Here is a 57,341-nt window from a genome sequence, read left to right as displayed (position 1 = left end):
GCGGGCCTTCCGTGATCGCCTCGAACAGCAGGAGCAGCGCCCTGCGGTGCGGCTCCGTCAGGGTGGGTGAGGCGGCGCGGTAGGCGAGCGGGCGCAGCGCGTCCAGTACGGACGGCCACACCGCACCGATACCGGGGACGGTGAACTCGTCGCTGCGCCATCCGTCGGCGGCCCCGGTGGACCGGGACGACACGGGCAGGGGCCTGCCGTCGGCGGGCTTGCCGGACAGGACGTGGTTCACGGCGCGGATCTGCCGCAGCGTGCTCCAGCTCTGTCCGCCGCCCCACCAGCCGCGCAGATCGGCGAGGCCGGAGGTCGCCTCGCGCAGCGTCTGCTCGTCGCCGTCCTCGGGGCTGTAGTCGGCGAACATGCCCTCGGTGCGCCTGCGTTCCGCCTTGGGCCGCTCGGCCGGGGGCGTGACGAAGGTGGCGACGGACGCCGCCAGGCGCAGCACCGCGTGCACGAGGGCGGCGACACCGGTGAGCAGGTGCGGCTCGGTGAGGGCGGGCAGGGTGCGGGACACGGCCTCCCGTACCACCTGGTCGGCGGTCGGGACGACGGGCTTGCCGGTGGTGGTCCCCGCGGGGTTCCGCCCCCTGGTGGCCTGCGGTGAGCCGGTCTGTGCCCCCGCCGCCACGATCTTCGCCTGCCGCTCGGCCAGCGCCTGTGCCCCGGCGCGCAGCAGTTCCTCCGCCTGTTCGTCGCTCAGCGCCCGCAGAAGCGCCGAGGCGTTCTCGTCGCGCGGCCGCAGCGCGTGCCAGAAGTCGACCGGCGGTACGAGCCGCGTGCCGGCGGCGAACTCGCCGCCGCGCTCCAGCGGTGTCAGCCGGCCCAGTTCCCGCACACCGGTGGTGTCGTCGGTCGTGTACAGGGCGACCTGACGGTAGTGGGCGACGACCAGGGGCTCGACGCCGCCGGGCAGCCGCAGCGCGCCGACCGGTGTCCCTCCGTGTGCCGTCGGCAGGGTGGCGGTCCGGCCGTCCGGGGTGCCGACGGTGGTGCGGGCCTCGTCGCCGTCGCCCTCGGTGCGCACCCAGCGGCCGAGGACCGTGCCGTCCGTGCCGAACGGGCTGTCCTCCAGGCCGGGTTGCAGGGGCAGTACGGCGCAGTGCTGCTGGAGCAGGGTGGCACCGTCGTGGATGCCGGACCGCAGGAACGCGGGCAGCGAGGCACGTCCGTGCGTGCCGGTGGCCGGGTCGTACTCGAGCCACACCTGCCGCGTCCCCTGCCGTCCCTGGCGCCAGTACGAGGTGCCGTCCCCGAGGATGCGGCGCGCGGGCGGCAGGACCGTGTCTCCGGCGTGCAGGGCGCGCCCGCCGGTGGCGCGGCCGCCGTCCGGCAGCGGGATCGAGGTCTCGCCTGCGTCGCCGCCGCCGTACCAGTGCGGGAGCTTCTCGCCGCCCAGCGGGAACACCTCGGTCGGGCGGGCCGACCAGTAGCCGTACTGCTTGTTGTCCTGCCGCCACATCACCAGCAGTTCGCCGTCGGCGTAGCGGAACGACGGGCGCTGCCAGCGGTCCAGTTCGGCGGGCAGCCGCAGGTCGTGCTCCAGCAGGACGTCCTGCGGTCCCACGACGATCGCCTTGTGCCTGCGGGAGAGGATCAGGGCCGGCCAGGCCTCGTGGACGGCGAGGGTGTCCTCGTTGTCGCGCCGGGTCTCGGCGTCGAGCCGGCGCAGCGCCTCGTCGAGGGCGGGCCAGCCCAGTTCGTCCGGGAGGCCGGCGCGCAGGGTGTTGCCGAGCAGCGGTGCGATGTCGAACGCGGCGACCCGGGCGACGGCCTCCGGGCTGATCCGTGCGGCGATCCCGCGGAACGGGTTCAGCCGCTCGAGCGCCGTGCGGGCGGCCGCCAGGCCGGCCGCGCCGTCCAGCGCGCCGGCGGCGTCGTCGAGCCACTCGCGGAGCACGCCGGCGAGCACGGGGTGGCCGGCGATCCCCTCCAGCGTCCCCCGGCCGGTGTGCCGGCGGTGGTGGTTGCCGACGGCGTCGTAGAGCATGCGGCGGCCGTGCCGGTCCGCCGCGACGGCCGTCAGGTCGCGCCGCCCGGGCCGGGTGTCCTCCAGCCACCGGCCGAGGTCGAGGTGGACGTCCGTGCCGGCCCCGGGCGGGGCCAGTGGCACGTCCCGCGCCACGCACAGGTCCAGCAGGTCGAGGTCGGCGCCGGCGTGCCAGCGGCCGGTGAAGAGGTCGACGGGGCGACCCTGGTCGCGCAGGCGCGCGGTCATGCGCTCCACGAGCGCGAGGGTGGCCGACGAGCGGTCGCTGACCGTGCCGCCGTGCTTGCGGTGCAGGGCCCAGCGGGTGAGCCAGTCCGCCGGGTCGGCCGCGTCCGCCGCCCCGTCCTCGCCCGTGAGCAGCCGGTCGGCGCCGGTCTCGGCGAGCAGGGCCAGCCAGAACTCGTCGTCCTCGGTGGAACGGCCGAGACCGGCCGGCATGATCTCCAGCAGCCGGCCCCGTACGGCGGGCTGCTGTTCGGCGAGGACGACGAGGGTGGCCCGGTAGGTGTTCCAGAAGGAGGCGGGGGCCCGGACCGCCGCGGGCGACGCGAGCAGGTCCGCGACCAGGGCGCACTCCTCGGTGACCCGGTCCAGACCGGCGGCCTTGATCAGGGCTCGGGCGTCCTGGGGCAGCGACGCGTAGGGCGGCATGCCTGCCGCGCAGCGTTCCACGGTCAGCTGCCGGAACTGGGCCCAGGCCTCGGCCGGGGTGAGCCGCGCCGCGAGGGCCTTCACGTGCTCCTTGAGCGCCTTGACCGTCAGTGCCCCGGCGAAGGCGAACTCCAGGAACACGGCCCGCTGCCGCTCCTCGTCCACGGTCAGCGCGTGCACCCGCTCCGCGTCGCGGGCCTTGCCGAAGAACGCCGCCGCGTAGGTGGTGTTCTCGTGCTGGAGGAAGACGCGGGCGGCCTGCTCGTAGAAGGTGGGCAGGAAGTGCGGCACGGCCCGGCCGAGCCGCTCGCCGAGCGCCTCGAAGCCCTCCTTCGCGGTGCCGGGGCGGGACTTGGCCTGCCGGGCGAGCCGCTCGACGTCCTTGACCAGCGCCAGCGCGTGGTGTCCGTTCGCCGGGTCGTTGACCAGCGCCCACGCGGGGAAGCCGAGGGTCTCCCGGCGCACCTGCCCGACCTCACGGGTCTCGGGCTCGCGGACCAGTCCGAGGAAGTCCAGGGCGAGGTCCTCCGCCTCGCCCAGCGTGCCCGGCACCAGCCGGACGACCTTCCGCTCGTCCAGCGCGGTGTGCGTGTACGTGCGGACGGTGAGGACGTCGGCGTCCTCCCGGTCGGTGGTGCCCGGGGGCAGTACGGCGCCGGCGTCGAGCAGCGCGGCGGAGGTGGTCCCGTCGTAGGTGAATCCGTCGTACGTCGTCACGCCGCACGCTCCTCGTCCTCGATGTCGCGTCCGGCGTACAGCGCGGCCGCCATGCGCATGCCCTCAGACCAGGCCACCGGCCCGACCCGGCCGAGCTTCAGCACCCGGCCGGCCGGGTCGGTGAAGACCAGGGGGCCGGTCTCCGTCTCCTCGTAGCCGTCGTAGTCGCCGACCCACACCCGGGCCTCGACGGCGTGGCCGTCCTCCACCACGGAGCACACGGCGTGGCCGCCGCGCACGCGGTAGCCGAGCTGGGTCGCGCGGCCGTGCAGGAACCGCAGCTCCTTGAAGACGCCGCCCGCGTGGTCCTCGACCGAGGCGGCCTCGGCGTCGAGTGCCGCGGGCCGGTGCCACACCTCGCGGAAGAGCTGCTGGGCGCGCTGTTCGACGCCGAGCTCGACGGCGAACTCCCGCAGCTCCTCCAGGTCGTCGAGGAGCACCGGGTGCGGCAGGCGGACCAGGCCGGGGGTGAGGCGGACGGTGTCGCCGTCGAGGTCGACCAGGCCGAGGCCGCGCTCGGGGTCGGCGTCCCGCAGGAACCCGGCCACCGCGCCGTCCGTGCCCGTGACCACCAGGTCGCGGAGGGCGGCCTGCCAGGCGGGGTCCGGCCACACCCGCGCCAGCACCTCGAACGGCACCGGCAGCGAGCGCACCATCCACCGCTCCACATCTGCCAGGCACTGCCGTTCGTGCCGTTCCAGCCACTCGGTGAGCTGGCGCAGCCCCACCACCGCCGGATCGTCGGCGATCTTGGACGGTACGGACTTCAGCCGCCGTCCGGCCGCGTTGCGGCACACCACCTTGCCGCCGTCGAGGGCGACCTCGTAGCCGCCTGCCGACACCCACCCCATGCGTGCCTCCCGCACCCGCGATGATCAAGTGACGGGAACTGTAGAGCAGGGCTCTGACAACGGGTCCCCGGGTCCTCGTCCCCGGACGGGCACCGCCGCGGCGCGGGGCCATCAGGGTGGTCGCAGGCCGTGTCGGGCGGCCGTCCCGGGGCCGGCTGGCCATCCTGGGTCGGTAGCGCGGCCCCTTCCGAGCGACAAGGAGCACGGCATGCCCACGGACCCGGTCGGACGATTCCTCGCGGCCCTGGACCCTCACCACCGGGAGGCCGTCAGCGGCAGACCGCGCGAGGAACAGGAACGGCTGGCGGCGGACTGGGAACGGGAGCTGGAGGCCGACGTCGAGCTCGACTCCCTCGACGAACTGTCCCCGCCGGCGGCGGAGGCCGAGGCGGCCCGCCGCGTCCTGGACCGCGAGCGCTAGGGAGGGCCGTTCGGATCGGGTCGGCTCCGGTGAGCGGTGCCTCGTAGCCTGAGCGAGCGGGGTCCGGGGTGGGGGTACCTCCCGCGCATGGGCGTCCTTCCCGCTCGAGCGAGGCCGGGCGAGGGAGCGGTGCCGGCCCCCGCACCCCCGCACCCCCGCACCCCCGCACCCCCGCACCCCCGGCAGGATCCGAACGCCTTCCGGGGCGTTCCGCGGTCAGTGGTGGGCGTGGACGACGGCGTGGCCCTTGCCGCGGCCGATCATCCACTTGTTGACCGGTGTGGTGACCACGAACGCCACGGCGAAGCCGCCGAGCAGCGCCGACCAGAACAGCCCGTCCGACAGGTGTGCGTCCATCGCGCCCGGTGTCAGGGCGATGATCGCGTTGTCGACCAGTTCCATCACCGCGATGGAGACCGTGTCGGCGGCCAGCGCCACCTTGATCGCGGCCCGCGGGGACAGGCCCGCGCGCACCACCGCGAAGAGGGTGAAGGAGTAGCCGAAGACGAAGGCGAGGGCGATCGCGAGGATCATGGTCGGTACGTTGCCCCACAGCAGGGCCGTGCCGATGACCATGCCGAGGATCTCGCCGATGGCGCACCCGGTCAGGCAGTGGAGCGTCGCCTTCAGCGCCATCGCCCAGGAGGCGTGGCCGTGCCCGGTGGCGGTGTGACGCGTGCTGTGGTCCATGACCTTCATCCCCGTTCGGCGTCCTGGGTGACCGGTGTCGGCCCACCGGAGGCAACATATACCCCCTAGGGGTATATTCCCCGGGGTGCCCAGCGGCATGAACGGTCTCATTCCCCTGACAGGCCGGACGCGTCGCGCCGGACCGCGAGGATCGCCCGGTCGTCCGCCTGGGGCCCGTCCGTCCACCGCTTCACGTCGGCCAGCACCGCACCGGCCGCGGCGTGCGCGGCCGGGAAGGGAGCCAGGCGCGGCAGGTGCCGCTGGGGGTCGTAGAAATCGCCGGTGCGGTTGCGGGCCTCGGTGACACCGTCCGTGACCATGATCAGAACCGAGTCCCGCTCGAAGGCCACCTCGGCGACGGCGGGGAAACCGCGGCACAGGTGCCCCAGGCCGAGGGGCAGCCCCGGCTCCGTGTCGCCCACCGTGCCCGTGTCGGTGCCGCGGACCAGGTAGGGAGGGGGGTGCCCGAGGTTGAGCAGGCGCATCGCGTGGGTGCCCGCGGGGAACTCGAGCAGGAGCGCCGTGGCGAAGACGGTCTCGAGCGCGTCGGCGTCGTGGCCATGCGTCTCGCACTCCAGGGCGATGTCCAGCCGTCGGGCGAGGGCGGCGAGGTCCGGAGCCCGTTCCGCCGCCTCCCGGAACGCGCCCAGGAGGAGGGACACGGTGGAGACGGCGTCCAAACCCTTGCCGCGGACGTCGCCGAGCAGTACGCGCGTTCCGAAGCGGGTGGCCCGGACCGCGTACAGGTCCCCGCCCAGCCGCGCCTCGCCGTGGGCGGCCTCGTAGCGGGCCGCCAGTTCGAGATCGCCGATGCGTCGCGGCGGGGACGGGAGCAGTGCCCGCTGGACCCTCTCGACCACCGCGCGGGCCGCCTCCAGCCGGTCCGCCTGCCGCGCGAGACGCCGTCTGACGCAGAGCGCCACCGCTCCCGCCAGCACCATGTCGAAGATCCGCTCCGCGTCGTTCATGCGTGAGGTCCTACTCCGTGGGGTGGCGGGCGGTGCGGGGCACGGTCCGCCGGACGGTGAGGTGGGTCGCCACCACACGCTTCAGCCACGACCGGTGCTTCAGGAAGGGGTTGTCCGTTTCCCGGTGCCACAGGAAACGGGAAACCCCCTTCGACGTGCGCCATTGCGGGTACGGCGACGACACGCGGCACATGCTTCGGGTAGGCATCCGATCACACAGTGATGCGTCCGGGACGGTCCCCCGCCGTGCGGACACCGGCGGAAGGACGGGCGTGACGATGGACGGCGACGATCCCGGGGCGCGGCGGGCGGAGGGCACCGGTTCCCCGCCGGGTGGTGCCCCGCCGGGTGGACAGGAGCTGCGCGGCTGGCGCGGACGACGCGGGATGTCGCTGTCGGCGCTGGCGCAGGCGGTGCACTACAGCAAGGGGTATCTGAGCAAGATCGAGAACGGTGACAAGCCGATGACGCCCGACGTCGCGCGCCGCTGCGACGCCGTACTGGAGACCGGCGGCGCGCTCGCCGCCCTGGTGGACCGGGGCGGCGGGCACGTCTGCCCCTACCCCGGGCTGAGCCCTTTCGGTCCCGAGGAGCACCGGTGGTTCTTCGGCCGGGAGCAGGCGACGGCCCGGCTGGTCGCGCGCCTGGGCGAGCGCACCGCCGGCGGCGGCCCGCTCGTGGTCGTCGCGCCTTCGGGAGCGGGCAAGTCCTCGCTGCTGCACGCCGGGCTCCTGCCCGCCCTCGCGGACGGAGCGCTCCCCGGCTCCGCCGGCTGGCGGACCGTCCGCATGACACCGTCCGGCCGGCCCTTGCGGTCCCTGGCCGGCCACGTCGCGGCGGCCACCGGCGTCGGGGTGTCCGGCCTCCGGGCCGGCGTCGACGACCCGCACACGTGGCGGGCGCTGCTCGGTGACGCGGCCGGGCCGGCGGGCCGGCTCCTGGTGCTGGTCGACCAGTTCGAGGAGCTGTTCACGGAGTGCCGGGACGAGGAGGCGCGGCACAGCTTCGTCCGGGCGCTCCAGGCGGCCTCGGCCCCCTCCGGCCCGGGGGCGGCGGCCGACCCGCCGGCGTTGGTCGTACTGAGCCTGCGCGCGGACCTGTACGGACGGTGCCTGGCGTACCCGGAACTGGTCGCGGCCCTGGAGGAGGGGCATTTCCCGCTCGGGCCCATGACCCGCGGCGAGCTCCTGCAGGCGGTCACCGGTCCGGCCCGCGCGGAGGGGCTCGAGCTGGAGTCCGGCCTCACCGAACTGCTGCTGCAGGAGCTGGGCGCCCTGGAGGTCCCGCCGGGGCAGGACGCGTATCCCCCGGGGGCGCTCCCCCTGCTCGCCCACGCGCTGCGGGAGACGTGGCGGCAGCGGGAGGGCGACCGCCTCACCGTGGCGGGCTACCGGCGTTCGGGCGGCATCGGTCACGCGGTCGCCACCACGGCCGAGGGCGCGTACCAGCGGCTCACCCCCCAGGAGCAGACGGCGGCGCGGCACCTGCTGACCCGGCTCGTGCACGTCGACACGGCGACCGGCGCCACCCGCAGGCGGCAGTCGCGTGCGGAGCTGCTCGAACAGGTCCCCGCGCCCGGCAAGGTCACGCGGCGCGTGCTGGCGTCGTTCATCCGGGCCCGGCTGATCACCGCGGGCACGGACGGCGACGACAGCGTGGACATCACCCATGAGGCGCTGCTGCGAGCCTGGCCACGGCTTCGCCGGTGGATCGGCGCCGACCTCGCCGGTCTGCAGCTGCACCACCGGCTGGCCGACGCCGCCCTGCAGTGGCACACGACGGGGCGCGACCCCTCGGAGCTGATCCGGGGCGCCCGGCTGGTCCTGGCACAGGAGTGGGCCGCCCGGCCGTCGGGGCGGCAACTGCTCGGCCCGCTGGAGGCCGCCTTCCTGGACGCCTCCGCCGCGGCCGAGCGGCACGGCCGGCTCGCCCGGCGCCGCAGGGACCGCCGGCTGCGGCAGCTCAGTGGTGCCCTGGCCGTGTGTCTCGTCCTGGCGGTACTGGCGGGCCTGACCGCGTGGCAGCAGAGCGAAGTGGCCGGCGAGCAGGCGCGGCTGGCCGTCTCCCGGGAGCTGGCAGCCCTGTCCGAGGCCACGGCGGCCCACCAGGTGGAGGCGCCCATGACGCTGGCGGTGGCCGCCTTCGACGAGTCGCCCACGCCCGCGGCCCTCGGCGCGCTGCTCAGCACACAGGCCCACCCGTACGCCGGGCAGCTCGCGGGACACGGCGGGAAACCGGTGAACGCGCTGGCCTTCACTCCGGACGGCCGGACCGTCGTGACCGCCGGCGACGACGGCGCCGTCCGCCTCTGGGAGGTGACCGGGCGGAAGCGTACGGCCCGGCTGACCGTGCCGGGCACGGGGCTGACCGCGGTGGCGGTCGACCCCTCCGGCTCCGTGCTGGCGGTGGCCGGGCGCACCGGTGCCCCGCGTCTGTACGACATGAGGTCACGGCGCGGGACCGGCACCCTGGCGGTGACGGCACCGGTGCACGCGGTGGCGTTCAGCCCGGACGGCTCGCTGCTCGCCTCGGGGGAGGACGACGGCACCGTACGGCTGTGGCAGGTGCGCGACCGCCGGCGTCCCGGCCCGGTGTTCCGGGTGGGAGGGGCCGTGCGGGCGCTGGCCTTCCGTCCCGGGGACGGCACTCTGGCGGTGGCCGGGGCGGACGGGACCGTCACGTTCTGGGACGCCGCGACCGGCCGCGGGAAGGGCTCGGCCCTGGAGGACGCGGGGGAGGTCGAGGACATCGCGTACAGCCCGGACGGCTCGCTGCTGGCCGTCGCCGGGGCGGACGGCGTCCGCGTCCGGGACTTGCGCACGCATGCCGACCGGGGCCGGCTCACCGGTCACACGGACACCGTGCTGGCCGTCGCCTTCAGCCGCGACGGCAGCACCATCGCCACCGGCGGCCGGGACAACACCGTACGGCTGTGGCAGACCGCCGGACCGTCCGCGCTGTCCGTGCTGCCCGGCCACAGCGGCCCCGTCGGGGCGGTGGCCTTCGGCGCCGGCGGTCTGCTCGCCACCGCCGGGGACGACGCCGTCGTACGGCTCTGGGATCCCGCCCGCGGTCCGTCGCACCACCGTCCCGTGGCGCCGCTGCTGGCCGTGGACCGGCACGGCGGGCGGGTGGTCACCGGCGCCGCCGACGGCCGGGTCACGGTGTGGGACGCCGCCCGGCGTCGCGCGGTGCACAGCTTCCGCGCCCACGACAGCGAGGTACGCAGTGTGCTGTACGGCCGGGCGGGGTCCTTGCTGGTGACGTCGGGTGACGACGGCAGGATCAGGCTGTGGGGTCCCGACGGCCGCCGGCCGGCCGGTGAGTTCCCCGTCCAGTCGGCGCCCGTGAAGACGCTCGCGCTCAGCCGGGACGGCACGCGGCTGGTGAGCGGCTCGGACGACGGAACCGCGCGGCTGTGGGACGTGGCCGGCCGGCGGCAGATCGGCGAGCCCATGCGGCACCACGCCGACCATCCCGTCTTCGGTGTGGCCCTCAGCCCGGACGGTTCGCTGCTGGCCACCGCGGGCCAGGACGAGACGGTGCAGCTGTGGCGCACGAGCGACCGCCGGCGGCTGCGCACCCTGGACGAGCACGACGACACCGTCTTCACGGCCGCGTTCAGTCCGGACGGCACGCTGCTGGCGACCGCCGGGCGGGACTGCACCGTGCGCCTGTACCGGCTGGACGTGCTGCGGCGCCCCGGCAGCAGGCCCGCACCCGTCGTCCTGTCCGGACACACCGGTCCGATCGTGTCCATGCGCTTCGACCGCACCGGCGACACCCTCGTCACCAGCAGCCGGGACGGTACCGCGCGACTGTGGGACATCCCCGGCCGGGCCCCCGGAGCGACGCTCCGGGGGCACACCGGCCGGGTCGCGGACGCCGTGTTCGACGGTGACGACACCCTGCACACGGTCAGCCGTGACGGCACCTGGCGCACCTGGGACCTGGACCCGCGCCGGGTGGCGGCACACGTCTGTGAGCGGGTGCCGCCGCCGACCCGGGCGTACTGGGAACGCATCGCTCCCGGCACGCCGTATCGCGACGGCTGCTGACGCCGGCCGGCCCCGCCGGCGAGCCCGGCTCAGTTGCCCACGCCGAGGGAGGACATGAACGCCGCCGGGTAGCGGTCGCCGCGGGCCGCGCCCAGCGGTACCGCCTTCTCGATCTCCGCGAGGTCGTCCGCGGTGAGGGCCAGGTCCAGCGCGGGCAGCGCCTCGGTCAGCCGCTCGCGGGTGCGGGGGCCGACCAGCGGCACGATGTCCTCGCCCCGGGCGGCGACCCAGGCGATGACCAGCTGGGCGACGGTGCACCCCTTCGCGTCGGCGACCCGGCGCAGGGCCTCCACGAGGGCGAGGTTGTGTTCCACGTTGCCGCCGGAGAACCGGGGGCTGAACGCCCGGTGGTCACCGGTGCCGGCGCCGCGGCCGACGGTCCAGTGCCCGGAGATGAGGCCGCGCCCGAGGACTCCGTACGCGGTCAGGCCGATGCCGAGCTCCCGCAGCGTGGGCAGGACCTCCGCCTCGACCGCGCGGGAGATCAGTGAGTACTCGATCTGCAGGTCGGTGACCGGGTGCACGGCGTGCGCCCGGCGGATCGTCGCCGCGTCGACCTCCGAGAGGCCGAGATGACGTACGTACCCGGCGTCGATCAGCTCCTTGATCGCGCCCACCGTCTCCTCGATCGGCACCGCCGGGTCCAGCCGCGCGGGACGGTAGATGTCGATGTGGTCGGTGCCCAGCCGGGTCAGCGAGTAGGCGACGAAGTTCTTCACCGCCTCGGGACGGCCGTCGAACCCGCCCGGGGCGGGGGTCGGCCCGCTCAGCACGCCGAACTTGACGCTCAGCCGGTAGCTGTCCCGGTCGCGGCCGCGCAGCGCCTCGGCGAGCAGCAGTTCGTTGTGGCCCATGGCGTAGAAGTCGCCCGTGTCGATCAGAGTGACGCCGGCGTCCAGCGCGGCGTGCACGGTGGCGATGCTCTCGGTGCGGTCGGCCGCGCCGTAGGCACCCGACATGCTCATCGCGCCGAGGCCCAGCGCGGAGACGATCGGACCGTCGCTGCCCAGCGTGCGTGTCTGCATGGTGTTCTCCTTCGTGGTCGCTTTCGTCGTCCACCTTGCGCCGGTGCCGGGCCCGCCGGGAGCGGAGCGTTCATCGTGGGAGAGCCGCTCCCTGGATCGGGGGGCGTGCCGGGAGGGACCATGAGGTCATGCAACGTGAGGAACTCGCCGACTTCCTGCGCCGCCGCCGTGAGGCGATCCGTCCGGCCGACGTGGGGATCACCGACGGCCCGCGCCGTCGCACCGCCGGGCTGCGCCGGGAGGAGGTCGCGATGCTGGCGGGCATGTCGGTGGACTACGTCGTACGGCTCGAACAGGGCCGGAGCAGTCAGCCGTCGACGCAGCTGCTCGTGGCGCTGGCCAGGGCGCTGCGTCTGTCCGACGACGAGCGCGCCCACCTGTTCCATCTGGCCGGTCACCGGCCCCCGCCCGCCGACGGGGTGGCCCGGCTGGCCCGGGCGGGTCTGATGCGCCTGCTGGACCTGCTCGGCGACACTCCGGCGCTGGTGCTGTCCGACCTGGGGGAGGTGCTGGCGCAGAACCGGGCGTCGGTGCTGCTGATGAGCGACCTCACCGGCTTCCCGGGCGACCGCCGCTACCTCGTGTACCGCTGGTTCACCGAACCGGCCGCCCGCGCCGTCGGCCCCGCCGAGGAGGAGGAGTACTACGGCCGTCAGCTCGTGGCCGATCTGCGCGCGGCCGCCGGGCGCCGGGCCGGCGACCCCACGGTCACCGGGCTCGTCGAGCGGTTGTCGGCCGCCAGCGCGCGCTTCTGCCGGCTCTGGGCGGAGCACGAGGTGGCGGTGCGGCGCGCCGACCGCAAGACGTTCCTGCACCCGCGGGTGGGCCGGGTGCTGATGGACTGCGAGACCCTGGTCACTCCCGACCAGGGGCAGCAACTGCTGGTGCTCACCCCGGCGGACGCGGAGGCCCGCGAGCGGCTGGAGCTGCTGCGCGTGCTCGGCAGCGAGGAGTTCCCCACGGGCGCACCCGGCCGCTGAGACCGGCCGTGCGCGGAACACATGCGGTTGAGGGCGGCCGCGCCCGCCGTGCCGGCCTGCCGCGTATGTTCTCGCGCAGAAACCGCCGGCCCTCCTCCCTCCCTGAACTGTCCAAGGCCTGGGAGTGCCTCGACGGCGGTGACGTTCCCGGCGCGCTGCGCCGGCTGCGGCAGGCCGGCACGGCTCCCCTCGACCGGGTCGCCCTCGTCGTCGGGCGGGCCGCGGGGGCGGCCGCGGCGCCGACCGCCCGGCCCGCACCTCACCGGCCCCGTCAGTCCGCCCGGCCCGCGGGCGGCTCGCCGCCGGCGTGACGGAGGCAGGAGGTGACGACCACGAAGGGCCAGACGGACTGAAGGGCCGTCACCACCCGTTCCGCGACGCCCGCCGCTCCGTGGCGGTGCGTCTCCATGAGGAACCAGGCCGCGCCGACGACCATCAGGGCGGTCGCCGCGGCCGAGACCGCCGGCCGCAGCGCCCAGGGAGCGGCACGGCCTCCGACGGCGGCCAGCAGCGGCCACAGGGCCAGCAGCGCGAATCCGACGGCGGCCACCGAACCGTGGCGCAGCGATCCCCCGCTGCTCGGCACCGGTAACACCGCCACCACCAGCGCCGCCACTCCCCCGCCGGCCAGCGCCACGCGCCCGGCGGTCGCCGCCGCCCGCAGTCCCCACGCGGTGAACAGATGACAGGCGCCCAGGGCGAGCAGCGCCCCGGTCATCACCCAGGATCCCGCGGCCCCGTAGGCCGCCAGCACACTGATCGTCTGTCTGACGGGGTCGTAGGCGGGTCCCTCCAACGACGCCGCGATCACCCAGCCCGCGATCAGCAGGACGGGCGCACACCCCGACGAGAACAGGACCCATCTGGGAACAGACACCATCGAACCACCATAGAACGCACGCAACCGCCTCTCATCAGGCATTCCGGAGATGAGGTGCGTCGGGCCGGCGCGTAAGGTGAATGCCGTCGATCCGGTTCCTTCGGAGGGATCATCCATGAGCACGGTCACCACCGCCGACGGCACGACCATCTTCTACAAGGACTGGGGTCCGCGCGACGGACAGCCGATCGTCTTCCACCACGGCTGGCCGCTCAGCGCCGACGACTGGGACAACCAGATGCTGTTCTTCCTCTCCCACGGCTTCCGCGTGATCGCCCACGACCGGCGCGGTCACGGGCGCTCGAGTCAGACCTCGTCCGGCCACGAGATGGACACCTACGCCGCGGATGTGGCGGCGCTGGCCGGCGCCCTCGATCTGCGCGGCGCCGTCCACATCGGGCACTCGACGGGCGGCGGTGAGGTCGCGCGGTACGTCGCGCGGGCGGAGCCGGGCCGGGTCGGGAAGGCGGTCCTGGTCGGCGCGGTTCCCCCGGTCATGGTCAAGTCCGAGGGCAATCCCGGCGGAACGCCCGTCGAGGTCTTCGACGGGTTCCGCGCGGCGCTGGCCGCCAACCGCGCGCAGTTCTACATCGACGTGCCGTCGGGTCCGTTCTACGGCTTCAACCGCCCCGGCGCGGAGGTCTCCCAGGGGCTGATCGACAACTGGTGGCGACAGGGCATGATGGGGGCGGCCAACGCGCACTACGAGTGCATCAAGGCGTTCTCCGAGACCGACTTCACCGAGGATCTCAAGAAGATCGACGTCCCGGTCCTCGTCGCGCACGGCACCGACGACCAGGTCGTGCCGTACGAGGACTCCGCACCGCTGACGGTCGAGCTGCTGAGGTACGGCACCCTGAAGACCTACGAGGGGTACCCCCACGGCATGCTGGCGACGCACCCGGACGTCGTCAACCGCGACATCCTGGAATTCGTGAAGTCGTAGGCGGAGGACGGCGCGACGGCTCGCGCCCGCATCGGGGACGAACGCAAGGTGGGGACGGATGGCGCCGGGAGCACACCGTGTGGGTGTACTCGTCTTCGACGACATGAAGATGCTGGACCTGTCCGGGCCGGCGGAGGTCTTCGCCGAGGCCAACCGCTATGGCGCCGACTACCGGTTGAGCGTCGTCTCGGTCGGCGGCGGCTCCGTGCGCTCCTCGATCGGCGTCCGCGTGCCGGCCGACGCGGACGCCCTCGGCGCCCCCTCCTTCGACACCCTGCTCGTCGTGGGCGGCGACAAGGTGCCCACGTCCCCCGTCGACGAGGAACTCGGCGCGGTCGCGCGGAAACTGGCCTCCGAGGCCGGCCGGGTCGCCTCCATCTGCACCGGTGCGTTCATCCTGGGCACGGCGGGTCTGCTCGACGGCAAACGGGCGACGACGCACTGGCAGCACACGGCGTTGCTGGCCCGGCGCTGTCCGACCACGCGGGTGGAACCCGACGCGATCTTCGTCAAGGACGGCACGACGTACACGTCGGCCGGTGTCACCGCGGGCATCGACCTCGCGCTCGCCCTCGTGGAGGAGGACCACGGACCCGGTCCGGCCCGCAGCGTCGCCCGCTCACTCGTGGTGTACATGCAGCGGTCCGGCGGGCAGTCGCAGTTCTCCGCCTCGCTCCGGGGCCCCGCCCCGCGGACACCGGTCCTGCGGATGGTGCTGGACGCGGTCCAGGCGGATCCGACGGCCGATCACAGTCTGGAGTCGCTGGCCGCCCGGGTCCGGGTCAGCCCGCGGCACCTGACCCGCATGTTCCGCACCGAGCTGGACACCACACCGATGAAATACGTGGAACTGATCCGCTTCGACAAGGCGAAGGCCCTCCTGGACGCCGGGCACAACGCCACCCAGGCCGCCGCGCTGTCGGGCTTCCCCGGTTACGAGAGTCTGCGGCGCGCCTTCGCGCGCCGTCTGGGCGTGTCACCGACCACGTACCGGCAACGGTTCGGCACCACGGGCCCGGGCTCCCCCACTCCCCGCCCCGGCGGGTGACGGGTGGCCGTTTCCGAGGGGTTGTCGGCCATTTCGTAGCGGACGCGGAGACCTCCGCGGGCGGATCGTGGGGATGTCCGGTCAGCACAGCCCGAGGAGACAGTCATGACCGAGAAGATCGCCGGCGTAGCAATTCCCGACAGCCCTCTGGCCAAGGCCGCGACCGATCTGATCCGCGACACCACACCGCCCCTGATCTTCCACCACTCCCGCCGGGTCTATCTGTTCGGCAGCCTGCAGGCCGCCGCGCGCGGACTCCGGCCCGACCCCGAACTCCTCTACGTGGCGGCGCTGTTCCACGACACCGGTCTGGTCGCGCCGTACCGCGGTGACGGCCAGCGGTTCGAGATGGACGGTGCCGACCACGCCCGCTCCTTCCTGCTGGCGCACGGCCTGACCGAAGGCGACGCGGGCACGGTGTGGACGGCCATCGCCCTGCACACCACCCCGGAGGTGCCCTACGGACTGGCCCCCGAGATCGCCGCCACCACGGCGGGTGTGGAGACCGATGTGCTCGGCCTGCACCTCACCCGCCTCACCCGCGAACAGATCGACGAGGTCACCGCGGCCCACCCCCGTCCGGACTTCAAGCGACAGATCCTCGAGGCGTTCACCGACGGCTTCAGGCACCGCCCCGACACCACCTTCGGCACGGTCAACGCCGATGTCCTGGAACACTTCGTCCCCGGCTTCCGCCGGACCGACTTCGTCGACGTCATCCAGAACTCCGCCTGGCCCGAGTGAACGGCCGCCGGCCACCCCGCCCCGACCTGCTCGACTTCCCCCCACAACGCATCCTTTAAGGTTCAACATCCGTGCTACGCTCTCGCCCCGTCACCACGCGAACAGGGCAGTCCCGAGTCGCGGACATCGTTGTCGAGCCATAGCCGCGTCCGGCGCTCCCGGACCACCTCACAGCGCACGGAGAACCATGAACCGCCCAGCCATGTCGATGCATCACGTGCGGATCGTTCTGGGCTCCCTGAGCCTGGTCCTGTTCGCACACTCGGCCTTCTGGCTCCTGTACGACGTGGTCGGCCAGGGTGTCCCCGAGGTGTGGTCCGTCTGGACCAAGGGTCCCGCGTCCGGCCTGGCCGCGACCAGTTCGGTGGACCTGGGCCTCGCGGCGCTCCAACTGGCTGCGGCCTGCGCCACGTTGCTGCGGGTGCGGGGCGCCGGCGGTCTGTTGCTGACGGTGTGCGCCACGACCCTGGCCTTCCGGGCGCCCGTCGTCTGGTACTGGCTGCTCGACTCGCCGTCCGACCCCTGGTTCGGCGGTCTTGACGGACCGTCACTGACCGCGGTGGGTACCACCTGCCTGCTCGCGCTGCTGATCGTCCTCGTCCAGGCCGCGCTGCTGCTCCGGGTGCGCCGACTGGAGCACGAGGCCGCGGCCCGGGAGGCGGCCCTGGCGGGCGGTGTGCGGCCCGTGAAGGTGACAGCGGCGGCCTCCTGCGTGCTGCTCGCCGTACTGAACTGCTTCTACATCGCCCGCAACGCCCTGACGGCCTTCGACATCGGGCCCGACGCTCTCGGGGACCTGCTGGCCGGAAAGGGTGCCGGGCACGCGGTGCTCGGGGTGTCCTCTCCCTGGCAGTGGGCCTGTCTGACCGTGCTGTGCGGCGTGGGCATGGTGCTGGCGGGCAGGCGCCGCCCCAGCGCCACCGGCTTCTCGCTCGGCCTCGCCCTGTTCATGATGCCGACCGCCTTCACCAAGCTGTGGGGATCCGCCGACGCGGACACGCTCCTCGCGTCCCCGCTCGGCACCCTGCAGTCCTTCCTGGAACTGGTCGGCTCGGCCGCCGTGGTGGCCCTCATCGTGGCGGACGTCCGCGACGATCTGCGTCCCGCTCCGGCGGATCCCGCCCTGCCGGAGCCGTCACCGGAACAGGAAGCGGACCAGACGCCCGTGCCGGAACCGGAGCGGACACGGGAACCGGCATCGGAACCGGAGGACACGACGAGCCGCGCCGAGCCCGACGACGCTGCGAGCCCCGCCGGGACGGACGACACGACGAGCCCCGCCGAGGCCGACGAGGAGGCCGGGGCGGACGACGACGCGACGGCGGACGCTCAGCCGACGGGCGCGGTCCGGCAGGCTTGAGCCGGCTGCGACGGTCCCCCGGCACGGACGCCGTACCGCGCCGGACGGCTGATCAGTCGGTGCCGGCCGGTTCCAGCCGGCTGCCGGGGCGGTAGCCCAGGCGCCGGGACGCCTCCTCGCCCGCCTCGATCACGAGGGGGGCGAGGCCGGCGACGTCGGACGGGGTGAGTCGCTGGGTCGGCGCTCCGATGCCGACGGCGGCGACCAGTTCGCCGCTGCTGCCGAACACCGGCGCGCTGATGGAGGCCGCCCCAGACCGCGTTCCTCGAACGTCGCCGAGAAGCCGCTCCCGCGGATCTCCTCCAGCTGCCGGTCCAGTACGTCGATGTCGACGATCGTGCGTCCGGTGTGCCGGGTGAGACCGTGACTGACGGCGGCCCGGCGCGCCGAGGGGTCGAAGGCCATGAAGACCTTCCCGGCCGAGCCGGCGTGCAGCGACATCACCATGCCGACCATGAACAGGCGCATCACCACGTGCCGGGTCTCGGCGAGTGACACGACCGTGCGGAACGCCCCGTCCCGTACGTACAGACAGGCGCTCTCGCCGGTGCGGTCGCGCAGCCGCTGCACCGCGGGGCGGGTGAGCTGGACCATGTCCAGGCCGAACGTGCCGGGCGCCGCCCAGCGCACCAGGCCCAGACCGATCCGGTAGGTGTCCTCGACGCGGTCCAGGAACCCCTCACGCACCAGGTTGTGGACGAGGCGCTGGCAGGTGCTGGCGGGCAGACCGGTGGCCTTGGTGATCTGCTGGAGGTTCAGCTCCGGCTGTTCCAGGTGAAGCACTCGAGGATCTGCCGGATCTTCCGCAGGACCAGCAGGGGCGCCGTGCCGCCTTTGTCGTTCGTGCTCATCACCGTGTCTCCCCGCCAGGACTCAGCCGTCTACGAGGACATACGGTATGTCAGCCGGGCACCTCCGTGGCACGCAGTGGTGCCGGGGCCGAGGGGACGGCGGCCAGGGCCGAGGTGAGCTTGCGCCCCAGCAGCGCCTGGAGTTCCGCGCGGAGGGTCACGAGCCGGTCCACGTCGACGCCCGTGGCGATGCCGGCGTGGTGGCAGAGGTTGACCAGGTCGTCGGTGGCCATGTTCCCGGCGGCGCCGGGGGCGAACGGGCAGCCGCCGACTCCGCCGAGCGCGGCGTCGAAGCGGCGGATTCCGAGGTGGAGTGCCTCCCAGGCGTTGGCTGAGGCCATGCCGTAGGTGTTGTGCAGGTGCAGCCCCAGGGGCAGGTCCGGGAGTTCCCTCCGTACGGCGGTGACCGTCCGCCGGATGTGCCAGGGACTGGCGGCGCCGATGGTGTCGGCCAGATGCAGCACCGAGATGCCGAAGCCGGCCAGACTTCGGGCCAGGTCCACCACGTCCGCGGGGGGTGTCTCGCCGTCGAAGGGGCAGACGAACGCGGTGGCGACGGTGGCCTCGAGCTGCACCTTGGCCGCGGACAGCAGTTCCACGGCGGGCCGGAGCCGGTCCAGGGCCTCCCGGGTGGGCACCCCGGCGTTGGCCCGGCTGTGACCGTCGCTCGCCGAGACGGTCAGCCGGACGTGACGGGCCCCGGCGTCCAGGGCCCGGCGGGCGCCCCGTTCGTTGAAGACGAGCGTGTGCAGCGAGGCCGGTCCGCAGCTCCGCGGCCAGCCGGTCCGTGTCCGCCATCTGCGGCACCTTGCCGGGGTGGAGGAACGAGCCGATCTCGAGCGAGGTGAAGCCGGCTTCGAGCAGCCCGTAGGCGAGCCGGACCTTGTCGGCGGTGGGCACCACCACGGGTTCGATCTGCAGGCCGTCACGGAGCAGCACCTCCGTGATCAGGACGCGGTCGGGCAGGTCGTTCATTCACACCACTCCCAGGGCGCGCAGCGCGGTGCGCCGTGCTTCGTCGATTCCGATCTCGGCCAGCACGGCGTCGGTGTGTTCACCGAGCTCCGGGCCGAGCCAGCGGGTGCGGCCGGGCTCCTCGGTGAACTTCGGGACGATGCCCGGGAAGGTCACCTCGCGCTCGTCCCCCGCGCTGACCGTGACGCGGTGGCGTTCGAGCATGCCGCGTGCCGCGTAGTGGGGGGGTCCTCGGCGATCTCCGCGGCCGTGACGATGGGGCCGGAGGGGATCTGCCCGTCGTCCAGGAGCTTGGGCACGTCGTCGTGCGGCAGTCGCGCGGTCCAGGCGGAGATGGCGTCGTCCAGTTCCTCGGCGTGCCGGACCCGTCCGGCGTTGTCGGTGAGCCGGCGGTCATGTCCCCGCCGGCACCGGCCGCCGCAGCAGATAGCCGGCCGCGGCCACGACGAGGACTCCCATACAGGCGATGAACACCAGGCCCGCGTCCTCCAGGCCCATCGGACCCGTCAGCAGCCCCACTCCGATGACCGGCACCGAGATGCCCAGGTACGCCACCACGAACAGCGTCGAGATCACCGCCGCGCGCCGGTCCGGCGGGGACGCCCCGCTCACCGCGGACAGCGCGCCGCGGAACGCGAGCCCCTGGCCGAACCCTCCGGTGACCGCGCTCAGCACCACCAGCGTCAGCAGGTCCCAGTACAACGCGCCCGCGAGCAGCGCCAGCCCGGCGAGGAGTCCGGCGCACCCCAGCGGCAGTGACCGGACCGTGCCGACCCGGCCGGCGGCCAGTTGCCCGCCGGTCGAGGTGAAGAAGGCCAGCGCCACGACCAGTCCGCTCACGGCGTGGTCGGTCACGTCCAGGTACCGCGCGAGGAAGGCCGGGCTGACGGAGGTGAACACGCCGAGCAGAGCGAATCCCACGAACGAGGCGGTCGCCGCCGGGCCGAACACCGGCCGCACCCGCGGGGGCACGCCGGGCCGCCGCGGCCGTACGGTGTTCAGCGGGCGGCGCTCCGCCACGGTCTCCGGGAGCCGCAGCAGGACGGCGGCCGCGCAGGCCACCAGGGCGAGGTGCACGGCGAACGGCAGGTACAGCGGCCAGGGCGCGTACTCGGCGAGGACTCCGGCGAGCAGCGGGCCGCAGCCGAGGCCGCCCATGTTGACGGCGGTGGCGACGAACGTGGCCCGTGAGGTTCCGCCGGGCGGTGCCGACTCCATGACGTACGCCGTGGCGGCCCCGGTGAACAGTCCGGCGGAGAGCCCCGACAGCAGCCGTCCGGCGTACAGCCAGCCCAGCGCGGTGGCGCACAGGAAGCAGACGGCGCTCGCGGCCGCGCAGCCCAGGCCCCACAGCAGCACCGGACGTCTGCCCACGGCGTCCGAGGCGTTGCCGGCCAGCAGCAGTACTCCGATGACCGCGAAGGCGTACACGGCGTAGACGACGGTGACCGTCAGCTCGGAGAAGCCGAACTTCTGCTGGTACAGGGGGTAGAGCGGGGTGGGCAGCGTGGTGCCGGTCATGCACACCGCGAACACCGCACCGCCGAGCAGACACACCCGCCATCCGCGACGATCACCGGCCATGTCCCGACGCTAACGCCTCACCCGGCCCCGGTCCCCCGGCGGCACGCCACCGGGGTCACTGACCGCCGAGGCCGGTCGTCGCCACCGACTTCACGATGTGCCGCTGGAAGAAGACGAACACCAGCACGAGGGGCAGCGCGGCCAGTACCGAGGACGCCATGGTCTGGGCGTAGTTCACGCCGTACGCGTCCTTCACCGCGGTGATGCCGACCGGCAGGGTCATCAGTGCCGGGTCGGAGGTGGACACGAACGGCCACATGAAGTTGTTCCACGCACCGATGAACACGAAGATCGACACCGCGGCGAGCATCGGGCGGGACAGCGGGAGCATCACGGACCAGAAGATCCGGGCGTGTCCGGCGCCGTCGATGCGGGCCGCCTCCTCCAGCTCGCGCGGGAGGGAGTCGAAGTGCTTCTTCAGGATGAAGACCATCACCGGCGCGACCGTCTGCGGCAGGATCACCGCCGCGTAGGTGTCCACCAGGTCCAGGGTGAGCATCTGCTGGAACCACGGCACGATCAGGAGCTGCGGCGGCACCAGGATCGACGCCATGGTGACGGTGAACAGCCACCGCCGGCCGCGGAACAGCGTGCGGGAGAAGGCGTAGCCGGCCATCGCGGACACGGCCACGGTGATGACGGTGACGGCCGCCGCGATGAAGAAGCTGTTCAGCATCCACAGGGGCAGGTCGCCGCGCTCGATCACCGTGCGGAAGCCGTCCAGGGTGAAGCCGCCCTGCGGCCGGATCCAGTGGACCGGGTCGCTGGCGTCCTGTTCGGACTTGAACGCCGTGAGCACGGCCCAGGCCATCGGCAGCAGCCAGATCAGCGCCATCACCGCGAGGGCCGCCAGGGCCAGGACGCGGGACAGCCGGCCCGGGCCGAGGGTGAGGTGGGGTCCGCGCCCCGGGACCGGCCGGTCGCGGTGGGCCCGGCGCGCGGCGGGGAGCGGGGAGACCGAGCGGCGCGCGGGCCGTGTCGGGACGTCGATGGAGGTCATGTCACTTCTCCCTGCGGCGAAGGGCGACGAACTGCACGGCGGAGGCGAGGACGATGAGGGCGAAGAAGACGTAGGCGATGGCGGAGGCGTAGCCGAGGCGGTATCCGGTGAAGCCCATGTCGTAGAGGTACTCGACGACGGGGCGGGTGGAGCCGTCGGGCCCGCCCTTGGTGAGCAGGTACACCTGGTCGAAGACCTTCAGCGAGGCGAGGATCTGCAGCACCGTGACGACGCCGATGATGCGCCGCAGCTGCGGGAGCGTCACGTGCCACAGCCGCCGCCAGGCGCCGGCGCCGTCCAGGGCGGCGGCCTCGTACAGGTGGTCGGGCACGGCTTGCAGCGCGGCCAGGAACAGCAGGAAGTTGAAGCCGACGGTCCACCACAGGGTGGCGATCACGATGGCGTACAGGGCGACGGACTCGTCGCTCAGCCAGGCGTAGCCGTCCAGTCCAACCGCCTGCAGCAGGTGGTTGTAAAGGCCGAGGTCCGGCTGGTAGAGCCAGCCCCACAGCAGACCGATCACACCGACCGGCAGCAGGTACGGGGCGAAGAACGCGAGCCGCCACACCCACTGTCCGGGCAGTCCGGTGTACACCAGCAGGGCCATGCCGAGGGCGACGACCACCAGGGGCACGGTGGAGACGACGGTGAACCACACGGTGTGCCACATCGTGCGCCACATCTCGGCGTCGCCGAGGGCCTCCGCGTAGTTGTCCAGTCCGATGAAGGACGGGTCCTGGGCGGCGAGCGAGGTGTCGGTGAGGCTCATCCAGGCGCCCTGGACCAGCGGCCAGAGCATGAAGAGGACGAACAGGACGAGGAACGGCAGGGCGAAGAGGAGTCCCGGGGAGAAGGCGCGGCGCGGTGTCGCGCCGGGTCCTCGGGCGGGGCGGGCGGCCTTCGGACGGCCGCGGGAAGCGAGTTCGGTGGACATCTGCTGCCTCCTTCGCGGCGGCTCAGGCCGGGCTGGGCTTGGAGAGGGCGGTGTTGATCCGCTCGACCATGGCGCGGGCCGCGCGGTCGGGCGCCAGGCCGTCGAGCAACGCCTGCTGGAGCACCTGCGACATGGAGTTCTGGAAGTCGGAGCCGGCTCCGGCGAACCAGACGGCCGGGTCGAGCACCACGTGGTCGGCCGCCTGCGCGTACCGCGCCTGCGGCTCCAGCCGCGCGTACTCCCGGGTGCGGGTCACCGGCTGGTACGCGGGGATGTGACCGGCCTTCGCCCAGGTCTGGCCGGTCTTGAGGATCGCGGCCACCGCCTGGTGGGTGCGCCTGCGGTGTGCCTCGTCGGGCCCGGGCCGGCGCGGCAGCACGAAGGAGTGGGAGTCGGCGTAGACCGCCGGGGTGCCGAACACGGTGGGGAAGGGCGCGGCCCCGAGCTTCGGGTCGGCGGCCCGGAAGGTGCCGAGTTCCCATTCGCCGGAGAGGATCATGGCGCTCTGGCTGTTGGTGAAGTGGGCGAGGGCCGCCGGGTAGTCGAGGCGGCGCGGGTTGGCGCGGCCGTCGACCAGTTTCTGCATGAAGGCGATGACCTCGGTCATCGCGTCGGTGTTCGCCGTGACCTCCCCGCCGACGGGCAGGTCGAAGTCGTTGCCGGTCTGCCGGTAGAGCCCGTAGAACAGCCGCCAGCCCTGCGCCGTGTCGTTGACGTAGCCGAAGGCGATGCCCTGCTTGCCGGAGGCCTTGGCCAGTTCCCGGCCGGCTTCGAGGAACCGCTCGGGGGTGGAGAAGGCGTCCTGGTCGAGGCTTCCGTCGCCGGTCAGCAGTCCGGCCTCGCGGACGGGTTCCGGGTGGTAGAAGACGATGAACGGGTGGGTGTCCAGCGGGATGGCGAAGGTCCGGTTCTCGAACTGGGTGCGGCCCCAGACCGCCTCGGCGAAGTCCTGCTCGTGGACGCCGAATTCGGCGAGCAGGCCGGTGTCCCAGGGATCGAGCAGTCCGAGCGGCGCGTATCCGGCCAGGCGCGACATGTGGGAGACGGCGACGTCCGGGCCGCGCCCGCCGGCCGAGGCCATGGCGAGCTTGGTGTAGTAGGGCGTGCCCCATTCCAGCACGGTCCGCTCGACGCGGGTGCCGGGCATCTCGGACCGTGCGGTGCCGATGAGTTCGTCGAGCAGTGCGCCGTCGGCGCCGCTGAACAGGTCCCACATGCGCACGGTGCGCGGGTCCGACGCGGCGGACGCGGCTCCGCAGCCGGCGAGCGCCCCGCCGCCGAGGAGTACGGCGGCGGAGGCCAACGAGGCCCGGAGCAGGCCCCGTCGGGACGGCGCGGCGCGGCTGCCGTCCGGCGGGACGGAGGCGGCCCGTGGGCCAGGCAGGTCGACCATGGCACTACCTTTCTCTACATCGATGTACATCACCGGCGGACGCCGCGGACGACATGCCGTGCGGACGGGGTCCCGGTTCCGGTCGTCCGCCGGGCCGGGAGCGGATCGTCTCAGCCGGCGGATTCGAAGGCGGCCGCGCGCTGCTGGACGCGGCGCAGTACGGCGGTGTCGAACTTCTCGGCGCGGTCGAAGCCGTAGACGCCGTTGCGTTCCTGGAAGACGTCGGTGAGCTGCGTGTAGCAGTAGCCGAACATGTCCGGGTCGTCGAGCAGGACGTCCACCAGGCCGGTGAAACGGGCCAGGAACTCCTCGGTGCTGCGCGGCCGTTCGCCGTACCCCCAGGACGTTCCCCGCTCGTCGCCGGCGGCGGTCGCGGCCACGGCCGCGTCCCACCAGATGCCGCCGAACTCACTGCAGAAGTAGGGCTGTCCGCGGTAGGGGACGGACCAGTCGCGGCCGTCGGGGCCGGTGTTGACGTACGGGCGGTCCTCGGCGAGTCCGGCCATGGTCCCGGCGAAGGCGCGCGGGTCCTGTTCGTAGCAGTGCGCGTCGTAGACGTCGGTCTCGGGCACGCGGTGGGCGTAGCCGGAGGCGTCGATCACCGGGCGGCTGGGGTCGGCCTGCTTGGTGGCCAGGAACATCGCCCGGGTGACGTCGTCGAGCTGGGTGATCCGGTCGTGCAGGTGCTGGTACGTCTCGTTGAGCGGGCACCAGCCGATGACCGACGGGTGGGAGTGGTCGCGTTCCAGGGCCTCCAGCCACTGGGCGACGTAACTGGCGTCGGGGCGCTGGTTGTCGTCGCGTACGCCGGTCTCGCAACCCCAGTCACCGAACTCGCCCCACACCAGGTAGCCGAGGCGGTCGGCGTGGTAGAGGTAGCGCTCCTCGAACACCTTCTGGTGCAGCCGGGCCCCGTTGAAGCCCGCCCGCAGCCCGAGTTCGATGTCGCGCACGAGGTCGGCGTCGGTGGGCGCGGTCATCAGGCCGTCCGGGTAGTAGCCCTGGTCGAGCACCAGCCGCTGGAACACCGGCTCGCCGTTGATCAGGACCCGCTTGCCGTGGAGGGCGACCGAGCGCAGTCCGGCGTACGACGTCGCCTCGTCGACGACCCCGCCCGCCGCGTCGAGAAGCTGGAGGCGCAGGTCGTACAGGTGCGGGTCGGCCGGGGACCAGGTGCGCAGCCGGTCCTCGGGCACGGTCAGCACCAGCCGGGGGCACAGGTCGAGGTCGGCGCGGGCGGAGGCGGACACGACCTCGCCGCGCTCGTCCGTGAGGACCGCCCGCACCCGGTGGCCCGGCAGGTTGCCGGTGACCGGGAGGTCGATGTGGAAGGAACCCGAGCCCAGGTCGGGGGTGATCCGCGGGCGCTTGAGACGGGCCGTGGCCGGCACCGGTTCGAGCCACACCGTCTGCCAGATCCCGGTGGTCCGGGTGTAGTGGCAGTGGGTGTTGGCGTACCAGGTGGCCTGCTTGCCGCGAGCCTGCGGGCCGTGCCGGGTGTCGCGGGCGCGGACCACGATCACGGCCTCCTCACCGGGCGCGGCCACCCCGCGCAGTTCCGCGGTGAAGGGGGTGAAGCCGCCGCGGTGGCGGGCCACCTCGGTGCCGTTGACCCAGACGGTGGCGTCGTGGTCCACCGCACCGAAGTGCAGCAGTACGTCGTTGCCGGACCACTCGGCCGGGATCGTGACCGTGCGCCGGTACCAGACGGCCTCCATGAAGTCCGTGTCGCCGATGCCCGACAGTTCGGACTCGGGACAGAAGGGCACGAGGATCTCGCCCGTGAGGTCGCGGTCGCGCAGTCCGCGCTCCAGTCCGCTGTCCCCGCGGTCCGTCTCGAACTGCCAGCGGCCGTTGAGGTTCAGCCAGGCCTCGCGGACGAACTGGGGCCGGGGGTACTCCGGACGCGGGACGTCCGGGGGCAGGGGCGTGCTCATGCTGCTCCTCATCAGTGCAGGTGCGCTGTGTACGGGGTCATGCGACCATACGATTACATCGATGTAAATGGCGGCGGCGGAAAGTTTTCGACGGAACGATCCACGCCGCCCGCGGCCCCGTCCGGCGGAGCTGCCACTACGATCCCCCCGTCAGCGGGAGGGACGAGAAGGGAAGCATGGGCAGGCCCAGGATCAAGGACGTCGCGGAGTACGCCGGCGTCTCGGCGAAGACCGTGTCGAACGTCCTCAACGACTACGAGCACGTCTCCGAGCAGACCCGGACCGCGGTGCGGGAGGCCATCGACGCGCTCGGCTACCGGGTCAACATCGCCGGACGGCAGCTCCGCCGGGGCCGTACGGGCATGATCGCGCTGGCCGTGCCGGACCTGGACGTCGCCTATTTCGCCGAGCTGGCCCGGCACGTCATGGCGGAGACCGAACGCCGGGGCAGCACCACGCTGCTGGTCGAGACCGGCGGACGGCACGAGAAGGAACTGGCCGCGGTGCGGGGGTTCGACGCCCAGTTCACCGACGGCGTCATCCTCTCGCCGCTCGCCCTGCTCCCCCGCGACCTGGCCGATCGTGACACCCGGCTGCCGCTGGTGCTGCTGGGTGAGTGCAACCTGCCCGGCAGCGCCGACCATGTCGCGATCGACAACGTGACGGCGGCGCGCGAGGCGACCGAGCACCTGCTGTCGCGGGGGCGCCGGCGCATCGCGGTGATCGGCGGCGACCCGCACGGGTCGCGGAACACCAGCCGGCTGCGCACGGTCGGACACCAGGAGGCCCTGGCCGCGGCCGGGGTCGAACCGCACGACGAACTGGTCCTTCCCGTCCCCGCGTTCCGCTGGGCCGACGGGGCCGCCGCCGCCCGTGCCCTCATGCGGCTGCCGGAGCGGCCGGACGCGATGCTCTGCCTCAACGACCACTTGGCGTTGGGTGCGATACGGGCCCTGCACGAGGACGGCTGGACGGTGCCGAAGGACCTGGACGTGGTCGGGTTCGACGACATCGAGGCCACCCGGTTCAGCATCCCCACCGTCACCACCGTCGCCCCGGACAAACAGGGCATCGCGCGGCGGGCGGTGGAGCTGCTGCTGGACCGTATCGACGCGGACGGGCCGGGCGGGCCGGCGGTCGACGAGACGGCGGGGCACCGGCTGATCGTGCGGGAGAGTTCGGGAGGTTGAGGGGACGGGCCGGCCCGGTCCGGACGACGGCCGCCCGCCCATGGCCACGGGGCCGCTCCGGTGGACGGATGCCGTCGGCGGATCCGGCGGCGGGACACCGATCGGAGCGATTCCCCCACCGGAACGGCCCGCCGCCGGCGTGCCGCCGGGAGATCCGCTCCCCTCGCGCCCCCCAGGGCCCGCGTCCGGGGGGCCGGCCGGGCCGGTGCGGTCCGTGGGCCGTTCTCGACACGCCCTCGTTCGCGCCTTGTCAGTGTCACGGGACGGCATGTATAACGTTGTAAAACTTGAACCCAGCGGCTCGGCGCACGGCTCGTGGTGACGGCGCGCATCCGCACCGACCGACCGGGGCGGGCCGCTCACGAAGGGATTGCCGTGCGGGTCAGCCTCAAGGACGTCGCCGCGCACGCGGGGGTCTCCATCAAGACCGTCTCCAACGTGGTGAACAACTACCAGCACGTCACCCCGGCCATGCGTGAGCGTGTCCAGCGGTCCATCGACGCGCTCGGTTACCGGCCCAACCTCGCCGCCAGGCATCTGAGGAAGGGGCGTACGGGCATCATCGCGCTCGCCCTGCCCGAACTCGGGAACCCCTACTTCGCCGAACTGGCCGCCTCCGTCATCGACGCCGCGTCCGAGCACGACTACATCGTGCTGCTCGACCACACCGGGGGCATGCGCGAGCAGGAGCTGCTGGTGAGCCAGGGCTTCCGGGCCCGGGTCATCGACGGACTCATCCTGAGTCCCATCGAGCTGGAGACCGAGGACCTGCGCGACCGCGCCGAGGACGTGCCGCTGGTGCTGCTCGGCGAGCGGGACTACGACCTGCCGTACGACCACATCGCCATCGACAACGTGGCCGCGGCCCGCGCCGCCGTCCGGCACCTGATCGGTCTCGGGCGCCGGGAGGTGGCGTTCATCGGGGCCCGGCGCGGACGCAGCGAGCCCGCGCAACTGCGCGTGCGGGGCTGGCGCGAGGAACTGACCGCCGCGGGGCTGTCGTCCGACGAGGGGCTCGTCGCCGCCACCGACGGCTGGGGACACGCCGACGGGGCACTGGCCATGAACCACATCCTCGACAGCGGACGGCGGCCCGACGCGGTGTTCGCCTACAACGACCCGATGGCGATCGGGGCGATGCGGGTGCTGCACGAACGGGGGCTGCGGGTACCGGAGGACATCGCCGTCGTCGGCTTCGACGACGTGATCGAGGGACGCTTCGGGGCGGTGACGCTCACGTCCGTGTCGCCGGACAAGGCCGCCATCGGCCGGCTGGCGGTGGAGTCGGTACTCGCCCGCCTCAGCGACCGGGCGCCGGAGCCGCGGCGCGTCTGGGCGGACTACCGGCTCGTGGAACGCGAGAGCACGGTGGGCAGGCCGGCGAGCTCCTGACATCACGGTCCACGGCCGCGCGGGAAGCCGCGCCGCGGCCGTGTCCGGCCGGCGCGCCCGGCCGCTCGTGGCACCGCGAAGCACCTCCGGGCCAAGCGGGAACAAGGACGTCGCCCTCCTCGTTCCCGCTTGGCCCAAAGACACTTTCCGTCCGCCCGGCCGGCTGTCGCGCGGACCGTCCGGCGACAGCGCGCGGCCGGTCCGGTCCGGTGAGCCCGAGGCCTCACCGGCGATGACAGCCGGCTGCCCCGGACAGGCCGGCGCCTGTCCGAGCCGGTCTCAGCCCCGTCCGGGACAGGCGTCCGGCCATGCGGTCCCCGCTCACCCGGCGGGAACCGGCGCGAGTGACACGTCCGCCTCCGCACCCGGTTCCCGTGGGCCCCCAGGGAACGCGGAGGGGGCGAGTGCCGCGGGTACGGTGAATCCGCCCCCCACCGGGGCCACTTCACGACGGCCGACCGCGCGCACACCCCGTTCTCCGCAGAATGCGCTTGCGGTGCCGCTCACGCCCCCGCGTCCCCTCGCACCTTGTGCACAAGGGGTTTACAGCCTCCTTCCAACGATGTAAAACCTCCTTGCGGCGCACCGGACGCCGCTTCGCACAGGGGGAGCAGCTCCACATCTGCGCGTCCTTCGCCTACTAGTTCCCTTTCGGCGTCACCTGGATCGGGGTCACCATGCAGCGCACCACTCACCGTTCTCACCTTCTCGCCCGTCCCGTGGTCGTGGCCTTGGCCGCCGCCGTGGCCCTGACCGTCACCTCCTGCGCCAAGTCGGAGGACGACGCGTCGGGCGGCAAGAAGTCCCCGGCGGCCGCCGCCGGCGCCGAGCAGAAGGTCGTCACGCCGAAGCCGGGCAGCGAGACGTGCACCATCGACGCCTACGGCGGCGAGAAGCTCGACCTGAAGGGCGCCACCGTCGGCTTCTCCCAGTCGGAGAAGGAGGCCAACCCGTTCCGTATCGCGGAGACGCAGTCCATCAAGGACGAGGCGGACAAGAGAGGCGTCAAGCTGCTGACCGCCAACGCCCAGTCGCAGTTCTCCAAGCAGATCAGCGACGTCCAGACGCTGCTCGCCAAGGGTGTCGACCTGCTGGTGATCGCGCCGCTCAACTCCGACGGCTGGGACCCGGTGCTGCAGGCCGCCGCCGCGAAGAAGGTCCCGATCGTCACCATCGACCGGAAGATCAACGCCACGGCGTGCAAGGACTACGTCTCCTTCATCGCCTCGGACTTCGTCGAGCAGGGCCGCCGCGCCGCCGACCAGATGATCGAGGCCACCGGCGGCAAGGGCGAGGTCGCCATCCTGCTGGGCTCGGCCGGGAACAACGTCACCACCGAGCGCACCAAGGGCTTCAAGGAACGCGTCGCCGAGAAGGCCCCCGGCCTGAAGGTCGTGTTCGAGCAGACCGGTGACTTCACCCGTGAGAAGGGCCAGCAGGTCACCGAGCAGCTCATCCAGTCCAAGCCCGGCATCAAGGGCATCTACGCGGAGAACGACGAGATGGGCCTCGGCGCGGTCGCCGCGCTGAAGGGCGCGGGCAAGAAGGCCGGCGACATCAAGATCATCACGGTCGACGGTACGCGCAATGCCGTCCAGGGCGTCGTCGACGGCTGGATCAGCGGCGTCGTCGAGTCCAACCCGAGGTTCGGCCCGCTGGCGTTCCAGACGCTGGACACCTTCACCCAGGGCAAGGAAGTCGCCCAGGACATCGTGATCCAGGACAGCGCCTACACCGCGGACAACGCCGAGCAGGACCTCGGCAAGGCCTACTGATCCCGTCGCGGGGCCCGGTCTCCGGGCCCCTGTCCGTCCGTCACCCCTTTCTTCCTGGAGGCACAGGTGGCTCCCCCCGCCGAAGTCCTCGCCGTCCGCGGACTGAGCAAGTCCTTCCCCGGCGTCCGGGCCCTGGACGACGTGAACCTGACCCTGCACCCCGGTGAGGTCCACGCCCTGATCGGCGAGAACGGCGCCGGCAAGTCGACCCTCATCAAACTCCTCACCGGGGTCTACCGGCCCGACGCCGGTGACATCGTTTTCCAGGGCCGTGAGGTCTCCTTCGGCACGCCGCTGGAGGCCCAGAAGGCCGGGATCTCGACCATCTACCAAGAGGTCAACCTCATCCCGCTGCTGAGCGTGGCCCGCAACCTCTTCCTGGGCCGTGAGCCGCGCACCCGTCTCGGCCTGCTGGACTCCGCCCGCATGAACCGGGAGGCCGAGGAGGCGCTGCGCGCCTACGGCGTCCGGGTGGACGTCCGCCGGCCGCTGCGCACCCTCGGGGTCGGCGCGCAGCAGATGGTCGCCCTGGCGCGTGCCGTGGCGAGCGAGGCCCGGATCGTCATCATGGACGAGCCGACCTCGTCGCTGGAGCCGCGGGAGGTCGAGACGCTGTTCTCGGTGATCCGCCGGCTGCGCGACGAGGGGATCGCCGTCGTCTACGTCAGCCACCGCCTCGACGAGCTGTACGCCGTGTGCGACACGGTCACCGTGCTGCGCGACGGCCGTCGCGTCCACCACGGCCGGCTCGCCGACCTCGACCGGCTCTCCCTGGTCTCCACCATGCTGGGCCGGGAGCTGGGCGAGGTCCGCGAGGAGGGCCTGACGAAGTTCACCGGCGACCACCACGCCACCGGCAGCCGGCCGGTGCTGGAGGCCGTCGAGCTGACGGTCCCGCACAAGCTGAACGAGGTGTCGGTGAGCATCCGTCCCGGCGAGGTCGTCGGTCTCGGCGGGCTGCTCGGCTCCGGACGCACCGAGACCGCGAAAGCCATCTCCGGTGCACTCGGCACGAGTTCGGGCCGGGTGACGGTGGCCGGGGTCCCGCTGCGCGGCGGCTCCACCCCCGCCGCCATCCGGGCGGGCATCAGCCTGCTGCCGGAGGACCGCAAGAGCGAGGGCATCGTGCCCGGTCTGTCGGTGCGCGAGAACATCTCGCTGGCCGTGCTGCCCCGGCTCTCCCGCTTCGGCCTGGTCTCCGAGGCGCGCGTCGACAGCATCGTGGACACGTTCATCGAGCGGCTGCGGATCAAGGCGTCCTCGCCGCAGCAGAAGGTCGGCGAGCTGTCCGGCGGCAACCAGCAGAAGGTGCTGCTCGCCCGCTGGCTGGCGATGAACCCGAAGGTGCTGCTCCTGGACGAGCCCACCCGGGGCATCGACGTCGGCGCCAAGGCCGAGGTGCAGAAACTCGTGGACGAACTGGCCGCGGACGGCCTGGGCGTCCTGCTCATCTCCTCCGATCTGGAGGAACTGATCGAAGGGTCCGACCGCGTGGTCGTACTGAAGGACGGTGCGGTCGTCGGCGAACTGACCGGCGACGACGTCACCGAGGACAAGCTGATGCGGACCATCGCCGGGCACGCCCCGGAGAAGGACGCGGTCGAGGGGACGGCCACCGATGGCTGAAGCCACCCTCAAGACCGTCCCGCTGGACAGGACCCGCGTCCTGCAGTGGCTGCAGACGTACGGCGTCTACGCCGGCGTGGCGCTGCTGCTGGTCGTCAACATCGCCATCACCCCGCACTTCCTGTCCGCGGAGAACTTCCGCACCCAGGCCGTGCAGGTCGCCCCCGTCATCATCGTGGCGCTCGGCATGGCCCTGGTCATCGGCACCGAGGGCGTCGACCTGTCGGTCGGTGCCGTGATGGCCCTGGCGGCCTCCGTGACGGCCCTCTACCTCGGCTACGGACTCCTGCCGGCCCTCCTCGTGGTGGCGGTGTTCGCCGCCGTCGTGGGACTGGCCAACGGAGCGCTGGTGGCGTTCGTCGGGGTGCAGCCGATCGTGGCGACGCTGGCGCTGATGGTCGGCGGCCGGGGCGTCGCCCTGGTGCTGCTGCCGCAGCTGGAGGACCTGCGCAATCCCTCGCTTGCCTCCCTGGGGTCGGGCGACATGCTGGGCATCCCGTATCTGATCCTGATCGCCACCGTGCTGGCGGTGCTGGTGGCGTTCGTCGTCCGCCGCACCACCTTCGGGCGGCAGCTCCTCGCCATCGGCGACAGCCGTCCGGCCGCGGAGCTCGCCGGACTGCCGGTGCGCCGGGTGCTGATCCTGGTGTACGTCGTCTGCGCGCTGCTCGCCGCCGTGGCGGGCGTCCTCGCCACCGCGCGGCTCCAGGCCAGTGACCCGACGTCGCTGGGCAACCTGATGGAGCTGTCCGCCATCACCGCCGTCGTGGTCGGCGGGACACCGCTGACCGGCGGCCGGGTGAACATCGCCGGCACCGTGGCGGGAGCCGTCCTCATCCAGCTGCTCACCGCCACCCTCATCAAGCACGATCTGCCGCCCTCCTGGACCCAGATCGCGCAGGCCATAGTGATCGTCGCCGCGGTCTACGCGGCACGGGGACGGGGGAAGCGATGACCGCCACGAAGACGGACGCCCCGGTGACCCCGGCGGACGACGAGAAGCCGTCGGCGGCCGGCGGGACCGCGGGCCCCGCCCGCTCCGAGCGGGTGAGCGCGCTGGTCCAGCAGCACGGCGCGCTGGCGGTGCTGGTGGTCGTCTCCCTGGTGGCGTCGTTCAGCTTCGACTCCTTCGCCACCGGGGACAACGTCGGCAACATGGCGACGAGTTCGGCGTTCCTGGCGATCGTCGCGCTCGGCATGACCTTTGTGATCATCACCGGGGGCATCGACCTGTCGGTCGGCTCGCTGTTCGCGCTGGGCGGGGTCCTGGCGGCCTGGGGTTCACGGCACGGCACCCTGGTGGCGCTGCTGCTGCCGCTGGTGGTGTGCGGGGCGATCGGCGTCGTCAACGGGCTGCTCGTGGCCCGCTCCCGGCTGGCGCCGTTCATCGTCACCCTGGCGGCCATGCTCGGCGCACGCGGTCTGATGCTGGCGCTCACCGACGAGGGCGCCGAGACGTATCTGATCGGCAAGGGTTCGTTCCTGGCCGAACTCGGTCAGGGCACCACCCTCGGTGTCGGCAACCCCGTGTGGATCACGCTGGCGCTGTTCGTCGCCGGAGCCGTCGTGCTGCGCCGTACGCGCTTCGGTCAGCATGTGTACGCGGTCGGCGGCAACGAGGACGCGGCGGCGCTGATGGGCGCTCCGGTGGCCCGTACGAAAATCCTGGTCTACACGCTGTCCGGGGTGCTGGCGGGGCTGGCCGGTGCGCTCAACGCGGCCTGGCTCGCCTCCGGCGTGACCATCCTCGGCAACGGCATGGAGCTGGACGCCATCGCCGCCGTCGTCATCGGCGGCACCCTGCTCACCGGCGGGCTCGGCTATGTCAGCGGCTCGCTGGTCGGTGTGCTGCTGCTGAGGGTGATCCAGAACGTCATCAACCAGGTCGGTTCCCTGGACTCCTCCTACCAGCAGGTCGTCAGCGGCGCCTTCCTGGCCGTCGTCGTCATCGCCCAGACGTGGCTCGGCCGCAGACGGCAACTCCTGTAGAGCTCCGGACGCGGCGGCGGCCCACACCTGTGACGCCCGCCGCCGCGTCCGGGTACCAGGCGGCCGGTCACGCTCCATCGCGCGACCGGCCGTTTCCGCACGCGCACGTCTCCCACCCCCACTTCCCAAGGAGTGACGATGCGTCGAACACCCGCGCCACCCCTGCCCCTCCCCCGGTCCGGACGGCGGGCGCGCTGGGTCACCACCGTGCTCGCGGTGCTGGCCCTCCTCGCCGGGACGGTCCTCACCGTCTCCGGCACCGCGGCGGCGGCACCCCAGGCACCTCAGGCGCCTCAGGCGTGGACTCCGAAACCCGCGCCGATGACCACCCCCTGGACCAGCCAGGTCCCGGTCGACAACCCGCTGCCCGAGTACCCCCGTCCACAGCTCACCCGCCCCGACTGGGCCAATCTCAACGGCATCTGGGACTTCGCCGTCACGGCGGCGGACGCCGGCCGGCCCGCCTCGTTCACCGAGCAGATCCGGGTGCCCTTCGTGGCCGAGTCCGCACTCTCGGGCATCCAGCGCAGGATCACCCAGAACGACAAGCTCTGGTACAAGCGCACCTTCACCGTACCCGCGAACTGGAACGGCCGCCGCGTCCAGCTCAACTTCGGGGCCAGTGACTGGCGTACCACCGTGTGGGTCAACGACCGGCAGGCCGGCGCCACCCACAGCGGCGGCTACGACTCCTTCTCCTACGACATCACCGACCTGCTGAACGGCGGCACGAACACCGTCGTCGTCTCCGTGTGGGACCCCACACAGACCGGCGGTCAGGCGGTCGGCAAACAGCGGATCAACGACGTGACACCCCATCCGGGTGGTGGCATCTTCTACACCGCCGCGTCCGGCATCTGGCAGACGGTGTGGCTGGAACCCACAGCGGCAGCCCACATCACCCGCCTCGACATGGTGCCGGACCTCACCGGCAACCGTCTCAAGGTCACCGTGCGAGGCGCCGGGACCGGCGGCCACCAGGCCCGCGTCACGGTCTCCACCGGCGGCACCACGATCGGCACCGCCACGGGTCCCGCAGGCGGTGAGTTCACCGTCCCGGTCCCGAACGCGCGCCGGTGGACGCCGGACGACCCGTTCCTCTACGACGTGAAGGCGGAGCTGCTCTCCGGTGGCACGGCGGTCGACTCCGTCGGCAGCTACACCGGGATGCGCTCCATCGGTCTTGCCCGCGTCGGCAGGCTGCTGCGCCCGGTGCTGAACGGCGAGTTCGTCTTCCAGACGGGCACCCTGGACCAGGGCTACTGGCCGGACGGCATCTACACCGCGCCGACCGACGCCGCCCTCCGGTACGACCTGCAGAAGCACAAGGACCTCGGCTTCAACATGGTCCGCAAGCACATCAAGGTCGAGCCGCAGCGCTGGTTCTACTGGGCCGACCGGCTCGGACTGCTGGTGTGGCAGGACATGCCGGCCATGGACACCCGCACCCCCGACTCGGCGGCACGCACCCAGTGGGAGGCCGAGTACGACCGCGTCATCGACCAGCACCGCAGCTCCCCGTCCCTGGTGATGTGGGTCAACCAGAACGAGGGCTGGGGCCAGTACGACCAGGCCCGTGTCGCCGACGAGGTCAAGGCGTACGACCCGTCCCGGCTGGTGAACAACATGAGCGGCGTCAACTGCTGCGGGGCCGTGGACGGCGGCAACGGTGATGTGGTCGACCACCATGTGTACGTCGGCCCCGGCACCACGGTGCCCAGCGCGACCCGCGCCGCGGTCCTCGGCGAGTTCGGCGGGCTGGGCTTCAAGGTGGCCGGCCACGAGTGGTACCCCGGCGGCGGCTTCAGTTACGAGGACCAGCCGGACCTCGCGCACCTGAACAACCGGTTCGTCGGTCTGCTGGACGGCATCCGTGAGGTCCGTATGCCCCGGGGGCTGTCCGCCTCGGTCTACACGGAGATCACCGACGTCGAGAACGAGGCCAACGGCCTGCTCACCTACGACCGCCAGGTGGTCAAGGTCGACGAGGCCAGGGTCAGGGCCGCCAACCGGGCCCTGATCGACGCCTCACGCTCGTCGGCCGCACCCGTCACCCTCCCCACCGGCCAGTACACGTCGCTGCGGGTGACGACCTCCGGTTACACCGACCGCTATGTGCGGCACCAGGACGGCGCCGCGTTCACCGCGGTCGTCACCGGCGGCAGCGACGCGCTGCTGAAGAACGACGCCACCTGGCGGATCGTGCCCGGTCTGGCCGACAGCGGCTGCTACTCGTTCGAGTCGCGGAACTACCCGGGCGAGTATCTGCGCCACCGGGAGTACCGCGTGTACAAGGAGGGCGGCAGCGGCGACCTGTTCCGCGCCGACGCCACCTTCTGCCCCGTCCGGGGCGCGAACGGCGGGGTGAGACTGTCGGCCTACAACTTCCCCGAGCAGTATCTGCGCCACTACGACGCCGAGTTGTGGCTGGCCACCCCGGGTGGGACCCACACCTGGGACAGTCCCGCCCTCTTCACCGAGGACACCACCTGGGCGGTGGAGGCCCCCTGGGCCCCCTGACGCCATGAAAACGGGGGTGGTGCGGGCACCCATGGGCACCCGCACCACCCCGCCGTCGACAGGGCTACTTCTTCTCCCCGTCGTAGAGCGCGCTCACCTCCTCGGCGGTGAGTGCCTTGTCGTAGGCGTGGACCTCGTCCACCGCGCCGTCCCAGAAGTCGGTGTTCTCACCGTTGTACTGGGCGCGGCCCACGGCGAGGGGTCCGGTGGCGACGTAGGCGGGGCCGGCGGTGGAGGTCGCCACCTGCTTGCCGTCGACGTACAGCTTGATCTGGTTGGTCGCGTCGTCGCGTACGCCGACGAGGTGGTACCAGCGGCCGGTCTCCGGCGTGGTCGCCAGCCGTGCGCGCTGTCCGTCGGGCGTGCTGAAGGCGAACGCGCCCTGGCCGTACTGCAGGTAGAACGGGCTGGCCTGGCGGCGTCCGTCCTGGCTGACGGCGGTGGCGTAGTTGCCGGGCAGGGAGTCGAGGGTGACCCAGGCGGAGACCGTGTAGCTGCCGGTGGTGTCGACCACGGGGCCTTCGGTCTGGGCGAACTGTCCCCGGCCGTCGAACGTCAGGGCGCTGCCGCTGACTCCGTCCGTCCAGGCGGTGCCCTCGCTCAGGGTGAGCGGCTTGTTGTTGGGGCCGTCGTCCTTCGCGGTGGTGCCGGTGCCCTCGTCGAGGGACCAGGAGCCGCCGCCCTTGAGGGGCTCGCGGTCGCCGGCCGCGGCGCCGGCCGCGATGACCTTGCGGTTGATCTCGCGGATCGGGGCCGGATCGACCTTGATCTCGCGGCGGTCGTAGGTGTACAGGCCGTTGAGTTCGTTCTCCAGGTCGGTGATCTGGGTGTACACCGATCCGGAGAGTTCGGCGCCGGCCTGGTCGAGGTAGAACTTCTCGGTGTTCTCGACGTACTTGCGGGTCAGTGCCGCCTTGTCGGTGACACCGCTGTAGATCACGGTCGGCGTGCCCGGCCACATGTGGCCCGGGGTGCGCAGCGTGAAGCCGCCGTGCTCGCCGTCCATGGCCGCCCGGTGGTCCGGGAAGGGCGCGTCGTCGTTGTTGTAGTCGTGGTGGTCGATGATGTCGCCGGTGCCGGAGTCACCCTTGGAGTTGCAGCAGTTGACGCCACTGTGGGTGTTGACGACGCGGGACGGGTCGGCGGCCTTCACCGACTCGGCGATCTTGCCGGTCTCCTCGCGGTTCCACTCGCCCCAGCCCTCGTTGAAGACGATCCAGCCGATGACGGAGGGCGCGTTGTGGTGCTGGCGCATCATCTCGCGGCCCTGGTCGACGAAGGCCTTCTGTCCGGTCTCGTCGGTGAGGTTCCCGGAGACGAAGTCCTGCCAGACCAGCAGGCCGAGCTTGTCCGCGTGGTAGAACCAGCGCGGGGACTCCACCTTGATGTGCTTGCGGACCGCGTTGAAGCCGAGCTTCTTGTGCGCTTCCAGGTCGAAGGCGAGCGCGTCGTCGCTGGGCGCGGTGTAGAGGCCGTCGGGCCAGAAGCCCTGGTCGAGGGTGGCCAGGGAGAAGACGGGCTTGCCGTTGAGGACCAGCTTCCGGTAGCCGCCGACCTCCTTGATGCCGATCTCGCGCATGCCGAAGTAGCTGCCGACCTTGTCGGTGGACCTGCCGTCCTTCAGCTTGACGTCGAGGTCGTAGAGGTAGGGGTCGTCCGGGCTCCACAGGTGCTGCTTGGCCACGCGCAGGTTCAGCTTGCTGTTGGCCGGTCCGCTGACCCGGCCGACGGCCTTGCCGCGGGCGTCGCGGGCGACGGCCTCGACACGGGCGTGCCGGGAGGCGTCCTTGGACTCGACGGTCACGGCGAGGGTGCCGGTGTCGATGTCGGGCGTGGTGACGATGTTGTCGATCGCGGCGTTGGCGACGGGCTCCATCCAGACGGTCTGCCAGATGCCGGACGACTGGGTGTAGAAGATGCCACCGGGGTTGGTGGACTGCTTGCCCATCGGCTGGTTGGCGCCGCCGGTGTCGGTGACCGCGACGACGATCTCCTGCTTGCCCCGGCCCTTGATCGCGTCGGTGATGTCGGCGCTGAAGGCGTTGTAGCCGCCGGTGTGGTCGGCGACCTTCCGGCCGTTGACGTAGACGGTGGCCTGGTAGTCGACGGCACCGAAGTTGAGCTTGAGCCGGTTGTCCTTGCCGCTCTTGCCGACCTTCCAGCTCCTCGGCACGTCCACGAGCCTGCGGTAGAACATGTGGTCCTCGTGCCGCTCGAGCCCGGAGAGCTGCGACTCGACCGGGAACGGCACGATGATCTTCTCGTCCAGGTCCTTGCCGAAGACCGGCTGTTCACCGGCCTCGGCGCCGCTGAACTGCCAGGGTCCGTTGAGGTTCTTCCACCGGGAGCGGACCTGCTGCGGGCGGGGGTACTCCGGCAGCGGGTGGTTCTTGTCGACCTTGTCGCCCCACGGGGTGGTGATGCGGTGGGTGGAGGTGTTCACGGCGTAACGGACGATACGGGGAACGGCCTTGCCGCCGGCCGTGAGGCCGCCCTCGCCGTCGTAGGTGAACCGGACCTGCTGGTTCTTCTGGATCGGCTCGGAGAGCGTGATCAGGAGGGAGTTGGGGTCGCCGGGGGCGGCCGCCACCGACGTGACCGGCATGGCGGTCGTATCGGCTTCGATCTTGAGGTGGCCGGCCACCTCGGCGAGGTCGCCCACCGGGCCCTCGAACCGGGCGCGCAGCTTCCGGCCGTCCTCGGTGACGGTCGGCTCCACGGGGAAGACCTCGAAGCCGGCGGGCGGGGTGAACGCCGTCGTCGGCACGAGCTGCTTGGGCATCGTGGGCGTCGACCAGCGCAGGAACATGTTGGCGCCGCCGACGTCCTGGAACATCTCCATACGGAAGTCGTGCTTCTCGCCCGCGGTCAGCTTGATCGCCGCGCTGGTCTGCTCCTTGTCCCAGTCACCCACCCAGTGGTCGATGACGGGTTCGTCGTCGATGAAGAGCCGGAAGCCGTTGTCGCCGATGGCGTGGAAGGTGTAGTCACCGGTCTCCGGTGCCTCGATCTGCCCGGTCCAGCGAGCGGTGGTGTGCTCCGTCCGCCCGGTCAGCTCCTCGAAGGTGCCGGTCAGTCCGGAGAAGTTGATCTGCGGCTCCAGCAGGGTGCCGCCGAGTTCGGCGAAGTCCCGGGCGCCCGGTGCCGACATGCTGAAGTATTCGCCCTTCAGGCCGTGCACCACGACATCGGCGTCGGCGGCGGTCGAGCCGGCGGACACTCCGGCGGTCGGCACGGCGGCCGACGCGACGGGGGCCAGCGCGCCCGTGGACAGGGCCAGAGCGGTCACGGTCAGCAACGCCCACGATCTGGATCTCGGGCGGGTGAGTTGTCTTGTCATCGAACCTTTCCTCGCGCAGAGGGCATGGGGCCAGGACGAAACAGAGGTGGCCGTCCGCTCGGCCGTCCCTTTATTCCAACGTTGGAAATCCGGTGTGCAGCGGAATGACAACACGCCGCCCGACGGCTGTCCAGGCTTCGCACACAGCTGATGCTTCGTCAGTGCTGTGATCCTCGCGGTGCGATGACGGTTCACCCGGCAGCAACCGGACCCGACGGCTCTATTGACATGCTCGCCACTGGTCACCATCCTGTGGAAGCGGATTTCATCGATGTAAACCTCGGCGTGGAGGTGACGGGACACGATGGCCAGGCTTCCCCACGGGCCGAAGAGACTCTCCCGCCGTCTGGCCGGGGCCCTCGGCTTCGTGCTGTCCGGCGTGCTCGCCGCCGCGCTGACCCTGACGTCCGCCGGGCCCGCCCAGGCGGACCGGACCGGTCTGCGCGCCGCGGATCCGAGCGTGCTCCGGGTCGGCGGCACGTACATCTCGGCGCAGTCGACCGGAGGGGGCATCGCCGTACGGCAGGCCTCCTCGACGGCGGCCCTGGACTCGGCGGCCCCGCGGCAGGTCTGGTCGGACACGCGTGGTCTCGGCGAGGTCTGGGCGCCGGAGATCGTGATGGACGGCGGCCGCTACTACATCTACTTCACGGCCGGGCGCGGAGCGGCCCACCGGATGTACGTGATCAGCTCGGCCGGCCCCGACAGCGGCTACTCCGCCGAGACGGAACTGGCCCTGCCGGACGACAAGTGGGCCATCGACGGGACCCTGTTCACGTTCAACGGACAGCGCTGGTTCGTCTGGTCCGGCTGGGCCGGGGACACCAACGTCGAGCAGAACCTGTACATCGCCCGGATGAGCAGCCCGACCACGCCGACCGGTGCGCGGCACATCATCTCGCAGCCCCGGGAGAGCTGGGAGCGGGTGGTCGGCAACCCGTTCATCAACGAGGGCCCCGAGCCGATCATGGATCCCAACGGGCAGCTGCACATCACCTACTCCGCCAACGGCAGCTGGAGCGACCAGTACTGCCTGGCCGACCTGCGGCTGCGGGCCGGCGGCGACCCGACGTACGTGTGGGACTGGTACAAGTCCAACGGCTGTCTGTTCGGCTCCAGCCGGGCCACGATGATGGCCGGCTGGGACCCGACGCTGCATGTCGACGGACCCGGCCACCACAGCTTCGTGCTGCTGCGTGGCGACATCGGCACCAGCCCGCCCGCCGGGCCGAGGTTCCCGCTGATGTTCCACGCGGTGCCGAAGGGCACGCCGTACACCTGGGGGAACCGCTACTGGTACACGGGCACGTTCTGCTGGTGGGGGAACACCACCTACAGCCGCGCCGACGTTCCCGGGCCGAACACCGACACCGGCTGGAGTCTCAAGTTCTTCGAGTAGGTCACTCCCCGGCCCGCGTGAACGGGCCGTCTTCGGCCGCGAAGGCGTGGGCGGCGAAGCGTGCGCCGATGCGGCGGTGCGCGGCCGCGTCGGGGTGGAGCCGGTCGGGCAGCGGCAGTTCGGCGTGGTCCGCCTCGCCGTAGAGGTCACGGCCGTCGAGGTAGTGCACGTTCGGATCCTCGGCCGCGCGTTGCGTCACGATGCGCTTCAGCTCGTCGCGGATGACGCCGAGTGTCAGCTTGCCCGCGGCCCGCTCCCCGGGATCACCCGTGGCGGTGAACAGGAGCCTGCCCTCGGCGAGGTGGCTGAAGTCGTAGGCGGTGGGGCCGGGCGTGTCCTCGTGGATGGGGCACAGGATCGGCGAGACGACCAGCAGGGGCGCGGTGGGGTGGCCCTCGCGGAGGGTGTCGAGGAAGCCGTGGACGGCCGGGGTGAAGGCGCGCAGCCGCATCAGGTCGGCGTTGACCAGGTTGATGCCGATCTTGACGCTGATCAGGTCGGCGGGTGTGTCGCGCATGGTCCGGGCGACGAACGGGTCGAGCAGGGCGCTGCCGCCGAAGCCCAGGTTGACCAGTTCCACGCCGCCCTGTGCCGCGGCGAGCGCGGGCCAGGTCGTGGTGGGGCTCGCGGCGTCGGAGCCGTGGCTGATGGAGCTGCCGTGGTGCAGCCAGGTCCTGCGGCCACAGACGGGTGCGGGCTCGACGGGGGTGTCGGTGCGCAGGGCGACGAGTTCGGTGGTCTCGTTGTGCGGAAGCCAGATCTCGACGGTCTTGTCGCGCTCGGGCAGACCGGTGAAGCGGAGGGTGACGGCGGGGCCGGTGCCGTGTTCGACCGCTCCGGTGCTCATGTCGATGGTCAGGGTGTTGCCGCCGGCCGCGGTCGCCCGGCCGGCCGGGCGACCGTCGACGAGCAGGTCGTACCGGCCGTCCGGGCGGGGCGGGGCACCGATGTGGACCCGCTTGGTGGGCAGGGTGTCGAGTTCGACCGCGGTCGCCCGGGTGCGGAAGACCAGTCGTACGCCGGAGGGCTGGGACTCGGCCATGGCGAGCTGTCCGTCGGTGTTCCGGGCGCGGGCCCGGGCGGGCAGGCGGTGGGGCAGGACCCCGTTCGCCGTGGGCTCCAGGTCGAGGGCGCCGCGCACGAGGTCCGCGGTGAGGGGGGTGGTGTGCAAAGCGGGGGACATGGTTTCCGTCCGTGGGTCGGGGCGGTTCAAGGGCCGGGGGTCGCGGTCAGGGCGCGGGCCAGTTGCGCAGGAGGGCGTCGAGCGCGTCGAGGACGCGTGACCAGGTCTCCTGGGTGTCGGGGGCGCTGTGGCTGAACCCTCCGCCCATCTCGATGCTGACGTAGCCGTGGAAGACGCTGCCCAGCAGGCGGACCGCATGGGTCTGGTCCGGTTCCGCCAGGTCGTAGCCGCGCAGGAGGGCCCGGGTCATCTGCGCGTGCCGCGCTCCCGCGCTGCCGGCGGCCGCTTCCGGATCGAGCCGGAACTGGGCCGCCGCATAGCGGCCGGGGTGCTCCCGCGCGTAGTCGCGGTAGACGTTCGCCAGGGCGGTCAGGGCGTCCTTGCCGGCCCGTCCGGCCAGGGCGTCGGCGGCACGGTCGGCGAGTTCCTCCAGGGCGAGCAGCGCGATCCGCGTCCTGAGGTCCTGGGAGTTCCTCACGTGGGAGTACAGGCTCGCCACCTTGACGTCGAAGCGCCGGGCGAGCTCGGAGACGGTCACCCGGTCGAAGCCGACCTCGTCGGCGAGCTCCGCCCCCGCTCTGGTCAGGCGTTCCGCCGTCAGTCCTACGCGCGCTGCCATAGCCATCCTCTCCATCAGCTAAATTAGCTATGCATCTGCCTAATATTTTTAGGCAAACGGTCAGGGTGTGATGTCCGTCGGACCCCGTTGTCAGTGGGGGGAGGCAGGATGCGACGCATGACAACACCTGCAGCAGTGATCGTGGATGCCGCCGCCTACGCGCAGGCGGTCGAGGACGCCGTACGCGCGGCCGCCGCCTACTACGAGGGCGGTACCTCGGCGCTGGACGACGACACCTACGACCGGCTGGTACGAGGGATCGCCGACTGGGAGGCGGAGCATCCCGACGGGATACTCCCCGACTCCCCCACCGGGAAGGTCGCCGGCGGGGCGGTGGAGGGCGACGTGCCGCACACGGTGCCCATGCTCAGCCTGGACAACGTGTTCTCCGCGGAGGAGTTCACCGCCTGGACGGCCTCCCTGTCCCGCCGTACCGGACGTGAGGCGACGCGCTTCAGTGTGGGTCCGAAGCTGGACGGGCTCGCGATCGCCGCCCGGTACAGCGGCGGCCGGCTCACCCGGCTGATCACCCGCGGGGACGGGACGGCCGGGGAGGACGTCTCGCACGCGATCGGCACCATCGAGGGGCTGCCCGAGAAGCTGGACGAGCCGGTCACCGTGGAGGTGCGCGGCGAAGTCCTCATGACGGCCGCCCAGTTCGAGCACGCCAACGAGGTGCGCACCTCGCACGGCGGGCAGCCGTTCGCCAACCCGCGCAACGCGGCGGCGGGCACGCTGCGGGCGAAGGAGCGCGTCTACACGGTTCCGATGACGTTCTTCGGCTACGGTCTGCTGCCGCTGCCCGACACCGACCCCGTCCTCACCGAGAAGCTGAACGAGCTCGCGCACAGCGAACTGATGGCGCTGGCCGGCGGTCTCGGGGTCCACACCAGCGCCCGGACCGCCGTCCCGGACGTCGTCGCCGAGACCACCGAGGAGGTCCTGGACCGGGTGAAGGAGATCGCCGCGGTCCGCGCCGAGCTGCCGTTCGGCATCGACGGGATCGTCATCAAGGCCGACCTCGCCGAGGACCAGCGGGCCGCGGGGTCCGGCTCCCGCGCGCCGCGCTGGGCGATCGCCTACAAGCTGCCGGCCGTGGAGAAGATCACCCGGTTGCTGGAGGTGGAGTGGAACGTCGGCCGTACGGGCATCATCGCGCCGCGCGGCGTCCTCGAACCGGTCGTCATCGACGGCTCCACCATCACCTACGCCACCCTGCACAACCCGGCCGACATCACCCGCCGCGACCTGCGCCTGGGCGACCACGTCATGGTGCACCGGGCGGGCGACGTCATCCCCCGCATCGAGGCGCCGGTGGCCCATCTGCGGACGGGTCAGGAGCGGCCGATCGAGTTCCCGGCGCAGTGCCCGCGCTGCGGTTCGGACATCGACACCGGTGAGGAACGCTGGCGGTGCGCGCAGGGCCGCAACTGCCACCTGGTCGCGTCCCTCGCCTACGCGGCGGGCCGCGACCAGCTCGACATCGAGGGTCTGGGCGCCACCCGCGTGGTGCAGCTCGTCGAGGCGGGCCTGGTGGCCGATCTCGCCGATCTGTTCACCCTGCGGCGCGAGCAGTTGCTCGCCCTGGAGCGGATGGGCGAGACCAGCACCGACAATCTGCTCGCCGCGCTCGCCAAGGCCAAGGGGCAGCCGCTGTCGCGGGTGCTGTGCGCGCTGGGCGTGCGGGGTACGGGGAGGTCCATGTCACGGCGCATCGCCCGCTACTTCGCCACCATGGACCACATCCGCGCGGCCGACGCCGAGGCCATGCAGCGGGTCGACGGCATCGGGGCGGAGAAGGCCCCGTCGATCGTCGCGGAGCTCGCCGAACTGGCGCCGCTCATCGACAAGCTGGCCGCCGCCGGGGTCAACATGACGGAACCCGGGGCCACTCCGCCGCCGCCCCCCGGCGCCGAGGACGACGCCCCGGCCGAGGGCGGCCCGCTGGCCGGGATGACGGTGGTGGTCACCGGCGCGATGACCGGGAAGCTGGAGAAGCTCTCCCGCAACGAGATGAACGAACTCGTCGAGCGGGCCGGCGGACGCTCCTCCTCCAGCGTCTCCAAGAAGACCGCCCTCGTGGTCGCGGGCGAGGGCGCCGGTTCCAAGCGCGCGAAGGCCGAACAGCTCGGCATCCGCCTCGCCACCCCCGAGGAGTTCGCCACCCTGGTCGCCGAACTCCTCGACTGAGCCGGCCGCCGGGGTCCGCGCCCGCCCGTCAGGGGGCGCAGGCCCCGGCGATGGACAGGCTGTTCTCGTAGAGGTGGTGCCGGGTGATCCGGCCGCCCTCCACGGTGAGGCGCAGGGCGAACGGGCCCTGGAAGGACCGGCCCGTCGCCCGTACCGTCCCCGACAGATGCCCCATCAGGACCGCGTCCTTCCCGTCGACGAGGAAGGTGTCGACGGAGGCGCGTGCGTCCTCGGGCACGGTGTGCTCCATCAACTCCGTGAGCTGGGCCGCGCATTCGGCGGCGGTGGACCGCGGGCGGATCCACGGGACGGCGGGATTGTCGGCGAGCAGCCAGTCGACCTCGTCGGCGAAGACCGCGGCCAGCCGCCCGGTGTCCCCGGCGGACCGGGCGGCGAGGAACTCCCCCACGACGGCCCGGGTGACCTCGGCGGAACTCCCGTGGGTGACACTGGGGTCGATGGACATGACGCTCCCCTCTCGGCTGCGGCCCGGAGCCCGGCGCGGGGTCTCCGTGGATGCGCCCGATCCTGCCGGAGGAGACAGGAACGGGTCGATTACCTCGGACGTCATGCCCGGCCCGTCGGCCGCCCCACCGGCTCCGGGCGCGTGCGGGAGAGCCGCGCGGCACAAGGGGACGGCGTGCACCGCCACCGCCCCGACGGCACCCTCATCGGAAGGCTGCGCGTGCCCGAGCCCGTCTCCGGCATCGCCTCCGGCGGACCGGAGAACGACCGCCGGTTCACCACCACCTCCCTGCACTCCCTGCACTCCCTGCTGATCCTGGACGAGCCCACCTCCCGGATGGACCCGCGCGGCGCACACGGCATCTTCGAGAGGATCAAGGCGATCTCCGGCGACCGCATCACCATCGTGGTCACACACCGTCCGGAGAACACCGGAATCACCGATCACATCATCGTCATGGAAAAGGGCCGGATCACCGAACACGGCACCTTCGCCGACCTCCTGCGCCTGTCCCAGGACCGCTGAGGACACCGGCGTTCCTCACACGACCGGCTCACCGACGCCCAGCAGGTTGCCCTCGCTGTCGCGGAACCAGGCTCCGCGTTCGGCGCGGGCACCCTTGCTCGGGTAGTTGCCCTCGATCTCGGCGATGCCGTCGGTGGTGCGGAGCCCGGGCACGTCGACGTCTTCGAACACCACGCCGCGCCGCTTGAGTTCCGCCACCACGCCTTCGATGTCGTCGACCTCGAACGCCATCTGGGTGAAGGTGCCCGAGGAGGCTCCCGTCGACCGGAAGAGCACGAAATCCGCGCCCGCGCACCGGTAGAGGAGTCCGCCGGACCGTTCGTCGACGGGTTCCAGGCCGAGCCGTTCGGCATAGAAGCGCCGGGCCCGGTCGAGATCCTGGGCCGGCAGCCTGGTCGCCACGCGCGCCCGGGCCAGGGTGTTCTCGTCGTGTGCGTTCATGTCTCCACTGTGCCGTGAGCGGCGGGCACCTTCCACGGTGCACGCCTGCGGTGTCAGCCGGTCGGTCCGGGTCCCGGGGCGGCGGCGTCCGGGGAGGCCGGTCGTGCGGTGCGCGGCTCACCGCCGTGACATCCCCAGGTGAGCGGGGGCCGATGACGGTTACCCGGCAGGCGTGGCCGAGGAAGGGAGCGAGCCGTGCGATTCCGAAGCCGGGCGCATGCCGGACAGGAGCTGGCCGTCAGGATGCTGGAGTGGGCGAGCAGCGGTGATCTCGCGAATGTGACCGTGCTGGCGCTGCCGCGCGGTGGCGTTCCGGTCGGGGCGGAGATCGCCCGGGCGATGCAGGTGCCCCTGGATGTCCTGGTGGTCCGCAAGATCGGGGTTCCCGGGTCTCCCGGGGTGAGTGTCGGGGCGATCGCCGGTGACGATCCCCCGGTCTTCGACCGTACGGGGCTGAGGGCCATGGACCTGTCGGAGGACAGGCTCGGCGCCGAGGTGGCCCGGGCGCGGGTCGAGCTGCACCGGCGGGAGGGTGTCTACCGGGGCGGGCGTCCGGCCCCGGACATCAGCGGTCACAGCATCGTGGTCGTGGACGACGGGCTGGTCTCGGGGGTCACCGCCCGCGCGGCGCTGCGGCACCTCCGGCGCGGCGGCCCGCTGCGGCTGACGCTGGCGGTGCCGGTGTGCGGTCACGGGACCGCCGCGGCGCTGCGGGACGAGGCCGACGACGTGGTCTCCCTGTACCAGCCGCAGCGGCTGCGGTCGGTCGGCGAGTGGTACGAGGACTTCCACCAGGTCACCGACCAGGAGGTACTGGACGCCCTGCGGGAACTGCACCCGGCCTGAACACCTCGGGGCGGCGGTGGCCGGCAGGTTCGCGACCAGCGGGTCCGGGTCGTTCCTCCGCCGGGCGACGACGTGGGTGCGGGCGGCGGCGGGAGCCCCGGGCGGGGCTCGGGAGGCGTCATACGCCCGGAGTACGCCCGGAGACATCAGGTCATGCCTCTCGCCGTATTAGACGTATCGATGCCGGTCACATAGCATCCCGCGGATGACAGAGCGACGTGCGATCCTCAGCGGCTCGACGTTCGAGGAGCAGATCGGCTACGCCCGTGCCGTGGTCCACGGCGACTGGGTGCACGTGTCCGGGACGACCGGCTTCGACTACACCACCATGACGATCTCCGACGACGTGGTGGAGCAGGCCGAGCAGTGTCTGCGCAACATCGGGTCCGCGCTGGCCGAGGCGGGGTGCGCCTTCGCCGACGTGGTGCGGGTGCGCTACCTCCTGCCCGACCGGAATGACTTCGAGCCCTGCTGGCCGGTCCTGCGCCGCTGTTTCGGCGACGTCAGGCCGGCCGCCACCATGCTCGTGTGCGGTCTGGCCGATCCGCGTATGAAGATCGAGATCGAGGTGTACGCGCAGCGGCCGGCCCGGTGACGGCCGGCCCGGCGTCCCCGGCGTTCAGCTCTCGGCCGGGGTGAGCACGACGAAGTCCGCGTCGAAGGGGTCGAGGCAGACGGCCAGGCGGCCGACGCCCTCCGCGTCCTCCGGGCCCATCTGCACGCTTCCGCCGTTCCCGGTGACCTCGGCCACCGCGGCGTCGCAGTCGGTGACGTGGAAGACCGGGTGCCAGTACGGCCGCCCGCCCGCCAGGGCGAGGTCCTCCTCGCGGACCTCCATGAGGCCGCCGTGCATCCGCTCCTCGGGCAGTCCGGTCGGGGTGATCAGGGTGTAGGTGCCCTCGCCGCCCGGCATCTCCATGTCGCTGAACCGCCAGCCGAGGACACCGCCGTAGAACTCCTTCGCGGCCGCCGCGTCACTGGTGTACAGCTCGGTCCAGGACAGTGAGCCCGGCTGGTCCACCAGGTCGACGCCCTTGCTCTCCCCCGGCTGCCAGACGGCGAACTGGCCGCCCAGCGGGTCGCTGTACTGTGCCATCCGCCCCCATTGTTCGAGGTCCATCGGCGGCACCCGCACGGTGCCGCCGGCGCGCTCCACCGCCTGGGTCGTGGCGTCCGCGTCGGCGACGGTGTAGTAGATCATCCAGGCCGGGCGGGCGCCCTCCTCGGTGAGCTTGCCCAGCCCGGCGACCATCTTGCCGTCCTTGCGGAACATCCCGCCTTCCATGTCCTCCCCGTCCCCCATGGGCTCGTAGTCCCAGCCGAGGACCGCGCCGTAGAAGGCCGCGGCGGCCCGGACGTCGGGGGACCCGAGGTCGAGCATGCAGGGGGAGCCGGGGGCGAAGTCAGTGGTGATCACCGCGATGTCCTTTCGCTGAATCCCTTTGACCTCAGCGTGCCACCGGGCACCGGCACTCGCCCTTCGGCCACTCCCTCCCCGCCGCCTCGCGCTTCGTGAACGGCGGCACGAGCCGGGAGGGGCGCGCGGTGTCCCGGTCCGCGCGCGGTCCCGTGCGCCCCGGCTTCCCGCTTTCCGGGCCGGGGACCGGCACGTCGTCGACCGCGGCGGGAGCGCCTCAGTAGTGCTTCAGCAGCAGGTACTCGGCCATGGTGTGCTCCTCGGTTCCGGTGCGGCCATTGTGGTCGCGCTCACCCCGGGGACGCAGCCGGACAGGGGTTCTCGACATCTCCGCCGGAATTTTCTCCGGCCTCGTGTGGCGGTCCCTGTCAGGTCAGGAGGGGCCGGCCGGCGTGATGGCGCGGTGCTCGCCGCCGCGGCCGACCGGGACGAGGACACCGGCCCGCGCCGCCGGCTCCCGCAGCCGCCCCGAGCGCCACAGGGGCGGTACGGCGCGGGGCGGGGGCCGGCCACCGGGATCCGCGCCCGCCGTTTCTCCGCGGACGAGGCGTCCGGTGTCCTGCCGTCCGTGCCGGACGGCAGGACACCGGACCGGGCCGTCGCGCGCTAGCTCAGCGGCTCGATACGGATGTTGCGGTAACGGACCTTGTTGCCGTGGTCCTGCAGCCGGATGGCTCCGGCCGCGGGGCCCTCGGCGATTCCGCCTCCCGTCGGACTGTCGATGGTCACGTCGTCGTGGATCTTCTTGCCGTTCCACACCACGGTGACCCGCGCGTCCGACGTCTTGTTCCCTTCGGCGTCGTAGCGCGCCGCGTGGAAGACGATGTCGTACGACTGCCAGGTCTCGGGGGCCTTGGCGGCGTTCACATCGGGGGCCTTCTTCAGGTAGATCGCCCCCGCTTCGTTGGTGTCGAGTGTGGTGTCGCCGTAGGAGTCCAGGACCTGGAGCTCATAGCGGTCCTGGAGGTAGACGCCGCTGTTGGCGCGGTCCTGGCCCGTCACGTCCGGGGGGAGCTGGGGCAGCCAGTACTCCACGTGCAGCTTGAAGTCGTCGTAGCTGTTCTTGGTGCGGATGTCCCCGCAGCAGACCTCCATCGCACCGTCGGTGACCGGCCACTCGACCGGGCGTCCGTCGGTGTGCTGCCACCGGTCCAGGCCGTCACCATCGAACAGGTCGATCGACCTGCCGTGCCGGTCGACGCTGAGGAGGTCGAGGTTGACGTGGCCGGTGTCGCCCTCGTCGTACCGGTAGGCGACGCTGTTGTGCCCGGCCCGCAGTCTCAGGGCCTCGGTCTGCGTCGACCAGGTGTCCCAGTCACCGGTGCTGCGGAACTCGCTCTGCTTCACCTTCTTGCCGTTGACGTACAGGGAGAGGGACTTGGTGCCCCGGAAGGGGTCCGGGCCGTTGGAGTAGCGCAGCCCCAGGTCGTACGTTCCGCTCCGGTCCACCTCGACGTCGAAGGTCGTCGTGGCGCCCTGGGTGCCGTACCGGTCGACGAAGCCGCTGCCGGAGTAGCCCCGGTGGTCGGTGTTGATGCCGGCCGCGCCGGTGAGGGCCGCCTCCTCGGCCTCGTACAGCGGGCCCTGTTCGGGCTGCTTGCCGGGCACGGCGTTGAGCGTGTACCAGGCTTCCGTGCTCCACAGGGTCTCGCCGGACGCCGAGCTGAACGGGCGCGGGGAGCGGAGGTGGACGACGCGGCCCGGCTTGAGCCCCTCGACGGCCAGGGTCACCTTCTTGCGGTCGCGCGACAGCTCGGCCGACGTCACCTTCAGGGTCTCCTCGGCGATCTTGGGACCGCCGTAGTCGCGCGTCGGGGTGTAGCGCCACTGCTGGGCCTCGTAGTGGCTGACAAGGTTGTCAGCGGTCTCCTGGGACAGCGGCTGGGTGTACTCCAGCTCGAAGCCGCCCTTCTTCACCCGCATGGCCTGGATGTCGAAGGTGTTGCCGCCGTTCGGCGTCAGCTTCTGGAGGCCGTACCTGAGCTTGCCCTCCTGGCCCCAGTTGCCGTCCGCTCCCAGACCGCCCGCGTAGATCGCGCCGTCGGGGCCCATGGTGATCCGGTTGACGCCGGCTTCGAGGCCCTGGGTGAAGCGGAAGACCGCGCCCTGGTACTGGCCCTTGACCTTCTCCAGGTAGGCGCGCTGGAGACCGCCGTAGGTGACGTCGCCGAACAGCATCTGCCCCTTGAACCTGCCCTTGGTCAGGTAGAGCGGTGTGCTGGGCGAGTTGGCGATCTCGTTCTGCGGGAGCCAGAGCACCGGCTGGGTCACCGGCTCGGAGTCGAAGGGGCCCGCGGGGTTGGTGTAGTGGTTGAAGAAGCGGTCCTGCTTGATGTGGACCAGCTTCGACGAGGGGAGCCAGCCGCCCTGGTTGTCGGTGGCGAAGATGTCACCGCCGGGGCCCCAGCCGATGCCGTTCGGGGTGCGCAGGCCGCCGGCGAGGTAACTCACCTTGCCGGTCTTCTTGTTGACCTTGATGGTCGCGCCCCGGCCCGGTGCGGGCTGCGGGTCCGTGGTGGCGCCGCCGTAGTTGATGGCGACGGACAGGTTCAGATAGAAGTAGCCCTTGCTGTACAGCAGTCCGAAGGCGAACTCGTGGAAGTTGCCGCCGTAGGGCCAGGTGGCGATGGTCTTGAACTCGTCCATGACGCCGTCGCCGTCGCTGTCGCCCAGCTCCGTCAGTTCGTGCTTCTGGGAGACGAAGATGGTGCCGTCGACGACCTTGAGGCCCATCGGTTCCTTGAGGCCCTCGGCGATCTTCGTGGCCTTCACCTTGTCCGGGCCGGTGGTGCCGGTGACCTCGTCCATGACGTAGACCTCGCCGGCGGTGTTGTCGGTGCCGCCCCAGGTGCTCACCACCAGTCGGCCGTCGGGCAGCCAGTCCATGCCGGTGACCTGCGGCTGGAAGCCCTCGGGGCGCAGGTCGGTGAGGGTGTGGTCGGGGCGCACCGAGTTCAGCGGGAGGCCGTCGCCCGGCGAGTCCCGGAAGCCCTCGCACTCCTTGCGGCCCGGGGCCGTGACGCGGACCACGCCGGCGTCGGTGCTCAGCGCCGAGTTCGGCACCGTCGCGAATCCCTCGGCGCCCGGCGGCTGCCAGGCGAGGTTGAGCACCTGATCGCCGCCGCGCTCGAAGTGGTCGATGCGCAACGAGTGGATGCCCTCGGTGAGCTGGACCGTGCCGTCCTTGGGTTCGGCACCGTGCAGCCCGTCGTGGTCGATGACCAGCCGGTCGTCGATCAGCAGCCGTGAGCCGTCGTCGCTGGACAGCCGGAAGGTGTACGAACCGTCGGCCGGCGCATGGACGTTGCCGGTGACCTGGGTGACGAAGTTGTCGTTGAATCCGCCGAAGTCGTCGGTCGTGCTCCAGTCGACGGCCGGCATCAACTTGTCGACGTTGGGGGTCTGTCCGGGCTTGAGCGTGCAGATCTTGTCGAGCGGGACCTGGACGTCGAAGACGCGCAGGGTGACCCCGGGCTCCTGGGGCGGCACGTCCGCCTGCGCCGCGGAGCCCGGCCGTGCCGTCGCCAGGGGGGCTCCCCAGAGCCCGCCCGCGACGAACGCGCCGACGACCAGTCCTGTCAGGGATCTTCGGGCGCGCCGGTACAGCCGTGCGTCCATGCTTCCTCCTGCTGTGTCGACCGGAGGGCCGGATGACTCCGGTGCCGAGTGGCGAAACGCCAGCGGTTGCGGCGACACGCTAGGAGACTTCTGCTCAACTCGTCCAGACTTTGTACTCGATGAGTTCAAAGTCCTTCCGGTGGGCAGTATTCATCGATGTAATGGGTGCGCTGTGGAACCGGTGCGCGGTTACGGCGCGGTCGGGAGGCGGTAGACGGAGACGTGGGAGCGCGACTCGGCGGTGAACGCGGCGCCGTCCCAGTCCGCGTGCCTGGATTCCAGCTCGAAACCGGCCAGCCGGGCCATGAGGTCGAGTTCGGCCGGCCAGATGTAGCGGTGCGGGCTGCGGAACAGCTCCGCCCGCCGGCTGTCGTTGAAGTGGAAGTGGTGCGACACGATGTGCTGGCGCAGGGTGTCGTAGGTGTCCAGGCCGATGTACCCGGACTCGGAGTGCCAGACCGTGGCCGTCCGGCCCGGTGGGAGCTCGCGCAGTTCGGGGACCCAGAGTTCGATCACGAACCGCCCGCCGGGGACGAGGTGGCGGGCGGCGTTGCGGAAGCACTCGACCTGCTCGTCCTGGGTGAGCAGATTGGAGATGGTGTTGAAGACGAGGTAGACCAGGGTGTACTCACCGGGGGCGGCCGTGGTCGCCATGTCCCCGATGATCACGGGGATCGTCGCCTCGTCGGCCTTGGTGCGCAGTCGCTCCACCATCGGCGGGGACAACTCGATGCCGGTGACGGGTACTCCGCGCCCCGCGAGCGGAACGGCCACCCGGCCCGTGCCGATGGCGAACTCGAGCGCCGCCCCGCCCTCGGCGAGCCGGGCGAGGCGGTCCACGGTCGGCTCCAGCACCTCGGGCGCGAACATCCCGGTGCCGGGCGTGTCATAGCGCCGGGCGACGTCGGCGTCCCAGATGTCCTCTTGTTCCATTCCGTCAACGCTCGCCGCCGGAACCGGTGTTGTCCAGCGAATTACGTCACGGCTTGCGGGCGAGACCGCCGTGCTCGCCGATGGGTTCCGGGGCGGGGGTGTCGCTGTCCGGGCGCCACAGCGGGACGGAGACGACGCCGGGATCGACGAGGTCCAGGCCCTCGAAGTACGCCGTGATCTGGTCGACGGTGCGCAGGTTGTAGGGCACGGCGCCGCTCTCGTTGTAGGCGTCCTGGGCCCGCTCGAAGACGGGGTCGACGCCCCGCGAGCCGTCGTTGACGGAGAGGTAGCTGCCGGACGGCAGCGCGGCCATCAGCCGGGTGACAATGGAACGCGCCTGGTCGTAGTCGGCTATGTGGCCCAGGATGTTGCTGAGGATGAGAGCGGTGGGACGCTTGAAGTCCAGCGTCTGCGCGGCGACCTCCAGGATGCGGTCGGGGTCCAGTACGTCGGCGTCCACGTACGCGGTCGCCCCCTGCGGGGCGGAGTAGAGCAGGGCGCGGGCGTGGGCCAGGACCATCGGGTCGTTGTCGACGTAGACGATCCGGGACTCGGGGGCGATCCGCTGGGCGACCTGGTGGGTGTTGTCGGCCGTCGGCAGTCCGGTCCCGATGTCCAGGAACTGCCGGATGCCCGCCTCACCGGCCAGGTAGGTGATGTTGCGGCGCAGGAAGGCACGGCTGCTGCGGGCGATGGTGACGATCCCGGGGAAGACGGCGGTGTAGGCGTCGCCGGCCTCCTCGTCGACGGGGTAGTTGTCCTTCCCGCCCAGCCAGTAGTTCCAGATCCGGGCCGAGTGCGGCACCGAGGTGTCGATCTTCTGCTGCGCTGATCCGGGCGCCGCGGCAGGGTCGGTCATGCGTACCGTCCGTAGTCGTTCGAGGGCTGTTTTGGCCAACGCATAATCTACGGTTCCACAGCTCGCCGGCGCGGGCTTGTTCGGCAGAGACACCGGGCGACTTCACGTCGCGCGGTCTGCGGAACGGGCCGGGTTCACCGCCGCGCCGCGCGGTCCGGTGGCCACTGATTCCTCGCCCCCGCCGTCCCTTCCCTCCCCCACTCCCGGCTTCGCTCGAGCGGGGAACCCCCATCGTCCTCAAGGGGCGCTGCCCCTTTGACCCCGGACGCGCGGGTGGGTGGTTGTTCGCGCAGTTCCCCGCGCCCCTTCAGGGGCGCGGGGAACTGCGCATGGGGGTCTGGGGGCGAAGCCCCCAGGGACGGTGGGGGTACCTCCCGCTCGAGCGAAGCCGGGAGTGGGGGGAGGGAAAGGGCGGCGGAGGCGATGACCGCCTCTGGCAGCAGACGGACGGCGGGAGCACCCTGCTGACCCTGCGGGTCGCCTCGGCGGCCCGATCCGCCCAGCAGGGCGGGTCCAGCCGGCCAAAAGGGCGGTCGAGGTGCAGCAGTCGGTGCACGGCGCCGTTCTCCGTGCACCGGAACAGCCGAGCCGGCTCCCCGCTCAGCCGAGTTCCACCAGCAGGTCGCCGCCCTCCACCTGCTGGACGCGGTTGATGGCCAGCCGGGCGACCGTGCCGGACTTCGGGGCGGTGATCGCGGCCTCCATCTTCATCGCCTCGATCGTGGCCACCGTGGCGCCGGCCGCCACCTCGTCGCCCTCGGCGACCGCGAGGGTCACCACACCGGCGAACGGGGCCGCGACATGGCCGGGGTCGCCGCGGTCGGCCTTCTCGGTGGCCGGGACGTCGGAGGCCGCCGCCCGGTCGCGGACCTGGATCGGCCGCAACTGGCCGTTCAGGGTGGACATCACGGTGCGCATGCCCCGCTCGTCGGCGTCGCCCACCGCCTGCAGCTCGATGAGCAGCCGCACACCGGGGTCGAGGTCGACGCTGTACTCCGTACCGGGGCGCAGCCCGTAGAAGAAGTCCTTGCTGTCCAGGACGCTGGTGTCGCCGAAGGACTGGCGGTGCGTCTCGAACTCCCGGGTGGGGCCGGGGAAGAGGAGGCGGTTGAGGGTCGGCCGGCGGTCCTTCGCCAGGCCGGCGCGGTCGTCGGCGGTCAGCTCCTGTACCGGCTTGGGTTCGGCGCGGCCCCGCAGGGCCTTGCTGCGGAACGGCTCGGGCCAGCCGCCGGGCGGGGTGCCCAGCTCGCCGCGCAGGAAGCCGATGACGGAGTCCGGGATGTCGAACCGGTCCGGCTCCTCCTCGAAGTCCTCCGGGGAGACGCCCGCGCCCACCAGGTGCAGGGCCAGGTCGCCGACCACCTTCGACGAGGGGGTGACCTTCACCAGGCGGCCGAGCATCCGGTCGGCGGCGGCGTACATCGCCTCGATGTCCTCGAAGCGGTCGCCGAGACCCAGCGCGATCGCCTGGGTGCGCAGGTTGGAGAGCTGCCCGCCGGGGATCTCGTGGTGGTAGACGCGGCCGGTCGGCGAGGCCAGGCCGGCCTCGAAGGGGGCGTAGACCCTGCGGACGCTCTCCCAGTAGGGCTCCAGGTCGCCGACGGCCGTCAGGTCCAGTCCGGTGGGGCGCTCGGAGTGGTCGGTCGCGGCGACGATCGCCGACAGGGAGGGCTGGGAGGTGGTGCCCGCCATGGAGGCCACGGCTCCGTCGACCGCGTCCGCGCCGGCCTGGATCGCGGCGAGGTAGGTGGCGAGCTGGCCGCCTGCGGTGTCGTGGGTGTGCAGGTGGACCGGCAGGTCGAACTCCCGGCGCAGGGCCGACACGAGGGTCGCCGCGGCGGGGGCCCGCAGCAGTCCGGCCATGTCCTTGACGGCCAGGACGTGCGCGCCCGCCTCGACGATCCGCTCGGCCAGGCGCAGGTAGTAGTCGAGGGTGTAGAGCCGTTCGGACGGGTCGGACAGGTCGGCGGTGTAGCACAGGGCCACCTCGGCGACGGCCGTGCCGGTCTCGCGTACGGCGTCGATGGCGGGCCGCATCTGCGAGACGTCGTTGAGCGCGTCGAAGACGCGGAAGATGTCGATGCCGGTCGCCGCCGCCTCCTGCACGAAGGCGTCGGTCACCTCGGTCGGGTACGGGGTGTAGCCGACGGTGTTGCGGCCGCGCAGCAGCATCTGGAGGCAGATGTTGGGCACGGCCTCCCGCAGCGCGGCCAGCCGCTCCCAGGGGTCCTCGGCGAGGAAGCGCAGGGCGACGTCGTACGTGGCGCCGCCCCAGCACTCCAGGGAGAGCAGCTGGGGCAGGGTGCGCGCCACCACGGGGGCGACGGCGAGCAGGTCCTTGGTGCGGACGCGGGTGGCGAGCAGCGACTGGTGGGCGTCGCGGAAGGTGGTGTCGGTGACGCCGGTGGCCGGCGCGTCGCGCAGCCGGCGGGCGAAGCCGTCGGGGCCGAGTTCGGCGAGCCGCTGCCGGGAGCCGGCCGGCGGTTCACCGGCGGGCAGCGGCGGCAGCTTGGTGAGCGGGTCGATGAGCCGGGGCCGCTCGCCGTGCGGCTTGTTCACCGTGACGTCGGCGAGGTAGGTGAGCAGCTTGGTGCCGCGGTCGGCGGAGTGGCGGGCGGTGAGCAGCTCCGGGCGCTGCTCGATGAAGGACGTGGTGACGTGTCCGGCCTGGAAGTCCGGATCGTCCAGGACCGCCTGCAGGAAGGGGATGTTGGTGGCGACGCCGCGGATACGGAACTCGGCCACCGCTCGCCGGGCCCGGCCCACCGCGGCGCCGAAGTCCCGGCCCCGGCAGGTGAGTTTCACCAGCATCGAGTCGAAGTGGGCGCTGATCTCCGTACCGGCGTGGGTGGTTCCGCCGTCCAGGCGGATGCCGGAGCCGCCGGGCGAGCGGTAGGCGCTGATCCGGCCGGTGTCGGGGCGGAAGCCGTTGGCGGGGTCCTCGGTGGTGATACGGCACTGCAGCGCGGCGCCGCGCAGGGTGACGGTCTCCTGGGACAGGCCG

43 protein-coding genes and 3 pseudogenes (2 of these 46 cut by a window edge) are annotated in these 57,341 nt (G+C 72.1%); 20 read left to right on the top strand and 26 right to left on the bottom strand.

What is annotated here, in order from left to right; genetic code table 11:
• Both ACF1DX_RS26290 and ACF1DX_RS26285 read right to left on the bottom strand, forming a co-directional pair.
• Positions 1–3,364 carry the 5' portion of a hypothetical protein gene (locus ACF1DX_RS26290; RefSeq protein ID WP_391793601.1) on the bottom strand. 1,685 nt of this gene lie to the left of the window's left edge, so the window shows 3,364 of its 5,049 coding nt (coding positions 1–3,364); the start codon lies at positions 3,362–3,364; its stop codon lies beyond the left edge, outside the window.
• A complete protein-coding gene (locus tag ACF1DX_RS26285; RefSeq protein WP_391793600.1) occupies positions 3,361–4,215 on the bottom strand; it encodes a DUF4132 domain-containing protein in 855 nt (284 codons plus the stop codon). Before ACF1DX_RS26285 ends, ACF1DX_RS26290 begins: the two co-directional genes overlap by 4 nt.
• A gap of 208 nt (positions 4,216–4,423) precedes the next feature.
• Here ACF1DX_RS26285 and ACF1DX_RS26280 point away from each other — a divergent pair, with 208 nt between their 5' ends.
• Positions 4,424–4,636: a hypothetical protein gene (locus ACF1DX_RS26280; RefSeq protein ID WP_391793599.1), complete on the top strand. Its 213-nt coding sequence runs from the start codon at positions 4,424–4,426 to the stop codon at positions 4,634–4,636.
• Between the two features lie 216 nt (positions 4,637–4,852).
• Here the strand turns inward: ACF1DX_RS26280 and ACF1DX_RS26275 are convergent, their stop codons facing one another.
• Together ACF1DX_RS26275 and ACF1DX_RS26270 are read right to left on the bottom strand one after the other, a co-directional pair.
• Positions 4,853–5,326, bottom strand: a complete 474-nt coding sequence (locus tag ACF1DX_RS26275) for a DUF4396 domain-containing protein (RefSeq protein ID WP_391793598.1) — start codon at positions 5,324–5,326, stop codon at positions 4,853–4,855.
• Between the two features lie 107 nt (positions 5,327–5,433).
• Positions 5,434–6,294: a PP2C family protein-serine/threonine phosphatase gene (locus tag ACF1DX_RS26270; protein ID WP_391793597.1), complete on the bottom strand. Its 861-nt coding sequence runs from the start codon at positions 6,292–6,294 to the stop codon at positions 5,434–5,436.
• 278 nt (positions 6,295–6,572) lie between these two features.
• Between ACF1DX_RS26270 and ACF1DX_RS26265 the strand changes: the two genes are divergently transcribed.
• Entirely contained in the window at positions 6,573–10,352 is a 3,780-nt protein-coding gene (locus ACF1DX_RS26265; RefSeq protein ID WP_391793763.1) for a helix-turn-helix domain-containing protein, read from the top strand.
• 29 nt (positions 10,353–10,381) lie between these two features.
• Here ACF1DX_RS26265 and ACF1DX_RS26260 read toward each other — a convergent pair whose 3' ends face one another.
• Entirely contained in the window at positions 10,382–11,377 is a 996-nt protein-coding gene (locus ACF1DX_RS26260) for an aldo/keto reductase (protein ID WP_391793596.1), read from the bottom strand.
• Positions 11,378–11,505: 128 nt separating this feature from the next.
• On the opposite strand from ACF1DX_RS26260, the gene ACF1DX_RS26255 reads away from it, so the two are divergent.
• Entirely contained in the window at positions 11,506–12,357 is an 852-nt protein-coding gene (locus ACF1DX_RS26255; protein ID WP_391793595.1) for a helix-turn-helix transcriptional regulator, read from the top strand.
• A gap of 65 nt (positions 12,358–12,422) precedes the next feature.
• A complete protein-coding gene (locus tag ACF1DX_RS26250) occupies positions 12,423–12,668 on the top strand; it encodes a hypothetical protein (protein ID WP_391793594.1) in 246 nt (81 codons plus the stop codon).
• Here the strand turns inward: ACF1DX_RS26250 and ACF1DX_RS26245 are convergent.
• Positions 12,629–13,237 carry a DUF998 domain-containing protein gene (locus ACF1DX_RS26245; RefSeq protein ID WP_391793593.1) on the bottom strand — a complete coding sequence of 203 codons (609 nt, stop codon included), beginning with the start codon at positions 13,235–13,237 and terminating at the stop codon, positions 12,629–12,631. The genes ACF1DX_RS26250 and ACF1DX_RS26245 overlap by 40 nt on opposite strands.
• Positions 13,238–13,352: 115 nt before the next feature.
• Between ACF1DX_RS26245 and ACF1DX_RS26240 the strand changes: the two genes are divergently transcribed.
• The 4 genes from ACF1DX_RS26240 (at position 13,353) to ACF1DX_RS26225 (ending at position 17,335) form a co-directional block, all read left to right on the top strand.
• Positions 13,353–14,183: an alpha/beta fold hydrolase gene (locus ACF1DX_RS26240; protein WP_391793592.1), complete on the top strand. Its 831-nt coding sequence runs from the start codon at positions 13,353–13,355 to the stop codon at positions 14,181–14,183.
• A 58-nt stretch (positions 14,184–14,241) separates the two neighbouring features.
• A complete protein-coding gene (locus ACF1DX_RS26235; protein ID WP_391793591.1) occupies positions 14,242–15,231 on the top strand; it encodes a GlxA family transcriptional regulator in 990 nt (329 codons plus the stop codon).
• 105 nt (positions 15,232–15,336) lie between these two features.
• Positions 15,337–15,975 carry an HD domain-containing protein gene (locus tag ACF1DX_RS26230; protein WP_391793590.1) on the top strand — a complete coding sequence of 213 codons (639 nt, stop codon included), beginning with the start codon at positions 15,337–15,339 and terminating at the stop codon, positions 15,973–15,975.
• Between the two features lie 202 nt (positions 15,976–16,177).
• Entirely contained in the window at positions 16,178–17,335 is a 1,158-nt protein-coding gene (locus ACF1DX_RS26225; RefSeq protein WP_391793589.1) for a hypothetical protein, read from the top strand.
• A 52-nt stretch (positions 17,336–17,387) separates the two neighbouring features.
• Here the strand turns inward: ACF1DX_RS26225 and ACF1DX_RS26220 are convergent.
• From ACF1DX_RS26220 to ACF1DX_RS26180, 9 genes and pseudogenes are all read right to left on the bottom strand, one after another.
• Positions 17,388–18,118: pseudogene (locus tag ACF1DX_RS26220) on the bottom strand (IclR family transcriptional regulator).
• A gap of 118 nt (positions 18,119–18,236) precedes the next feature.
• Positions 18,237–19,115: a hydroxymethylglutaryl-CoA lyase gene (locus tag ACF1DX_RS26215; RefSeq protein WP_391793588.1), complete on the bottom strand. Its 879-nt coding sequence runs from the start codon at positions 19,113–19,115 to the stop codon at positions 18,237–18,239.
• A gap of 46 nt (positions 19,116–19,161) precedes the next feature.
• Positions 19,162–19,365 (bottom strand): hypothetical protein, encoded by a 204-nt coding sequence (locus tag ACF1DX_RS26210; protein ID WP_391793587.1) that lies wholly within the window; start codon positions 19,363–19,365, stop codon positions 19,162–19,164.
• Positions 19,314–19,508 (bottom strand): hypothetical protein, encoded by a 195-nt coding sequence (locus ACF1DX_RS26205; protein ID WP_391793762.1) that lies wholly within the window; start codon positions 19,506–19,508, stop codon positions 19,314–19,316. Before ACF1DX_RS26205 ends, ACF1DX_RS26210 begins: the two co-directional genes overlap by 52 nt.
• A gap of 46 nt (positions 19,509–19,554) precedes the next feature.
• On the bottom strand, positions 19,555–20,745 hold the full coding sequence (locus tag ACF1DX_RS26200; protein WP_391793586.1) for an MFS transporter: 1,191 nt from the start codon (positions 20,743–20,745) through the stop codon (positions 19,555–19,557).
• Positions 20,746–20,800: 55 nt separating this feature from the next.
• Positions 20,801–21,745, bottom strand: coding sequence for a carbohydrate ABC transporter permease (locus tag ACF1DX_RS26195; protein WP_391793585.1), 945 nt, complete (start codon positions 21,743–21,745; stop codon positions 20,801–20,803).
• 1 nt (position 21,746) lies between these two features.
• A complete protein-coding gene (locus tag ACF1DX_RS26190) occupies positions 21,747–22,679 on the bottom strand; it encodes a carbohydrate ABC transporter permease (protein WP_391793584.1) in 933 nt (310 codons plus the stop codon).
• A 22-nt stretch (positions 22,680–22,701) separates the two neighbouring features.
• Positions 22,702–24,072 carry an extracellular solute-binding protein gene (locus tag ACF1DX_RS26185; RefSeq protein ID WP_391793583.1) on the bottom strand — a complete coding sequence of 457 codons (1,371 nt, stop codon included), beginning with the start codon at positions 24,070–24,072 and terminating at the stop codon, positions 22,702–22,704.
• Positions 24,073–24,182: 110 nt separating this feature from the next.
• Complete coding sequence (locus ACF1DX_RS26180; RefSeq protein WP_391793582.1) at positions 24,183–26,009, bottom strand: glycoside hydrolase family 2 protein; 1,827 nt, start codon at positions 26,007–26,009, stop codon at positions 24,183–24,185.
• A gap of 176 nt (positions 26,010–26,185) precedes the next feature.
• Between ACF1DX_RS26180 and ACF1DX_RS26175 the strand changes: the two genes are divergently transcribed.
• From ACF1DX_RS26175 to ACF1DX_RS26145, 7 genes are all read left to right on the top strand, one after another.
• The gene (locus ACF1DX_RS26175; RefSeq protein WP_391793581.1) at positions 26,186–27,199 is read left to right on the top strand and encodes a LacI family DNA-binding transcriptional regulator; all 1,014 of its coding nucleotides are present in this window, start codon (positions 26,186–26,188) and stop codon (positions 27,197–27,199) included.
• Positions 27,200–27,574: 375 nt separating this feature from the next.
• Positions 27,575–28,591: a LacI family DNA-binding transcriptional regulator gene (locus ACF1DX_RS26170; RefSeq protein ID WP_391793580.1), complete on the top strand. Its 1,017-nt coding sequence runs from the start codon at positions 27,575–27,577 to the stop codon at positions 28,589–28,591.
• A 677-nt stretch (positions 28,592–29,268) separates the two neighbouring features.
• Complete coding sequence (locus ACF1DX_RS26165) at positions 29,269–30,366, top strand: ABC transporter substrate-binding protein (RefSeq protein WP_391793579.1); 1,098 nt, start codon at positions 29,269–29,271, stop codon at positions 30,364–30,366.
• 66 nt (positions 30,367–30,432) lie between these two features.
• On the top strand, positions 30,433–31,992 hold the full coding sequence (locus tag ACF1DX_RS26160) for a sugar ABC transporter ATP-binding protein (RefSeq protein ID WP_391793578.1): 1,560 nt from the start codon (positions 30,433–30,435) through the stop codon (positions 31,990–31,992).
• Positions 31,985–32,947: an ABC transporter permease gene (locus ACF1DX_RS26155; protein ID WP_391793577.1), complete on the top strand. Its 963-nt coding sequence runs from the start codon at positions 31,985–31,987 to the stop codon at positions 32,945–32,947. The genes ACF1DX_RS26160 and ACF1DX_RS26155 overlap by 8 nt, the downstream gene beginning before the upstream one ends.
• Positions 32,944–33,981 carry an ABC transporter permease gene (locus tag ACF1DX_RS26150; protein ID WP_391793576.1) on the top strand — a complete coding sequence of 346 codons (1,038 nt, stop codon included), beginning with the start codon at positions 32,944–32,946 and terminating at the stop codon, positions 33,979–33,981. The genes ACF1DX_RS26155 and ACF1DX_RS26150 overlap by 4 nt, the downstream gene beginning before the upstream one ends.
• Before the next feature lie 138 nt (positions 33,982–34,119).
• Complete coding sequence (locus ACF1DX_RS26145) at positions 34,120–36,501, top strand: AbfB domain-containing protein (protein WP_391793575.1); 2,382 nt, start codon at positions 34,120–34,122, stop codon at positions 36,499–36,501.
• 64 nt (positions 36,502–36,565) lie between these two features.
• Here ACF1DX_RS26145 and ACF1DX_RS26140 read toward each other — a convergent pair whose 3' ends face one another.
• On the bottom strand, positions 36,566–39,841 hold the full coding sequence (locus ACF1DX_RS26140) for a LamG-like jellyroll fold domain-containing protein (protein WP_391793574.1): 3,276 nt from the start codon (positions 39,839–39,841) through the stop codon (positions 36,566–36,568).
• A gap of 304 nt (positions 39,842–40,145) precedes the next feature.
• Here ACF1DX_RS26140 and ACF1DX_RS26135 point away from each other — a divergent pair, with 304 nt between their 5' ends.
• Positions 40,146–41,240 (top strand): glycoside hydrolase family 43 protein, encoded by a 1,095-nt coding sequence (locus ACF1DX_RS26135; protein ID WP_391793573.1) that lies wholly within the window; start codon positions 40,146–40,148, stop codon positions 41,238–41,240.
• 1 nt (position 41,241) lies between these two features.
• Here the strand turns inward: ACF1DX_RS26135 and ACF1DX_RS26130 are convergent, their stop codons facing one another.
• Both ACF1DX_RS26130 and ACF1DX_RS26125 read right to left on the bottom strand, forming a co-directional pair.
• The gene (locus ACF1DX_RS26130; protein ID WP_391793572.1) at positions 41,242–42,423 is read right to left on the bottom strand and encodes a GDSL-type esterase/lipase family protein; all 1,182 of its coding nucleotides are present in this window, start codon (positions 42,421–42,423) and stop codon (positions 41,242–41,244) included.
• 46 nt (positions 42,424–42,469) lie between these two features.
• Positions 42,470–43,042: a TetR/AcrR family transcriptional regulator gene (locus ACF1DX_RS26125; RefSeq protein ID WP_391793571.1), complete on the bottom strand. Its 573-nt coding sequence runs from the start codon at positions 43,040–43,042 to the stop codon at positions 42,470–42,472.
• A gap of 117 nt (positions 43,043–43,159) precedes the next feature.
• Between ACF1DX_RS26125 and ligA the strand changes: the two genes are divergently transcribed.
• The gene (gene ligA, locus ACF1DX_RS26120; RefSeq protein WP_391793570.1) at positions 43,160–45,232 is read left to right on the top strand and encodes an NAD-dependent DNA ligase LigA; all 2,073 of its coding nucleotides are present in this window, start codon (positions 43,160–43,162) and stop codon (positions 45,230–45,232) included.
• 28 nt (positions 45,233–45,260) lie between these two features.
• Here the strand turns inward: ligA and ACF1DX_RS26115 are convergent, their stop codons facing one another.
• Positions 45,261–45,698: a nuclear transport factor 2 family protein gene (locus ACF1DX_RS26115; protein WP_391793569.1), complete on the bottom strand. Its 438-nt coding sequence runs from the start codon at positions 45,696–45,698 to the stop codon at positions 45,261–45,263.
• 303 nt (positions 45,699–46,001) lie between these two features.
• On the opposite strand from ACF1DX_RS26115, the pseudogene ACF1DX_RS26110 reads away from it, so the two are divergent.
• A pseudogene (locus ACF1DX_RS26110) lies at positions 46,002–46,223 on the top strand (ABC transporter ATP-binding protein); the annotation flags it as partial.
• A gap of 15 nt (positions 46,224–46,238) precedes the next feature.
• Here the strand turns inward: ACF1DX_RS26110 and ACF1DX_RS26105 are convergent.
• Positions 46,239–46,664, bottom strand: coding sequence for a VOC family protein (locus ACF1DX_RS26105; RefSeq protein WP_391793568.1), 426 nt, complete (start codon positions 46,662–46,664; stop codon positions 46,239–46,241).
• A 195-nt stretch (positions 46,665–46,859) separates the two neighbouring features.
• Here ACF1DX_RS26105 and ACF1DX_RS26100 point away from each other — a divergent pair, with 195 nt between their 5' ends.
• Positions 46,860–47,510 carry a phosphoribosyltransferase gene (locus ACF1DX_RS26100; RefSeq protein WP_391793567.1) on the top strand — a complete coding sequence of 217 codons (651 nt, stop codon included), beginning with the start codon at positions 46,860–46,862 and terminating at the stop codon, positions 47,508–47,510.
• A 205-nt stretch (positions 47,511–47,715) separates the two neighbouring features.
• Positions 47,716–48,105, top strand: a complete 390-nt coding sequence (locus tag ACF1DX_RS26095) for a RidA family protein (protein WP_391793566.1) — start codon at positions 47,716–47,718, stop codon at positions 48,103–48,105.
• A gap of 24 nt (positions 48,106–48,129) precedes the next feature.
• On the opposite strand, the gene ACF1DX_RS26090 is transcribed toward ACF1DX_RS26095, so the two are convergent.
• The 6 genes and pseudogenes from ACF1DX_RS26090 to ACF1DX_RS26065 form a co-directional block, all read right to left on the bottom strand.
• Positions 48,130–48,927 (bottom strand): VOC family protein, encoded by a 798-nt coding sequence (locus tag ACF1DX_RS26090; RefSeq protein ID WP_391793565.1) that lies wholly within the window; start codon positions 48,925–48,927, stop codon positions 48,130–48,132.
• 376 nt (positions 48,928–49,303) lie between these two features.
• Positions 49,304–49,432: pseudogene (locus ACF1DX_RS26085) on the bottom strand (cupin); the annotation flags it as partial.
• 101 nt (positions 49,433–49,533) lie between these two features.
• Entirely contained in the window at positions 49,534–52,545 is a 3,012-nt protein-coding gene (locus tag ACF1DX_RS26080; RefSeq protein ID WP_391793564.1) for a family 16 glycoside hydrolase, read from the bottom strand.
• A gap of 189 nt (positions 52,546–52,734) precedes the next feature.
• Positions 52,735–53,478, bottom strand: coding sequence for a class I SAM-dependent DNA methyltransferase (locus ACF1DX_RS26075; RefSeq protein WP_391793563.1), 744 nt, complete (start codon positions 53,476–53,478; stop codon positions 52,735–52,737).
• Between the two features lie 46 nt (positions 53,479–53,524).
• Positions 53,525–54,337 carry an SAM-dependent methyltransferase gene (locus ACF1DX_RS26070; protein ID WP_391793562.1) on the bottom strand — a complete coding sequence of 271 codons (813 nt, stop codon included), beginning with the start codon at positions 54,335–54,337 and terminating at the stop codon, positions 53,525–53,527.
• A 600-nt stretch (positions 54,338–54,937) separates the two neighbouring features.
• Positions 54,938–57,341, bottom strand: partial view of a pyruvate carboxylase gene (locus tag ACF1DX_RS26065; RefSeq protein WP_391793561.1) — the 3' portion only. The gene runs 971 nt beyond the window's last position; only the last 2,404 of its 3,375 coding nucleotides appear in the window; its start codon lies beyond the right edge, outside the window; it ends in the stop codon at positions 54,938–54,940.

It is taken from the genome of Streptomyces sp. NPDC014676 (genome assembly GCF_043084105.1).
In the GTDB taxonomy this organism is placed as follows: domain Bacteria; phylum Actinomycetota; class Actinomycetes; order Streptomycetales; family Streptomycetaceae; genus Streptomyces.
Note: the sequence above shows the minus strand (reverse complement) of the source record. Positions and strands in the feature narration are given on the sequence as shown.

Excerpts from the sequence above, each read along its gene's own strand:
- ACF1DX_RS26285 (WP_391793600.1), bottom strand. The coding sequence starts at position 4,215 with ATGGGGTGGGTGTCGGCAGGCGGCTACGAGGTCGCCCTCGACGGCGGC.
- ACF1DX_RS26280 (WP_391793599.1), top strand. The coding sequence starts at position 4,424 with ATGCCCACGGACCCGGTCGGACGATTCCTCGCGGCCCTGGACCCTCAC.
- ACF1DX_RS26275 (WP_391793598.1), bottom strand. The coding sequence starts at position 5,326 with ATGGACCACAGCACGCGTCACACCGCCACCGGGCACGGCCACGCCTCC.
- ACF1DX_RS26270 (WP_391793597.1), bottom strand. The coding sequence starts at position 6,294 with ATGAACGACGCGGAGCGGATCTTCGACATGGTGCTGGCGGGAGCGGTG.
- ACF1DX_RS26265 (WP_391793763.1), top strand. The coding sequence starts at position 6,573 with ATGGACGGCGACGATCCCGGGGCGCGGCGGGCGGAGGGCACCGGTTCC.
- ACF1DX_RS26260 (WP_391793596.1), bottom strand. The coding sequence starts at position 11,377 with ATGCAGACACGCACGCTGGGCAGCGACGGTCCGATCGTCTCCGCGCTG.
- ACF1DX_RS26255 (WP_391793595.1), top strand. The coding sequence starts at position 11,506 with ATGCAACGTGAGGAACTCGCCGACTTCCTGCGCCGCCGCCGTGAGGCG.
- ACF1DX_RS26250 (WP_391793594.1), top strand. The coding sequence starts at position 12,423 with ATGTTCTCGCGCAGAAACCGCCGGCCCTCCTCCCTCCCTGAACTGTCC.
- ACF1DX_RS26245 (WP_391793593.1), bottom strand. The coding sequence starts at position 13,237 with ATGGTGTCTGTTCCCAGATGGGTCCTGTTCTCGTCGGGGTGTGCGCCC.
- ACF1DX_RS26240 (WP_391793592.1), top strand. The coding sequence starts at position 13,353 with ATGAGCACGGTCACCACCGCCGACGGCACGACCATCTTCTACAAGGAC.
- ACF1DX_RS26235 (WP_391793591.1), top strand. The coding sequence starts at position 14,242 with ATGGCGCCGGGAGCACACCGTGTGGGTGTACTCGTCTTCGACGACATG.
- ACF1DX_RS26230 (WP_391793590.1), top strand. The coding sequence starts at position 15,337 with ATGACCGAGAAGATCGCCGGCGTAGCAATTCCCGACAGCCCTCTGGCC.
- ACF1DX_RS26225 (WP_391793589.1), top strand. The coding sequence starts at position 16,178 with ATGTCGATGCATCACGTGCGGATCGTTCTGGGCTCCCTGAGCCTGGTC.
- ACF1DX_RS26210 (WP_391793587.1), bottom strand. The coding sequence starts at position 19,365 with ATGCTCGAACGCCACCGCGTCACGGTCAGCGCGGGGGACGAGCGCGAG.
- ACF1DX_RS26200 (WP_391793586.1), bottom strand. The coding sequence starts at position 20,745 with ATGGCCGGTGATCGTCGCGGATGGCGGGTGTGTCTGCTCGGCGGTGCG.
- ACF1DX_RS26195 (WP_391793585.1), bottom strand. The coding sequence starts at position 21,745 with ATGACCTCCATCGACGTCCCGACACGGCCCGCGCGCCGCTCGGTCTCC.
- ACF1DX_RS26190 (WP_391793584.1), bottom strand. The coding sequence starts at position 22,679 with ATGTCCACCGAACTCGCTTCCCGCGGCCGTCCGAAGGCCGCCCGCCCC.
- ACF1DX_RS26185 (WP_391793583.1), bottom strand. The coding sequence starts at position 24,072 with ATGGTCGACCTGCCTGGCCCACGGGCCGCCTCCGTCCCGCCGGACGGC.
- ACF1DX_RS26180 (WP_391793582.1), bottom strand. The coding sequence starts at position 26,009 with ATGAGCACGCCCCTGCCCCCGGACGTCCCGCGTCCGGAGTACCCCCGG.
- ACF1DX_RS26175 (WP_391793581.1), top strand. The coding sequence starts at position 26,186 with ATGGGCAGGCCCAGGATCAAGGACGTCGCGGAGTACGCCGGCGTCTCG.
- ACF1DX_RS26165 (WP_391793579.1), top strand. The coding sequence starts at position 29,269 with ATGCAGCGCACCACTCACCGTTCTCACCTTCTCGCCCGTCCCGTGGTC.
- ACF1DX_RS26155 (WP_391793577.1), top strand. The coding sequence starts at position 31,985 with ATGGCTGAAGCCACCCTCAAGACCGTCCCGCTGGACAGGACCCGCGTC.
- ACF1DX_RS26150 (WP_391793576.1), top strand. The coding sequence starts at position 32,944 with ATGACCGCCACGAAGACGGACGCCCCGGTGACCCCGGCGGACGACGAG.
- ACF1DX_RS26145 (WP_391793575.1), top strand. The coding sequence starts at position 34,120 with ATGCGTCGAACACCCGCGCCACCCCTGCCCCTCCCCCGGTCCGGACGG.
- ACF1DX_RS26140 (WP_391793574.1), bottom strand. The coding sequence starts at position 39,841 with ATGACAAGACAACTCACCCGCCCGAGATCCAGATCGTGGGCGTTGCTG.
- ACF1DX_RS26135 (WP_391793573.1), top strand. The coding sequence starts at position 40,146 with ATGGCCAGGCTTCCCCACGGGCCGAAGAGACTCTCCCGCCGTCTGGCC.
- ACF1DX_RS26130 (WP_391793572.1), bottom strand. The coding sequence starts at position 42,423 with ATGTCCCCCGCTTTGCACACCACCCCCCTCACCGCGGACCTCGTGCGC.
- ACF1DX_RS26125 (WP_391793571.1), bottom strand. The coding sequence starts at position 43,042 with ATGGCAGCGCGCGTAGGACTGACGGCGGAACGCCTGACCAGAGCGGGG.
- ligA (WP_391793570.1), top strand. The coding sequence starts at position 43,160 with ATGACAACACCTGCAGCAGTGATCGTGGATGCCGCCGCCTACGCGCAG.
- ACF1DX_RS26115 (WP_391793569.1), bottom strand. The coding sequence starts at position 45,698 with ATGTCCATCGACCCCAGTGTCACCCACGGGAGTTCCGCCGAGGTCACC.
- ACF1DX_RS26105 (WP_391793568.1), bottom strand. The coding sequence starts at position 46,664 with ATGAACGCACACGACGAGAACACCCTGGCCCGGGCGCGCGTGGCGACC.
- ACF1DX_RS26095 (WP_391793566.1), top strand. The coding sequence starts at position 47,716 with ATGACAGAGCGACGTGCGATCCTCAGCGGCTCGACGTTCGAGGAGCAG.
- ACF1DX_RS26080 (WP_391793564.1), bottom strand. The coding sequence starts at position 52,545 with ATGGACGCACGGCTGTACCGGCGCGCCCGAAGATCCCTGACAGGACTG.
- ACF1DX_RS26075 (WP_391793563.1), bottom strand. The coding sequence starts at position 53,478 with ATGGAACAAGAGGACATCTGGGACGCCGACGTCGCCCGGCGCTATGAC.
- ACF1DX_RS26070 (WP_391793562.1), bottom strand. The coding sequence starts at position 54,337 with ATGACCGACCCTGCCGCGGCGCCCGGATCAGCGCAGCAGAAGATCGAC.